This is a genomic window from Coxiella endosymbiont of Amblyomma nuttalli, from assembly GCF_018107685.1.
Classification (GTDB): domain Bacteria; phylum Pseudomonadota; class Gammaproteobacteria; order Coxiellales; family Coxiellaceae; genus Coxiella.
This window is the reverse complement of the sequence record NZ_CP064834.1, coordinates 519045-576715: the sequence shown is the minus strand read 5'-3', so window position 1 is coordinate 576715 and position 57671 is coordinate 519045. Positions and strand designations below refer to the sequence as shown.

The following is a 57671-nucleotide window of genomic DNA, read 5'->3' as shown; positions in this document are numbered from 1 at the left end:
TATAAAAAGTGTATTAATTATCGGAGCAGGACCAATTGTTATTGGACAAGCTTGTGAGTTTGATTATTCAGGAACTCAAGCTTGTCGTGCCTTGCGTGAAGAAGGATATCGCGTTATTTTGGTGAATTCCAATCCAGCGACTATCATGACTGATCCAGATCTTGCCGATGCTACTTACATTGAACCTGTTTGTTGGGAAACGATTGCAAAAATTATCGAAAAAGAAAAACCGGATGTCTTATTACCGACTATGGGCGGACAAACTGGATTAAATTGCGCGCTTGATTTGGTACGTAAGGGTATTTTAAAAAAATATGATGTGGAATTAATTGGCGCCTCTCGTGAATCTATTGATAAAGCTGAAGATCGCGCCTTATTTCAAAAGACCATGGAAAAAATCGGTCTACAAACCCCACAATCAGGTCTTGCCCATTCAATGCAAGAAGCCTGGAAAATATTAAGCAAGGTTGGATTTCCTGCGATTATTCGTCCATCATTTACGTTGGGCGGAAGTGGAAGCGGTATTGCGTATAATTGTGATGAATTTCTAGAAATTTGCACGCGCGGTTTGGAATTATCTCCCACAACAGAAATACTAATCGACGAATCTATTGCAGGATGGAAAGAATTTGAACTAGAAGTCGTACGGGATCAAAAAGATAATTGCCTTATTGTTTGTAGCATGGAAAATGTCGACCCTGTTGGTATTCATACAGGTGATTCCATCACAGTAGCGCCTGCTCAAACGTTAACTGATAAAGAATACCAACAGATGCGTGATGCCGCGATTGCGATCCTGCGCGAAATTGGTATAGAAACCGGTGGTTCTAATGTGCAATTTGCAATTAATCCTGACGATGGTCGATTGATTGTCATTGAAATGAATCCGCGCGTATCGCGCTCGTCCGCACTAGCCTCTAAAGCTACAGGATTTCCTATTGCAAAAGTAGCTGCGAAATTAGCAGTAGGATATACATTAGATGAATTGAAAAATGAAATTACGGGCGGCTGTATGTCAGCATCGTTTGAACCAACCATTGATTACGTCGTCACAAAAATTCCGCGATTTAGTTTCGAAAAATTTCCCCTTACAGTACCGCGTTTGACTACACAAATGAAATCTGTCGGCGAAGTAATGGCTATTGGACGTACTTTTCAAGAATCATTACAAAAGGCCATTCGCAGTTTGGAAATCGGAGTTTTTGGATTAGAGCCAAAAATAAGAATTGACACTCTAGAAATTGATGAGACGTTTCACGAACAAGTTAAAAAAGAACTACGCTTCGCTGGACCTAATCGATTATGGTTCATTGCTGATGCATTTCGAATGGGTTTTAGTGTAAATCAGGTTCATGATGACAGTAAAATTGATCATTGGTTTTTAGTGCAAATCGAAGAACTTGTCCGGCTAGAAAAAATAGTAGCAGATAAATCACTTAAGACATTATCCCATGATGAGTTTTTTCATTTAAAACGCAAGGGATTTTCAGATAGGCGTTTAGCCCAATTATTAAAGACTACTGAGAATCAGGTACGTCGTTATCGACATAAATTGAAAATTCATCCTGTCTATAAACGTGTAGATACTTGTGCTGCAGAATTTGCAACCGATACCACCTATCTTTATTCCACTTATGAAGAGGAAAATGAATGTGCTCCGACTAAACGAAATAAAATCATGGTGTTGGGAAGTGGACCCAATCGCATTGGACAGGGGATTGAATTCGATTATTGCTGTGTTCATGCCGCATTGGCTATGCGAGAGCTTGGCTATGAAAGTATTATGGTAAATTGTAACCCTGAAACTGTTTCCACTGATTTTGATATTGCTGATCGATTGTATTTTGAGCCGTTAACTTTGGAAGATACTCTGGAAATCATTGCCATTGAAAAACCTAAAGGTGTCATTGTGCAATTTGGTGGTCAAACACCACTAAAATTGGCGAGAGCATTAGCAAAACTACATGTGCCTATTATTGGCACAAGTCCGGATTCTATTGATCGGGCTGAAGATCGTGAACGCTTCCAAACTCTCGTGCAGCAATTAGGATTACGACAACCGCTTAATGGCACTGTACGGAGCGTCGAAGAGGGACTACGTTTAGCAAACGTTTTCGCTTATCCACTTGTTGTCCGCCCCTCTTATGTTTTAGGAGGGCAGGCTATGAAAGTAATTTACAGTGAAAAGGAATTAACTCACTATATGACAAAAGACGTTATCCTTTCTAAGAATGAACCTTTATTATTGGATCGTTTTTTGGATGACGCTATCGAAGTAGATATTGACGCAATATGTGATGGTAAAGACGTTCTCATTGGTGGTATCTTGGAACATATTGAACAAGCAGGGGTTCATTCTGGAGATTCTTCGTGTACATTTCCCCCGCATAGCTTAAGTCAAACTATTCAAAATCGACTACGAGAACAAGTGTGCCTAATTGCCAAGGAACTCACGGTCATTGGGTTAATCAACGCTCAATTTGCTATTCAAGGAGATGAAATTTACATTCTTGAAGTGAATCCGCGCGCTTCCCGCACCGTTCCTTTTGATGCTAAGGCAACAGGCTTGCCATTGGCAAAAATAGCTGCGCGATGTATGGTTGGCGTCTCGTTAAAAGAACAAGGCTATACGACGGAATGTATTCCTCCCTATTTCGCGGTGAAAAAACCGGTTTTTCCTTTTAATAAATTTTCTGAAGTTGATCCCATTTTGGGCCCAGAAATGCGTTCCACTGGTGAAGCCATGAGTATTGCTGAAAATCTTGGCCATGCTTTTGCAAAAGGGCAATTGAGTGGTGGAGATGTTCTGCCTTTAAGTGGTAAAGTATTCATTAGCGTCCGTGATGCAGATAAAGAACGGGCACTCAAGGTGGCAAAGGCTTTGGTCGATTTAAGGTTTGAAGTAGTATCTACACGTGGAACCGCAAGGGTCTTACAGGCAGCTGGGATTCCCTGCATGCTCATTAACAAGGTTACTGAAGGGCATCCTCATATTCTTGATATGATCAAGAATGACCAAATTAGTTTTATCATTAACACGACCGAAGGCGAACAAGCTATAGAAGATTCATATACCATTCGTGTAAGCGCAGTTCAACATAAAGTATATTATACCACCACCTTAGCAGGTGGAGAGGCTACCGTTTTAGCTATTCAGGCAAAGGACTTTCGTGATGTATATCGGCTTCAAGATTTACACCAACTCTGTATTATATAATTTTTTCGCCTTTAGTGTGATTTAGAGTGAAAGGTTTGTTAAACTACCTGCGCATACATGCATAGTTGTCGTCGGTGAGGTGATGGTGATACAAGTGACAGTCCCTATTACGATTAGCGGCATTACAAAATTGCGATTAGAACTTGAGCATTTAAAAATGATAGAGCGTCCGAAAATCATTGCAGCTATTGCTGAAGCACGTGCCCATGGTGATCTTAAGGAAAATTCTGAATATCATGCTGCTCGTGAACGTCAATCTTTCATCGAAGGTCGAATCATGGAAATCGAAACAAAATTATCCAATTGTCAACTTATTGATATCTCTAAAATTCCCAATAGGGGGAAAGTCATTTTTGGATCAAAAGTTACCTTATTGAATTTAAAAACGAAAACTCAAGTTACCTATCAAATTGTAGGAGTTGATGAAGCTGATGTAAAGGAAAATAAAATTTCTGTCACTTCCCCAATAGCTCGTGCCCTAATTGGCAAATATATTGAAGATATTATTGAAGTTAATGCTCCTGAGGGATCAATGAAATATGAAATTGTAGATGTAAAGTATCTTTGAAAAGATCTACATTTCAGCTCATTTTAAAAATATCACATAGGGGTGGTAACCATAGGATATGTATGACAATTAACATAAACCATATGCTGAACCGATTATGGTATATGTGGATTTACTAGAAACATAGAAACATGATGATCATTATCTTATAATCTCTAAGCTTTTATTAGTTAATAAATATAACTTAACGGTTTACTAGCTAAAACTGGTAACAATGGTCACTGTTATTATTAATGGTGGACTATATGACAATTACAATCAAAATATTTCGTTAATCCGATAGTAGACGAAATACTGCAGTAAAAACGCAATTTAACAACAAGTTATTATTTACAAACACTCGCTATATATCCTAATATAAATTATTTTATCCACTTTATATTGCAACCTTGACTAGGTTTTTGATCAGGGTTTATCTGTTTTCCAGTCAGAAGGTTGTTAAGCGCATGACATAAATCTTCACCTGTAACTTGAGTGTTTCGACCAGGACTCGAAGCATCGAAACGACCATGGTAAACGCAAACAAGATTTTTATCGTAAATATAAAAATCAGGAGTACATGCAGCTTGGTAAGCTTTTGCCACCTCTTGAGTTTTATCAAAAAGATAAGGAAAGGAATAGCCGAACTTTTCCGCAACCTCCTTCATTTTTTCAGGAGCATCTTCCGGATAATTTGCAATATCGTTGGAATTAATAGCAACAAACTGAACACCCTTAGTCTGGTATCTTCTAGCAATTTCAGTTAATTTTCCTTGAATATGCTGAACGAAAGGGCAGTGGTTACAAATAAACATAATCACCGTTGCTTTGTCTGATTTTAATTGATTGAGTGACATTGTTTTGCCGCTCACTGTATCAACTAACTCAAACTGATGTGCTTTTGTATTTAAGGGGATCGTTGTTGAAGGGATTAATGCCATAATTTTCTCCTTTAATTTTGTCATTACTTTTCTATTAACCACTTTGCATACCGGATCAGTAATTGTTTTCCATCATTCAACCAAAGATTAAGTTCATCAGTTAGATAAATCACATTCCTGGAATATGTTTTCATAAAATTGTACAAAAAACTATAAACATCCTCTCCAACTATCTCTTAAACTAGCCGGAAAACAATTACCAACTCTTAATGATAATACTTAGCTTGTATTGGCGCAAGAATATAAGTTATGCGTATGACTTAGTGATATTTTTGTATTTCTTTGTCTTACCATGCACTGTTTATGGTGTTAGATTCGGTATCAAGCTTTATACGACAAGCTAAATAAAGCAAGATGAAACATGAACTTAAATGAGTGATATTTCTGATAATACTAGGGAAAAGATAAGTCACCATATAAAATGGTGGCGATAATTTTTTCTTATTGCTCATGCTATCATGTGAAACAGTACATGTTAAAAGGAAAACTCACACAAATATCTTTATGAACAGACTTTATTTATCCATGTAATTGCATTACATTGCATGGTGCATAATCAGTAAAATCAAAGTATTTAAATAGAGTATTTAAATAAGAAAAGGAAGAAAGAAAACGATTTAAAAACCTTTTAAAAACCTTGTTGTGTTCTATTGCACGACTGTGTTTGCTCTCGTATGTACCCCATTATGGTGTTCTCAACGATAGAAAACTCAAATTCTTCGTTGTCATCGTTTATCGAATTAATTGCTTATATCTCAAAAGCTTCTTTGAGTTTCTTTTTGAGTAGATGGTTTTTTAGAGTAATATAATCTGGCATCCCTCTCTTATATGGAGGATAGGCTTCACCCTGAATAAGGGGTTCTAGATAGGCACGACAGGGTTCAGTAATATCAAAACCATCGTCAGAGATATAATTACGTGGCATTTTACATTCGATATTAGCGACAGCTGATAGGGGAGCTGTGCCGATGCTCCATTGATAATTAGGGACATTTTTTTCTCGCTGAATCGTTAACATCACATCAGATTGTCCGGAGAGCGCATATTCTACAGCCGCCTTCCCTAATGCATAAGCTTGATCCAAATCTGTTTGTGAAGCAATATGTCGTGCAGCACGTTGTAAATAGTCGGCTACGGCCCAATGGTATTTAAGATTAAGATTTTTTTTGATTAGTCTCGCTAAAACTGGAGCAACACCACCTAATTGTTCGTGTCCAAATGCATCACGTAATCCCGATTCAGCAATGAGATGACCATCAGGATGGCGAATGCTTTCAGAAGCAACAATGACACAATAGCCTTCTTTATCAATAGATTTCTTGACTTTGGCTAGGAAAACCTTTGTTTGAAAAGGCACTTCGGGAAATAAAATGATATGAGGAGGATCATTGGATTGTCGTTTTCCCAGTGCTGCAGAAGCAGCGATCCAACCTGTGTGCCGACCCATAACTTCTAGAATAAAGACCTTAGTGGAATGCACCGCCATACCACGAATGTCGAGTGCTGCTTCCTGCGTGGAAATAGCAACATATTTAGCAACTGAACCAAATCCAGGACAGCTATCTGTAAAAGGCAAGTCGTTATCGATAGTTTTTGGGATGCCAATACAGACCATTGGATAGTGCATTGCTTTACTTAATTGTGAGAGTTTATGCGTTGTATCTTGTGAATCTCCTCCGCCATTATAAAAAATATATCCGATATGATGAGTTTTAAAAACATCAATCAGACGTTTATATTGTCGGCAATCTTTATCAATATCAGCGAGTTTATATCGACAGGAGCCAAACGCACTAGAAGGAGTATAACGTAAGGCAGCGAGGGCTTCAGGAGATTCTAAACTTGTATCGATAAGCTCTTCTTTGAGGGCACCAACAATACCATTACGTCCAGCCAACACTTTGTTGATTTGATAAGGATATTTTGCAGCCGTTTGGATGACTCCACAGGCAGTAGCGTTAATTACAGCTGTTGCTCCACCGGATTGAGCGTAAAAAATATTTTTCTTATTCATATGTTTTATATTTCTTGACTTTGAACTAAAACAAACTAAAATGCAAAGGTTATGACATGGAATAAAGCCAATGTCAAAAAAAGACTCTAATCGTATCTTATCTTTATCTACCGCTCTGCTGTCTCTAATTTTTATCATCCGGTGTATTGAGATATGGAAATCTTTTAGGAAAATTTTCAGTTAGTTCTATGATTTTTAAAGTATCATAAAGCTGATTTGATGTCTGGAAAAGAGAATCATATGTTTTACTAACAGATAAAAACAGTATGTCACCAAGTCAAATACAAGTTCTTCACTCACTATACGAAAATGAACTTTCCTGCAAAATACAAGCGTGTTGAGAAAGTTAAACCAGTACAACACTTTCCCAATCACAGTGGTAAATCCAATTTGCATAAATACTTTAGTGAAGTAGCAATTGTGAAACCGATGCTTTCAAGTCCTTATATAAAGAAAGGTAGTAGTATGGTTAAGAAAGTTAATAACATAACCAATGTTTGCGATACTTTATCCAAGCATGCATTGGCTGTTTCCTGTTTTGCCATCTCTAATTTTTCCATCCCTAATCTTAGTATGTGTAAGGAATGAGAGAGAATGTTTTTAAATAAATTTCATCATCTTGCCTAGAACAACAACAAACTGCAAAATGAAAAATGTAGATGCCATTTTTATTTTAGTTAATTTAGCTACTGCTTCCTGCAATAATTCTTATAACAAAATTACATGACATACAAAGTCACTTAATTCATGAACTTATCCAGCGCCTGACCTTATTGGGGAAGAATTGGAGAGGCGAGGAGTGTAACAAAGTTTTCTAATCCACATTCTAAAGTACCAGCATCATTAAACAATGACAGAACATACTAATTCAATGAGGTACATTGGACGTTGTGCACTTCGTTTGATTCTCGATCATCGTATGTTTTCCCATACAACTTCAACACTTATTGTACACTTGTAAGATTTATAAGATTATTGAAGATTGGATCAAGATATTTAAAGATAATAGGATAGTTAAAAAAACTAACCTACCAAAAAAACCGTAACCAAAATGTTGTGATGTTTTAATAATCATTGTGGGTGTTTTCACAATTATAGTTTTAACATTCCATACAGTTGATATGAAGTTTCAGACTATGATGTGGCGTTTTATTGCATGCTGTTTTGGATGAGGTTACGATCCTGTTTAATGTAGTGCAAATGTTTATGCATGTGGTTAAGATTAAGGCATTGGTAGTACAGATTCTCTAATACTTCGCCTTACATCATGATCACAACGTGACATCCGCCATCAGTTGGCTAACTCAACTGATGAAGCTCTTTATACTATGCTCATGATAAACTTGATGCAATTTACGATAAATATACTTGTTTGATGATTAACTAATCGGGCATAACCACTATTGGGCAGAAAATTAGAAACAAAACTCAAGACGAACCGGATTAGTTCTACTTAATTAACATAACAATGGGTACAACGGAAAAAATGATTTCCGTCAATAGTCAATATCAAAAAATTCTTAGTTCACTTATTTATTATTTATTGTATTGTATTTTTGTCTGGAATTTTAGTGTATTAGTGTAGTGCCTTCTTTTGTGCGTTCGTTGCTGGTAACAGCATTCCGTCTTTTTTAATGAAGACGAGCCATGATTTCGAGGAAATTATGTTAGATCCTAAATTGTTACGTCAAGATTTAAATAAAGTGGTGAGCAAATTACGTCGTCGTGGTCTTAAACTAGATAGAAAAACTTTTCTTGCGCTTGAAGAAAATCGTAAGAGTTATCAAAAAATAACGCAAACACTCCAAAAGAAAAGAAATCAATTGTCTAAAGCGATTGGAATGGCTAAATCTAGGGGTGAGGATGTCACTGATTTAATGGTTGAAGTTGTATATCTTGGAGATGAATTAAAACAGTACAAAATCAAACTTGAAGTCACACAGAGGAAGCTTACTAATTTTCAATTATCCTTACCTAACCTGCCACACGATTCAGTTCCGAATGGCATCAATGAGAATGATAATTTAGAAAAACGTAAATGGGGAATTTTAAGAACCTTCAATTTTACACCAAAAGATCATGTTACTTTAGGTGAATTGCGGGGGGATTTAGATTTTGAAGCGGCAGCTAAGCTGTCAGGCTCTCGTTTTGTAGTGTTACGTGGTACTTTAGCTCGACTACAACGCGCATTGTCACATTTTATGATGGATTTACATATTGAACAGCATGGTTATCAGGAAATATATGTGCCTTATCTGGTTCATGAAGAATGTTTGTATGGGGCAGGGCAATTGCCTAAATTTCGTGAGGATCAATTTAGTATAGCAGGTGATTGGGATCTGGTTCTTATTCCAACTGCAGAAGTACCATTAACAAATTTAGCACGTAATGAAATTATTGAGGCTGAGGTATTGCCAAAAAAACTAGTGGCTCAAACGCCCTGTTTTCGAAGTGAGGCGGGGTCGTATGGAAAAGATATGCGTGGCATGATTCGTCAGCATCAATTTCAAAAAGTAGAACTTATTCAGTTAGTCAAGCCTAATAGTTCTTATCAGGCATTAGAAGAATTAACAAGTCATGCCGAGGAAGTTTTGCAGTTATTGCAACTTCCATATCGTTTGGTAGAATTATGTACGGGTGACTTGGGTTTTACAGCAGCAAAGACTTACGATCTAGAAGTGTGGTTACCAGGTCAGGGTTGTTATCGAGAAATTTCTTCTTGCACCAATTGTGAGGCATTTCAGGCACGTCGTATTCGCGCACGCTGGAGAAACCCAGCGACAGGGAAGTTAGAATTACTTCACACCCTAAATGGCTCGGGACTTGCTGTTGGCCGAGCGCTAACTGCAGTGATGGAAAATTACCAGGAAGCTGATGGGAGTATTCGAGTGCCGGATGTGTTGAAAGATTATATGGGCGGGATTAATTATTTTTGATTTTTTGATGAGATTCAAAAAAAACAAGACAAAACATTAAGATATATGCTTTGCGCATGAGTTGCTAGTACACCGATATATATTAGAATATATAGGCTTCACTGGTTTATCATATAGGCATCTTCAGAAGATGCCTATGTTCAAAATAGCAGCTATTAGGAGGCTTTTGCTCTCTGTCTTTTGTTTGAGTACGGTAGCTACTGAATAAACGTAGCTACTGAATAAGTGCTATCTTTGTTGTACATATTTATATCTATAACAAAGGATAATAAATGAATAAAGGTCGACTTTCGGATGATCGTTGGTTGAAATCTACCTCATACTGGTTTCTGATAGGATGCTATAATCAACGTCGACATAGTGTTTGTTGTTACTCTTCTAATTTTGTTTAATATTTTTCCTTTGTGAAGTACAGAGCATATTAGAGACTATTGACATTAATGTATTAACATCAATAGTTATAGAAATAGAGGTTATGGATAATAACATGAGGTAGAGGACTGAATAACTTTTTAGGCAAAAGAAAACTCTTCTTACAGAAAATTATAGCATCAAAGTGATTTGGATATTTAATTAATAGGAGAGATGGCAGAGCGGTTGAATGCGACGGTCTTGAAAATCGTTGAGGAGGTAACTCCTTCCAGGGTTCGAATCCCTGTCTCTCCGATAATAGCTTAAGCTATTAAGATCTCTTATACTATTTAATTAATTATATTCGTAAAATATTCAGTTAGTTTCTGGAAATCTACAAATGCATTAGAATTGGTCGTTCACTATTCAATCTCATGATCATCACCTTTCCTTCTTATTCATCCCGTTTGGTTTAGCACTGGTTGGAGATTTTTGCATTATTAAATTGTGAAAATCTTTTCGACCCATTCTATACAAATACCACATTTGATTCAGTCTTTTTTAGTCTCTGCTTTAGTAGTATACTGGTTATCTCTATTAAAATAGAAGATTATATTTTTACTTAATTATTTCTATAGTTGTAAGTAAAATTTATAGACAGAAAATATTATAGATACTTTTTCCAGAGAATGCGAACCTGTTTTCATCGCTAAACAAAAAGAATTAGTAATTGAGCTAGAACGATACAACACAACTGACAAAGTAGTTTCTTATGTCTGGTTTTGAAAGGAAGAAGCGGATAATTAAATTGAGGTTTTCGCAGAAGATATATAAAATATATTTTACAGAGCTAGAAGAAATAACAAATAACCCAATCTCAAAGCTAACATCGTACTATATAATTTCAGACTATTTTTGTGGTATTTATTTTTAATCGATTTTAAAATTCTCTAAATTTTTTTGAACCCCAAACGGAAATACGCATGCTTGTATCATTTTTGATTCATTTTTTGTTTTATTCATTTTTTAAATGATTATTTTTTTAGCTTTAGTAAAGAAGTATAAGAAAAATAATTTTTTAACAGAAAGTGTTTGTAAAGGTAGTATAAATAATAACGATTATGTAATTCTAAATTCATCCAACTTAGTAAGAACAGTCATCTAGTTTGATTACCAAAATGAGAAGTGGTTTTCTAAGTTCTCTGCTATTGTGAGGCTTCTCCAACTATTGTAAAGAACTTAGCTAAGCACTATCCTAACCGACCTTAAACTCATGATTAGTAACACTCATGAAATTGGGCAACTAATTACAATGAGGTAGCTTGTTAGTATTTTAAAAAATTTGATAATCAGTCTATTATAAGAACTTATAAACAGAATAGGTATTGATGATTAAACAGGCCAATTTGTAGTTACTACAGTATTCAATCTAGTAGGTGTTAAACTGTTGCATCATATAAAAGCTAAAGGACCAATAGAAAATCATAGGTAAAACTCTACCTCATAATTAGCAAATGCATTATTAACCATATGCTTATCATTCCTTGAACATTCTTTAATTAAAAAGAATCTTTATCGAGAGACTCATGGTAATGAGTCCAAATTAGCGATAGAAAAAAATATGTGAAACAGGACAATGTTTTCTTGATGTGTGGTTTTCCTTGTTACCTATTGATAATATTGGCAATATATTAGATTAGTGTAGGAAAACATATTGCTATTTGTAAGTAGGCACAGATTGTTTTTATTGAATTGAATGAGTTATGATTTATTTTAAGATAAAAGCGTGATGATTGAAAAAAAAATCAGTAATCAAAAATTGAAAAAATTAATAAAATTTTCCCTGCTTATATTGATTGGTTTAGCTGGTATTAGTTTGACAGGTTGCCATGCCATCATGACTGGAATGTTAAAACCTGAAGGAATGATTTCAGTTGAAGAGAAAAATATTTTTTTTGATTCATTGGCCTTAATGTTGATCGTCGTGATTCCTGTTTTTATCATGAGTTTTAGTTTTATTTTACGTTATCGTCTGGGAAAAAGCACGTCGGATTACCGTCCAAATTGGGGGCATAGTATTCTTTTGGAAACTATTTGGTGGAGTGTTCCTTGTGCTGTCATTCTTGTTTTAGGGGTTATGACGTGGATTATGACCCATAAACTTGATCCTTATCGTAGAATAGATATTCCTGGTAAGTCTTTATTGGTTCAGGTAATTGCATTACCATGGAAATGGCTTTTTATCTATCCTGAACAAAATATTGCTACCGTTAATTACCTTGAAATTGCCAAAGGTCAACAAGTTGAATTCCAGTTAACCAACGACAATGTGCCGATGAGTGCTTTCTTTATTCCACAATTAGGTAGCCAAATTTATACTATGGCAGGCATGCAAACTCAATTACATTTGGTGGCATTGAAAGATGGTACTTATGTTGGGCTTGATAGCCAGTTCAACGGTGATGGGTTTTCCAGCATGCATTTTACAGTAAAAGTAGTTGAGCCGAATAAATTACAGGATTGGTTTATGAAAATTAAGCAATCAAAACGATCACTAACGGTTCCCGTTTATGAGAATCTTATTCAACCTTCTATCAATGAACCTGTACATTATTATTCAGCGATTATTCCCAAATTATTTCCAGAAATAATCATGAAGTATAAACAAACCACGGGTGTGTTTATGTAGTGGGAACATAGGTCATCAGGATATTGATTATTTTTAATTTATTTAAAGTGTAAAGGATCAGAAATGTTAGAAAAACTTATTTTTGGTGAATTGTCACTCACTGATATCCCAATTCATACACCAATTATCATGGGTGCTGGTATTTTTATGGTATTGGCTCTCATGAGCATACTGGCTGTTATCACTTTTACTAAGAAGTGGTCTTACATTTGGCATGAATGGATAACTTCTGTAGATCACAAAAAGATCGGCATTATGTATGTACTTCTGGCTGGCATAATGTTGTTACGTGGTTTTTCAGACGTGGTATTGATGCGTTCTCAGCAGGCTATTGCAGCTGGTACTCATATGGGTTATTTGACTCCAGAACATTACGACCAGATTTTCACAGCACATGGCGTTATTATGATTTTCTTCGTAGCCATGCCGCTAGTATTTGGTCTTGCTAATATCGTATTGCCGTTGATGATTGGCGCAAGGGATGTTGCATTCCCTTATCTTAATTCTTTTAGTTTTTGGATGACTTTTATGGGAGCTATGCTCTGTAATATTTCTTTAGTTGTAGGTGATTTTGCCGCAACAGGTTGGTTAGCTTATCCACCATTGTCTGAGTTATATTATAGTCCGACGGTGGGAGTAGATTATTTTATTTGGTCGTTACAAATTGCGGGAGTGGGAAGCCTTTTGGGTGGCATTAACTTTATTGTCACTGTCTTTAAAATGCGTTGTCCTGGCATGACTTTTATGAAAATGCCTATTTTTGTTTGGACTACCTTTAGCTCGATGATTTTGATCAGCTTAGCTTTTCCGATTTTCACGGTTGCATTAGCATTATTGGCATTAGATCGTCTGCTAGGGATGCACTTTTTCAGTCAATTTGCCGGTGGCAATATGATGATGTATATCAATTTAATTTGGGCATGGGGGCACCCAGAAGTTTACATTTTAATCTTACCCGCATTTGGAGTTTTTTCTGAGGTAGTGGCTACTTTCAGTCAAAAGAAATTATTTGGTTATGGGACAATGGTATATGCTACCGTAGTTATCACATTCTTATCTTTTGTTGTCTGGGCTCATCATTTTTTTACAATGGGCAGCGGAGCAGATGTTAACGCTTTTTTTGGTATCGCCACGATGATTATTGCCATACCAACAGGTGTAAAAATATTTAATTGGCTATTTACCATGTACAAGGGCCAACTTAGAATGCAAACACCCATGTTATGGGTATTTGCATTCCTTATTACCTTCACTATCGGTGGTGTAGCCGGTGTTTTAATGTCGGTGCCACCAGTTGATTTTCAGATCCACAATAGTCTTTTTCTAGTGGCGCATTTTCATAACGTAATTATTGGCGGTGCGCTCTTTGGATTTTTTTCAGGATTGATTTATTGGTTTCCAAAAACATTCGGATTTCGTCTGGATGAGCGATTAGGTAAGTGGTCCTTCGTTTTTTGGGTAGCTGGGTTTTATGCTGCTTTTATGCCGCTTTATCTTTTGGGTCTCATGGGTGTTGTGCGACGACTCAATCATTATAACGATGTCTATTTACAACCTTATTTAATTGTAGCCGCATTCGGTGCAACATTAATTATGATTGGCATCATATTGCAAATTATTCAGATTATTGTGAGCATAAAAAATCGTGATATATTGCGAGATAATACGGGTGATCCATGGAATGCTAGAACATTAGAATGGTCTGTTTCTTCTCCGGCGCCTTTATATAATTTCGTCTTTATTCCTAGAGTTGAAGAGCGGGATCAGTTTTGGGAAAATAAGCAGAAAGCGAAAAAAGAAAGATGTTCATGGAGAGTGCATCCCGAACAGGTTCAATACAAAGATATTCATATGCCGAAAAATACTCCAGCAGGCTTTGTAATTGCTATGTTTGCTGGAGTATTTGGATTTGCTATAGTTTGGCACATGTGGATTCCTATGATTATCGGCATCATTGGCGTTATTGCCACAGTAGTTGCTAGAACGTTTAATCGGGATACGTATTACTACATTAAAGCTGAGACGATAAAAAAAACCGAATTGCTTCATTATGAAGAGGCATTACTATGAACGCACATACATCGGCTACGGATCAGCATCACCATGCTGACACAATGGATGTTTTCGGTTTTTGGCTTTATATTATGACCGACTGCATTTTGTTTGCGTCGTTGTTCGCTACTTTTGTGGTATTGCATCACCCAGGTGTCGTAGGTCCAGCTTTAAAACCGCTAATCGATTTGTTTTATATTCTTTGGGAAACTTTTTTTTTGTTAGCGAGTAACTTTACCTATTATCTCGCCATATTTAATATTAATAAAAATAAATTACCACCTGTAATATTTTGGCTTACTTTAACTTTCATTTTAGGTGCTGGATTTGTCGTGATGGAGATTAAAGAATTTATCCATTTGATTGCAAATGGGTATAATTGGCATATTAGTGGTGCTGCCTCTGCTTTTTTTACACTGGTAGGCACTCATGGTTTCCATGTTTCGGTGGGTTTATTGTGGATATTAATTATAATGATTCAACTGCCGATTTTTAAAATCGATAGGAATATGAAAAGACGAATGATTTATCTGGGATTATTTTGGAATTTTCTCGATATCATCTGGATTTTTATTTTTACAATTGTTTATCTAATGGAGGCTATTTTATGAATGAAATACTTGCCGAAGATACGTACTACGACGATATAGGAAAAAAGAAACTAAGTGTCTACCTCTTTGGGGTAATTTTATGTGTCATCTTGACATTGATTTCTTTTTTTACGACACTATATTCGAAATTTTCTGTTAGCGTAGTGTTAGCTATCGTATTCATCTCCGCTGTTCTGCAATTTATTGTTCAGCTTATTTGTTTCTTACAATTGAATGGTAAAAGTGAACGAAACCTAATGTATCTTATGTCGCTTGTATTTACATTGGTGCTTCTGTTCGTCCTAGTTGGTGGTTCGTTGTGGATTATATGGAGTTTACGCTATTACATGACTACATGACGCAACAAAATAACTAGCTGATGTTATCATCACACAGCATGGCATAAAAGTGCGAGAGTCTATAGTCTCGAATATTTCGATGGGCGCCCGTAGCTCAGTTGGATAGAGTATTCGGCTACGAACCGAGGGGTCGGGGGTTCAAATCCCTCCGGGCGCGTCATTTATTTATATTATAGGCATAGATCTCCTCTAAAATACTGTTACCACATCGATTAGTTGATATTATTGTTGATGCAATATTAGTATTAAAATAATTAATCAAGCGATGTTTTTGGACTATCTTAGTAGTCTTAAAATTCCAACACAAGTAATCCCAAGGTTCGCAATGCCTATGAAAGAAAATTAGAACTGTGAATGATAATAATAAAAGCAAAGCAGGAAAACTTTCCCGCTTTGCTGTTCTTGATGAAGCATGCCTAGAAACGATATGAACTTCTGCCTCCACCATTACGACCACGGCCACCACGACCACTACTGCTTGGGTTATCTCGTGCGATGTTAACTCGAATTTTACGCCCTTGCATTTCTGTTCCGTCTGCAAGTAATGCAGCTTGTGCTGCGTTATGGTTAGCAAAAGTAATAAAAGCAAAACCTTTAGATTTGCCTGTATCACGATCCATAATTACTCTGGCATCTTCAATGTCACCATACTGGCCAAAGAAGGATTGAAGGTCTCCAGCTGTCACGTCGTATGACAGGCTCCCTACATAGATCTTATTTTGACTCATCGTCATTTTTCCTCGGTTGTAGAAATAAAAATGCTTTTGCAAGAATGTCAGGAACTGTCACTTGAAGAGAAGGCCCGTAACGAATCTATGCTCGGCAAACAATATTGTACGATAAAATTAGAGAAAAGAATACTCCTTGGATAGATAGTAGATTTTTCTAATCACTTTTATTGTTATTTCTGTCTGCTTCGCGATGCGCCGTTCCGTTAAGAGGGTATAAGCTTTGAGACTATTTTGCTAGATTGTGTGAGGCTACAAGAGTGGACTTATGTAAGATACAGTATCATATTCCTTGCATAAAAAGGGATATCCCTAAATACAAAAATAAAAGTGTAAAAAGTGTAAGAAGAAGTTCTCAACAAAACAGGAAAATTGCCGTTTGTTTAATGTACTATTTGCACTCTAATTGACGTAAGATTGGAGAAAATAGAAATTATTTACATTCACTCGATGATCATTAGAGCGAGAATGGAGAGAATAAAATAGGAGCAGAATAATATATTATGAGAATAATGTTTTACGACGCTTACCATACTTATAAAAACAAAAATCGGATAGAGATATCTAAAGAAATATCTAAAACGTTAGGAACATAATACCATTGACAAATGACAAATCCAGAATGTATTTTTTGCTCTAACCTCTTGTTTTCATGCACACGATATAAGCGCAAAGATAGTTTTCTTAAATTATAGCTTGGCAAATGTTATGAAAATAGGAGCAGTAAGTGATTGTCCCCAGCGTAATGTGAAGCTAGAAGTTAAATGGATTATGCTCGATCACTAAATGATATCCTTAACATTTATGGCATGGCAGGAAGTCAAAAAAACGCCACATTCTCCCAAGTTTAGGCTCTTAATCGGGTAATCTCGAGAGAAATCTTCGAGCAGGATCTTAGTATTCCTAACCGGTTAACTCGGAGCATGTTGCACACTCCACAAAATTCCCACTATCGTCCTGAGAATGCGACAAGAATGACACGACTAACACACCCATAGAACCAGATCCTATTTGCTCGAGTGACTATGGAGAACCACCACGACGACCAAACTAAAAGCGCCCAATTCTCTGCATGATTCTCCATTTTATTGGCTTATTCGGTGAGTATTTCTATTCTACTACACGCTTTTCATTATATCTCCTTCTTCTCCTCTCATTTTTTTATTCATGAATTGACTTTTTAAAAATTTCATTCATGAATCTCTATTTTTTTCGAGGTGCTTCTCGTTGCTTTAGGGATGGTAATTTCTAGAACACCATGTTTGCTTTTTGCTTTAATACGTTCCGAATCTACCGATTCAGGTAAACTAAACCGCCGCATAAATGAACCTTTGGTTCGTTCCACGCGTAAATAGTTTTCATCTTTTTCATCGACTTTTGTCTCTTTGTCACCTTTGATGGTTAATATATTGTTCTCCATTGAGACATCAATTTCTTTTGGATCAACACCCGGGACATCAGCACAAATAAGATAATGAGGACCTTTATCTTTAATATCAACACGGGGAGACCACTCACTGGAGAAGGTATCCCATAGTTCATTTTCAGTTGTCCATCCAAAAGGTTCAAATAGGCGGTTAATATCTTGTTGTAAGTGACCTAGAAGGCCGCCGCGAGGTTGCTGCTGGATAGTTTTAGTCATTGATTTGCTCCTTACTATCTTTAGTATATTGAAACGAAAATTATCGGACCACTACTTGGCTATATGAGGCATGAAGTTGAATATTTCAAGTTATGGCCTCGCTGTTTTTCTTTTACTATGGTAAGATGCTGCTCCAGCCGAGCGCCCGTAGCTCAGTTGGATAGAGTAGCCGGCTTCGAACTGGTTGGTCGGGGGTTCAAATCCCTCCGGGCGCGCCATTTGCTATTGCTTTGTCTTCAATTTTTCGCGATTTGCGATTTGAATTAATTAACTTTTGTCTCTTTTCGTCAACAAAATAAATTGATAGCAAATAAAATTTAAAATTTTTGTGTTATCTGAACCAATCATTGCATTTGAATAATACAAAATTATGGATCGATTATCGTGGAATAATGTCAGTAGCTTGTATTGGTGAATAAAAGGCATGTCAAGGACTAACAAAATATTGCTACATCATAATTACTACATCAAGTTTTATATGGTAAGCATACACAGTAGTGTGTGACAATTTTTTAATTGCTTCTATGTGGAGAGGATTTTGTATCCGACAATCAGAGGGGATAAGCATCAGGCGCCTTCCAGAGGTTTCTCTCATATTACTTACTGTTTTTCTTTTTTGAGAGGAGAATGATTTGGTACGGTACACACGTGACTATTACCCCGCTACGACGGGATAGGTGACTTTTACGCGGCGTAGCACAACGTCTTTTGGACAAATCATGCTATTCCTTAGGCATGAAGGGAAGCAGAATTCTACTCCTGACTCCTTATTCAAGGCATTAAAAACTATCTTGATTTTCCATTTCCATTTTGATTTTAATGAAAGAGTGCAAACCACTTGAGTATTTCTAGGCATATGAGAACTATTGTTGGGATCTACTGTTGTTGGGATCTATATCCCGTTTAATATTTTTTACCCTTAAATGCATCCGATTTGGTTTGTAGTACCTTAAGAGCCTATTTGGCTACCTACTATTTGTCTAGGATTATGTGAAACTCATTCTTGATAAAGGGATCACCTTTAATAAAGCAGTAGAGTGGTTCTTTATCTCAACGTTCCCTTTTGGTAGTTATTAGTTCTAACTTAGTATTGACGATGACGCTTGGATAAAACAAAGATCTGATCAATGACTTTTTTTAAATAGCGATGTAATGGACTATCGACGTTCTTGAATCAATCAAGGATTTGTGGGATCCTAAGCCCGCTCATCTAATTTAGTTAAAGGAGGAAACTCTATGGGAGATCAAGGCTGTTGTAACGAAAATGGAGTGTTATTACAACACAGCGATAATGCAGTTAAATCATCTAAACAGCGTGGGGAACTCATTGCATGGATAATTTTTTTTAGTGGTGTTTCTTGTTACTGCTTTGCTTATTTATTGCGTGTTTATCCCAGCGTCATGGAATATGAACTGAGTAGTTATTTTGATATTACGGCTGGAGGTTTTGGATTGTTGACTTCGTTTTATTATTTTGCATACGCACCAATGCAATTGCCGGTTGGCGTGATTTTAGATCGGGTAGGACCACGTCGCTCATTAAGTACTGCTTTAATGATTAGTACACTAGGAGTTTTTATTTTTGCTTATTCCAAATTATTTGATATCGCTTTAATAGGTCGTTTTATGGTGGGCTTCGGTGCTTCTTTTGCTTACGTCACTGCATTGAAGTTGGCTTCAACCTGGCTACCCAGGAAATATTTTGCAACAGCAACCGGGGTTGTTACTGGTTTTGGAATGGTGGCCGCTATTTTTACAGATATTTTTTTAACTCATGGTATAAATACGTACGGGTTTCGGTTTGCAATGTATTTTCCGCTTTTTATTGGAATAATATTAATTTTACTGGTATTTTTGATTATTCGAGATAAGCCTAAAGAGGAACAAATGACAGATGATGAAATGGTTGCCTTGAATTATCGACAATTAGGTGATTATTTGTGGGGCATGATGAGGAATGCGCAAATGTGGTTGACTGGTATTGTGGGTGCACTTTTATATTTACCCTCGTCAGTATTTTTGGATTTGTGGGCAATTCCTTATTTACGATGCGTACATCATTTAACACGAGAGCGAGCAGCTTGGGGTGCATCAACGATGTTAATGGGGTGGATTTTATCCAGTTTTGTTAGTAGTGCTCTTTCAGATGTTTTTAGGACACGCCGGATGCCTTTGTTAATTGGCTGTTTGTTGGCGACCATCGTATCTAGTACTATTTTATTTTGGTACGGGGTGTCCATTTACTTTTTGTACCCTTTGTTATTTATTTTTGGTCTTTGTTGTGGTCCACATCCCTTGTGCTTTACGCTAAGTAAGGAAAACAATCCGCATAGAGTTTCTGGTACAGCTATTGCATTTACAAATTTTGTCATTATGATGGGTGGGTTTGTCTTTCAGCCGATAGTAGGTGGAATTTTGGATTGTCTGTGGGATGGACGTCTTGAAAATGGCATTCGCATTTATAAAGCACATCATTACATTATCGCATTAAGTATTATCCCAATTGGATTATTCATTGCGAGCATTATTACCTTATTTATTAAGGAGACTTACCAACGGGATCATTAAATACTAGCGGGATTTTAAATACTAGCGGGATTATTAAATACTTTAATTTATTTTTCTGAGAATATTGGTAGTACATTTCAGTCTCGTTATTGAAGATCGTATTTGTTTCAACCGAAGTTTGAATGCCAAATACTGTTCCTTCAAAGTATCTGATTCCTTTAAAGTATCAATTGCTCGGTACTGTCTGAATAGAGCTATTAACTTCAAAGAATATATATGTATAAAGACTATTGAGGTATAAAGCCATATCATCACTATCAAGTACAAAATAAATATTATTCGCAATATCATGAAAAACCAAAAAGTATTTTTACTTTAATTTTTAATTGTATTACCTTATTAGTGATTCGTAGGTTTACAGATAAAGATTGTACTAATAGAAACGAACAAATGCCTAACATGTAAAAGAGGACCGTTTTCTTTTATTGCCTATTTCCGGATAGTCTTCGTAGAAAAATTATCCGAAATAGCTAAATTCTTAAATTTTATTTATTAGCTTATTTTTCGTTTTAGATACGTGATTAAAATAGGGCACACTGACATAACCAAACCGGTTATACTACGTGATATCTGAAGTAGATATATCGTATTTATTTAAAGGCACTAATGACTGGTAATTATTCATAAAAATCACGCTGAAAGCAATTGCGTTCAACGAGTTCCTTTTCCTTTCTTCAATCCTTTCTTCTAATATGTTTATGATAAATACAACATCATTAAAATCAAAGCAAACTATAAATTTTTTCAAATCTATTTCAGTAAAATAAGCGATAGAAATAATAAAAAGTTACCTTCCTCTTCTAAAATTTTCTATCAACTCAAATAACTTTCCAATTTTAATTTTTAAAATTTTTACCTTGAAACGCCGAAATTAATTTCAGAAATAGTATATATCATAATATAAAGCTCCAGAATATTTAAAGTAAAAAGCAAACCTAACTTCCTAAATTTCCAATTTGTGAATAGCAAGATTAAACCAACGTTTAAGATGTCTATAATTGCACAATTGTAGCACGAGCAAACTATTTTTACGTATCTCGACTCAATCTTAAGAATATACACTATTTACTTGCTTACCAGATGATGATAATTGTAAAAAAATCATAATCAAAAAGGATTTGATAATACAAAGTTTATAATCGAGCAGTATGCTAGTAAGGCTAATCGTTGTATTTTTCACTAAAATGTCTTCCAATTAACTTAATTAAACTTAATTAATTGATTAGTTCTTATAGAAAGATGCAAGCATGCTCTGATAATCCATAATTTCATCATCCTATATATGGTAAAACGCGATTCTATGTCATTGGAATAAAAAGAGCCTTCAATTCTTTAAATTATTAGCGTTAGTATTTCACCCTATTGAAACCTATAGTTTTTGTCGAAAGGTATTTTTAATTTTATTTTTCAATGATGCCTCCACCTAAACACTCATCATCTAAATAAAAAACTACGGATTGGCCTGGTGTAATAGCTCGTTGTGCTTGTTCAAATTTAACATGACAGCGATCTTCGTAAAGCGCGGTTACTATGCAGGCTTGATCAATTTGATGATACCGTATTTTTGCCTTGCAAGTTAAAGGAAAAAGTGGATGAATGCCGCTAATCCAATGTAAGTTCTTGCAAATTAATTCATGCGAATAAAGTAGTGGATGATTGTATCCCTGATCAACGATTAGTACATTGCGTTGAACATCTTTATCAATAACATACCATGGCTTATTGTTGGCATGAGCTTGACCACCAATGTGCAGGCCTTTCCGTTGAGCACGAGTATAGAACATAATACCATCATGTTTACCAACAATTTTGCCATCAGGTGTTTCCATATTACCAGGCTGCGCAAGTAAAAATTCACTTAAAAATTTTTTAAATTTGCGTTTACCTATAAAGCAAATTCCGGTACTATCTTTTTTGGCATGGGTAATAAGCGCTGCTTCTTTAGCAATGGCACGGATATCAGATTTTTGATGTTCCCCCAAAGGGAATAAGCTATTAGCTAATGGATATTGACTCAACAAGTATAAAAAATAGCTTTGATCTTTGTTATTATCAAAACTTTTTAATAGGTGATAATGACCATTTTTCTCTTTAATGCGTGCGTAATGTCCGGTGGCAAGATACTTAGCACCAAGTTTTTTAACGTATTTCAAAAGTGATTTAAACTTTATTTCTCTGTTACACCAGACATCCGGATTTGGGGTTCGCCCTGCATTAAATTCATCTAAACAGCATTGGAAGACATTATCCCAATATTCTTTACTGAAGTTCACCGTATATAATGGGATGCCTATATGGTTTGCCACCACTTTAGCATCGCTTAAGTCTTGTTCAGCGGTACAATAAGAATCTTCTTTGTCAACTTCCCAATTCTGCATAAAAAGTCCAAACACTTTGTAACCGGCTTTTTTTAAAATGAGCGCAACTACAGATGAATCTACTCCTCCCGAAAGACCGACTGCAATAATTTGATTTTTTTCAAATTTTGTCATGAAATTAGTATAACATTGGAAGATTGAAAAACAACGTACTTATTTAAAGTATCGCGAGTCAGAGTATTTGCGTCTTGCTTTAGAACGCGGTACATTTTAAAACGCGGTACATTAAGGTGTTTTTGAGGAGCAATACTATGAGTCTTTTAAATTTAATAGGTATTAGCGCAGTTTATGCTGCACCTATGATAGCTCAACAACCTCATACAGGAGGTTTTTGGTCGATGTTATGGTTACCATTGTTGTTAATCTTGATATTTTACTTTTTGTTAATCCGCCCACAGACTAAAAGAGCTAAAGAGCTTCGGCAATTGCTGGAAGGTCTATCGCTTGGTGATGAGGTGGTAACCACAGGTGGCATCGTAGCTAAGATAACACGATTGAAAGACAATTTTGTTGTTCTTGAAATTGCTAAGGGCACTGAAATTAGAGTACAAAAAGTCTCGATTGTGTCTTTACTACCCAAAGGAACGATCGATTTAGTTTAGCAATAATCTCTGATTTAGGGTAGTGCATGAACCAGTATTCATTATGGCGTTATATCTTAACAGCTGCATTTATAATCATCGTTATGATTTATGTGCTTCCTAACTTGTATGGCGAAGATCCTGCCGTACAAATTTCGGCGAAAGAAAACGCTGCAGTATCCACAACGCTCGAAAATTGTATTACTTCAGCTTTGGGTAATCAGCATCTACCTTATCGATCTATTCAATGTATTGGAAATGCTATCTTAGTACGCTTTCATGATGTAGATACTCAATTAAAAGGACAAAATCTGATACAAGCTATCGTAGGTTCAGATTATTCAGTTGCCTTGAATTTATCACCTCGAACGCCCAAATGGATGCAGGTAATTGGAGCAAAACCCATGCGATTAGGGTTAGATTTACGTGGTGGTATTCATTTTTTATTAAATGCTGATGTTGATACAATAGTGAAAGCTCAAGAAATAGGAGACTTACATGCTATGGCGACGGTTCTTCAAAAAAGACAGATTTGTTACCGTGATATAAATATATTGAGTGACATGCGTGGTATTAGCATTTGTTTTCATAATAAGACATTGCGAAATGAAGCTGGTGTATTATTACAAAAACAGTTTGCTGATTATGAGTTTAAAAAGCAAAGGCTTGGGCTTCAAGGCACCATGTTAAAAATGGTATTGCAGCAAATACAACAAAATGCAATAGATCAAATTATCACGATTTTACGAACACGAGTGAATGAGTTAGGAGTGTCAGAACCTGTGATTCAGCAACAGGGCATACATTATATTAGTGTTGATTTACCGGGTATTCAGGATACAGCGCGTGCTAAAGATATTATTGGTAGAGTGGCAACCATTCGTTTGCAGTTAGTAGATGTAAATCACGACGCCCAAATAGCAGCAAAAACGGGTTTGATTCCTTTTGGGTTGAAGCTCTATACATATGAAGGTCGTCCTATTTTATTAACGGAAGAAATGGTGCTGAGAGGAACTTCGATTATCAACGCATCTAGTATCGTTGGTGATAATGGCCGCCCAGCTGTCCAAATTCGCATAAGTGGTAGTGACGTATCTTCCTTCAATCGAATAACAAGTGAAAATATAGGGAACCCACTTGCTGTAGTTTATGTCGAGACACAAACTGCACGTCATTTAGAAAATGGTAAAATAGTTACGCGACATCAACAAATAGAGAGACTTATTAATGTGGCGACAATAGAAAATGCTTTGGGTAATAATTTTCAAATCACTAACTTGCCTACGATGGAGTATGCGAAGAATTTAGTATTATTATTACGTTCAGGTGCATATCCAGTTCCTGTAGATTTTATACAAGAACATGTAGTAGGACCCAGTCTTGGCAAGGAAAATATTCATATGGGCGTTTTATCGACAGAAATTGGCGCTTTGGTAATAATTTTATTTATGGTCTTTTATTATCATTTGTTCGGTTTGATTGCTGATATGGCACTAATATTAAATATTATTCTTATTATCGCTGCTCTATCAATTTTAGGAGCAACATTAACGTTACCTGGTATTGCTGGTATTGTTTTAACCGTTGGTATGGCAGTAGATGCCAATGTATTAATTAATGAACGTATTCGAGAAGAATTACGTAATGGCATGTTACCTAAGGTAAGTATTAAAATAGGCTATAATCGTGCTTTTTCGGCTATTGTGGACGCTAATGTAACTACATTGATTGTGATGCTTATCTTATTTACATTAGGCTCAGGTCCTGTTCAAGGTTTTGCGGTTACTACAAGTATCGGTTTACTATCATCTATGTTAACGGCTATCTTTTTTACTCGTTTGGTAGTTAATTTGATCTATAGACGTCGCCGTATTTCACGTTTGTCTATTGGTATCAAAACATAGATGGAGGTTGAGTGATAATGGAATTTTTTAAGAAAAATACCAAAATTCCATTTATGCGCCAGCGTAAGTGGGCAAGTGTTTTTTCGATTATTATATTTTTAACTTCGATTATCTTGCTTGCAGTACACAATCTTAATTTAGGTTTAGATTTTATAGGTGGCACACAGGTGGAAATGAATTTTGCTAATCCTGTATATACCGAAAATATTCGCAAGAATTTAGTGAAGCATGGATTTTCTCAAGCGGTAGTACGTAACTATGATGTTCATCATATTTCTGTTCGAGTAGCATCTTATAAAGGTTTAACAGCAGAGCAATTAAAAGAAAGATTAATAGCAGCTATGCCGAGTGGTCAGATAGAATTTTTTGGTTGTATCGGGCCGCAGGTAGGCAAACAATTAATGACTCATGGAATTTTAGCTATCATTATTGCATTACTTGCTATAACATTTTATATTGCGTTACGATTTGAATTGCGGTTTGCAGTGAGTTCTGTTATTGCGTTAATTCACGATCCTATTTTGATACTAGGTATTTTTTCTTTATTTCACATTGAATTTAATTTAGTTGTGCTGGCAGCGATGTTGACTGCCATTGGATATTCCTTGAATGATACAATTATTATTTATGATCGTATTCGGGAGAATTTCCGTAAGATACGTCATGGCACGACAACGGAAGTTATTGATTTATCTATTAATCAGACGCTTTCGCGAACTATTATAACTTCAGGATTAACTTTATTGGCAGTGATTGCTTTATTTATTTTTGGAGGAGAAACATTGAGGTCTTTTGGATTGGCGTTAATTATTGGAATTATTATCGGTACTTATTCCTCAATTTATATTGCGAGTTCTTTAGCAGTTGCTTTTGGGCTGGATCGGCAGCATCTTTTGCCTTTGACTAAGAATATTGGAGATGATTTGTCTTAAAGCATACAGTTAAGAGATGAGAAACGACTAATCTTGCCAAGAAATTTTGTCTCAATAGATGCTTTCAGGAAAGAAATATTGTGAGGTAGATATAGTTTGAGAGATATTTAAAGAGCTGTACTGTACATTATTTCGTACGGTGGGTTCGGATGATGTAGGTAAATTAGTAAGTTTGTGGTTTTTAATGATGTAGAATCAGCTAGGATTAGAGATATCGAGTTGATAAGTACATATAATGAGTGCATATCTATCCAGTGCTGAGTGGTAAATTAGGTTATATTATAAAAATAGATTTACTTTTCAGATTTTCTGGCAGTGTAAAATTCGGAACATCTCGTTTCGAGTCTAATTTGTAGCAAAGAAAATAAGATACTGACTGGACTGTAATCAGTGCTTGTAACTATGTTCAATTAGAAAGAGAAGTTTAATCTATATTACCTAATGTTATTTTGTGTTGGTTTGCTTACCTGTCGTTTTTTATTAGGATGGATTTAAAGACAATTACCTTACGATCAGAGTTAAAGATTCTGAATTGCAGTAGTAAGGTGACGTTGCTTAGGGAATTAACTGAAAAAAATCAGTGAAGAGAAATAAGGGAAGAGAAATAAGAAAATTTGCAAGTACAATTAGAGTCAGCACAATTGTATCAATCGTATATGACAACTGTATGCGTTGATTTGTTTTTATTTTGGACAACTATAAATAAACGAAATGAATTTATCAAACATCAATGATGGATCTGGTCAGATGATAGCCACCAATTATTAAATATTAAACTGTGGTAGTCTTAATAAGTTGCTGTTTATTACGGTAAAGTTAAGATGAAATGTTTTGATCCATGAATAAAACTATTTCTTAATTTCCTTATTTATGTCCGCAATAACTATTTTTGAAATGATTTCCAATAATAGTTTATGAACTTTTGGATTTCCTGCAATGAACATCCTGTTTTTCATATAGTTATTTTTTTCCTGAAAATCAGTTGTAAAACCACCGGCTTCCGTAATTAATAAAACACCAGCAGCTATGTTCCACGGTTTTAACGACATTGCCCAAAAACCATCCAAACGTCCTGAAGATATATAAGCTAAATCTAGTGCGGTAGATCCAGCACAACGAATATCAGCTATTGGTGAAAAAATAGCTTCAAATATTTTAAGACAAATAGGGAAAAATTCTTTATCTTTAAACGGAAAACCAGTTCCAACTAATGCGGTATGTATTGTCTGGCATGCACTGACTCGAATTTTACGGCTATTTAATTGTGCACCACTGCCACGCACAGCGGTAAATAATTCCTGGCGCAATGGATCGTAAATAGCCGCAACTTCTAATTTATCGCGATGTCTTAATGCAATCGATATAGCAAAGTGCGGAAAACCATGAATAAAATTAGTGGTTCCATCAAGAGGATCAATGATCCAAGTATAATCTTCATGTTTCTTTTGAAATCCTGATTCTTCAGCTAATATGCTATGACTGGGGTAAGCTTTTCGTAGAGTTTGAATAATTTCTTGTTCAGATAATTCGTCGACCTGAGTTACAAAATCATTGTGTTTTTTTTCATTGATATTAACAGTATCCAATCTATCCACAAATCGTACGATAATACGACCTGCACGGCGCACTGCCTGGATGGCAATATTAAGCGCGGGATTCATCTAATTACCTCAGCATTTAGAAGTGTTAAAATGATATCATGAAATACTATAGAATGCATAAAGCGAAAGGATCTATAAAAAGCTAAATCTATTGTGCGTTTTTCATGCATATTTGGGAGTATACTAGTGTTTTAAGCGTTTTAATTAATCTGGGTCATTGTAGTGGATATTTTTATCCTGTACCATGTGCGACGAGATGATGAAGAGCATGGCTTTTGATTCATCTCGTAGCTCTAGTCCCTCCTGGGTTTCCCGTTATCATAAAAGCAGGTAACGGCTTGTGCCGTTGCAGGCGGCGGGGCGTGGATTCTTCATTTCGCTATTGTTATGTTTTTGAAGGCTTTTCAGCCCGTCAATCTGAATTAACAGCATACTCTAAAGATATTTTCCATCCCCATTATGAATGAGCGAAATTATAAATGAGTCAAAAAAGTAATGGAAGTTACAGAACATAATTTATAAAACAACAATAGGTGATAATTATACAATGCTTAGGTAGTGACATTCATAGGGGTTTAGGTAGTAATATTCATAGGAGTCTTTACGATTTGGAAAACACTAGCAGAACCTAGCAGAACTTAAATTTGTTGATATTTTATTGATTCTAAGCAATCAAGCAGACTTAAAATACTTATTTGATCTGCATACATGTTCTCGCAAGAATTGGCAAATAAAATTAAACATTCTGTAAAATATTTTTGTAGTTCATAAGTAAGAAAATTGCTGATAGAATGCATCTGAGAACTTAGGTAAAGCAAGTCTGTCACTTTCCCACAAATTAGAAGAATTAAAGAGAAAAATGACTGACATTATTTGCTAGATTCTCGTTTTTCTAAGCACGATATGGAATACTCAAAAAATATGAGTCAAAAATGATTTTTGAGTTAAGGAACATCAGTGAATAATATTAAAGACTTAGATAATGAACCTTTGGTTCCAGCAACAACAATGCTATCTGAGCTTACTATTAAGACGATTATACTATCCATTTTATTGGCAGTGATCCTATCGGCAGCTAATGCCTATCTTGCCTTGAAAATCGGTACTACCATTTCTGCATCTATTCCTGCTTCTGTATTTGCACTGGGTATTTTACGTCTTTTTAAACAGCATAATGTTTTAGAATGTAATCTAGCACAAACGGCAGCGTCGGCTGGTGAAGGAGTAGCTGCAGCAATTGCTTTTGTTTTACCAGCCATGATTTTTCTCCATATTTGGAAAGGATTTGCTTATAGTGAAACAGTAATCATCACCATTCTGGGAGGATTGTTAGGTGTTTTATTTTCGATTCCTTTACGTAGAATTATGTTGTATCTTCCAGCGCTGCGTTTTCCAGAAGCAACTGCCATTGGAAACGTGCTTAGAGCGAGCGTCCAAGGACAAGCGGGAATGAAATTATTGATGCAGGGTGGGTTGCTGGGAAGTTTTGTCACTTTTGCACAAACCGCTTTGAATATTGTTGCTGATAACTTGCAGTTGTGGGCATATGCAGGAAAAACGATTTTTGGTTTTGCGTTTGGTTTGACTCCAGCAACATTGGCAGCGGGTTATATTGTGGGTTTTCAAGTCGCTGTGAGTTTATTAACAGGTGCAGTTGTGGGATGGTTAATTATTTTACCATTCATTGGCATTTATTATGGATTACCGGTAAATATTACTTCGGCGTATGATGCTGCGAATCAACTATGGGATGTTCATCTTCGTTTTGTAGGAGTAGGAACAATGTTAATTGGTGGCGTATGGACTCTTTTTCGGTTGCTTAAACCAATTGCAAAAGGAATCCATTTTTCTTTTGTTAGCTTTCGTAGAGATTTAGAGGGGATAGTTGGAAAATCACCATTGCGTACTGAGGCCGATGTACCTTCAACTTGGATTCTTCCCAGTATTTTAGTATTGGCATGTCTATTATTTTATTATGTTTTTCATTATATTCACGATGAAATTTCGATAGCTAGTCATTACTTATGGTTAGCGACTTTAATTTCAGTTATTTTTGTTTTATCAATTGGATTTTTATTGGCGACTATCTCTAGTTATTTTTGTGGGTTAGTAGGCTCTAGTAATAATCCGTTATCAGGTTTATTAATTGCCGCTATTTTATTGTTGGCCTTTTTATTTTTACTACTGTTTCGCGCCGATATTTCCACGCACGCACGTTATATCACATCTGCGGTGATTATCATTGCTACGATTCTTGCTTGCATTGGTTCTATCGCTGGTGAAAGCATCCAGGATCTTAAAGCAGGGCAAATGGTTGGAGCAACGCCTTGGCGGCAGCAATTAATGATGGCAATAGGGGTAAGCGTATCTGCATTAGTTATTGGGCCAGTACTCCAACTTTTATTTAATGCTTATGGCATGGGAGGCGTTTATCCACGTCCAGGGATGGATCCAACCCAAATGTTAGCCGCTCCACAAGCCGGTTTGATGGCCGCAGTTGCTCAGGGGGTGTTAACACGGCATTTAAATTGGAGAATGATTGTTTTTGGTGGCCTAGTAGCTGTCATTATTGTTATTACTGATGAATTCCTTAGGCGGCACAATTTCCGATTACCCGCTTTGGCTGTTGGTTTGGGGATTTATCTCCCTCCAGAAATTATTACACCGGTTGTTGTTGGTGGTGTAGTTAGTTTTTTAGTGAAAAAACCCTGGAAACGTAAAAAAGAGCGCACTATTGAACGAGAACGAACTGTAGTCCAATATCACCATCAACGAGGCGTATTGATGGCATGTGGGATGGTAGCTGGAAGTGCATTGATGGGCGTCATTTTAGCTATTCCATTTGCTATAATTGGTAGTGCGAATGCACTATCTATTGGTAATCCACGTTTTATTCCAATTGCAACCATTTTTGGTTTAATGATATTTTTAGCGCTTTCCTTTTGCTTTTATAGGGTTGGACGAAAGCCATGAATTTACCTATTTATTTGGATTATATGGCAACGACGCCGGTGGATCCTGCAGTCGTTGATCAAATGTCCTTCTGTCTAGAAAAAGAGGGAGGTTTTGGTAATGCTGCTTCAGAAAATCATCGATATGGTTGGGAAGCTCAACAATTAATTGAGAATGCACGGAAGTCGGTGGCGAGCTTAGTGAATGCTGATTCTCGCGAAATTATATGGACTTCTGGTGCAACGGAATCAGATAATTTGGCTATTAAAGGTGCTCTAGATTTTTACCAACGCCGTGGTAAACACATGATTACTTTGACCACAGAGCATAAGGCGGTGCTAGATACCTGTTTTTATCTAGCCTCTCGTGGGTTTAAAATCACTTATTTAGATCCAGAACCTAATGGTTTATTAAACCTCGATTGTTTAAAAGCGGCCATTCGGTCTGATACGGTGTTGGTTTCAATAATGCACGTTAATAATGAAACAGGCATTATTCAGGATATCGGTGCCATTTCTGAAATCACTAGGCGCCATGGCCTATTGTTTCATGTGGATGCAGCGCAAAGCGTGGGTAAAATTCCCATTGATCTAGAAAATTGGTCTGTAGATCTAATGTCTTTTTCAGCGCATAAGATTTATGGTCCAAAAGGAATTGGTGCTTTATATGTCCGTCGTAACCCGCGTGTACATCTGGTTCCTTTAATTCACGGTGGTGGCCATGAAAAAGGATTGCGATCTGGAACATTACCAACGCATCAAATTGTGGGCATGGGAAAAGCATTTGATTTGGCAAAAGCGCGTTTGAGAGAAGATACTCAATATATCACCGCCTTGCGTAATCGTTTTTTCGATAGACTATCTCAATTAGAAGGTCTGCATATTAACGGAGGAAATGCTCCACGAATTCCCGGTTGTTCTAATATTCATTTTGATGGTGTTGAAGGAGATTCCTTACTTCTTAGCTTACGAAAAATCGCTGTTTCCAGTCGATCGGCCTGTAACTCTGCAACATCCGATCCTTCACATGTGTTAACTGCTATGGGTCTTAGCCGTGAGCAAGCACATAATTCCATTCGCATTAGTTTTGGACGTTTCACCACTGAAGCAGACATCGATGAAGCTGTGTCATGTATTATTGAGCAGGTAAATCGTTTACGTCAAATGTCTCCGATTTGGGATGTAGTGAAAAAAAAAGCTATGGAACGACATCATGCTCACTAGATATGCATTACTCTAAAGAAGTTATTAATTATTTTTTTAATATCAGGCATGCAGGCACTCTTGATAAAGAAAGTACGAATGTATGCTATGGCAAAGTAGGTAGCATTGCACAGGGTCATTTATGTCAACTTTATTTGAGTTTTAAAGACCATAAAATAAGAGAAGCTAAATTTCAAACATATGGTTCACCCATGATAATGGCAGCGTGTGAGTATATTTGTCGTTGGGGAGAAGGTAAAATGCTTGAAGAGGCAAAGCAATTGAATGCTGATCAAATAAAGAATGTTTTGAATTTGTCCTCCTTTGAATTTCATGTAGCTATTTTAATTGAACAATTGTGGAGAAAAACGATTTTTAAAGAAACATAATGTTTTCGTGTAAAGAATCAAACTTACTGATTATACTGATTTTATTCAAATTATAGTGTAGCTAGATTTAGAATGTTGGTTGGTGAAAGTATGCTCGTTAGTTAACTTTCTTTTTTCTGTAATTTTTTTATATACAACATATGATGTCGAATAGAGGATCGCCTTATAGCCTTATAGAAAGACAAATCAAAAGTGCGTTACTAAGCAAAATAACTATGATGGACGTATTCAGCGATTATCATCTTCTCGTAAACTTTCATTATTCCCTGCTTTTACTATGAAAGTGAAGAATGCGGTATTTTCAAGTCTAATAAAAGTAGTACAATACCCTACTACATACAATATTGTTCATTATGTTGTCATGTCGTCTTGTGATTGAAGGTACAAGATGAAAAATATAATGTACAAGGAGAGGGAATATGCATACAGAAACTATTGACTATCAAGTGGGCGGTATTCAATTGGAAGCATATGTTGCTTATGATAGTACTGTCAAGACAAGACGGCCTACGGTTTTAGTTGCACATGCGTGGGCGGGACGGGATAGTTTTGTGGAAGAAAAAGCACGGCAGTTAGCAGAAATGGGGTATGTAGGTTTTGCGATGGATGTTTATGGAAAAGGTGTATTAGGTGGTGGGATTGAAACCAATAATAAACTAATGCAGCCTTTTATGGATGATCGAGCCTTGTTACAAAATCGCTTGTTTTCTGCTCTAGAAACCGCAAAAAGACTTCGTGTGGTAGACTCCACTAAAATAGCAGCAATGGGTTATTGTTTCGGTGGACTTTGCGTACTCGATATGGCACGAAGTGGGATGGACTTAAAAGGAGTAGTAAGTTTTCATGGCATTTTAAAATCGCCTAACAGTGTACTTGTTGGAAAAATAAAAGCGAAAGTATTAGTATTGCACGGACATGACGATCCAATGGTTCAACCCGATGCTGTACTGGCATTCGAAAAAGAAATGACAAACATCAGAGCGGACTGGCAGTTGCATGTTTTTGGTGAGACTATGCATAGTTTTACTAATCCTGAGGCCAATGACCCTGATTTTGGCACGGTTTTCAATCCATTAGCTGACAAAAGATCCTGGATTGCCATGACCTATTTTTTTCAGGAGATTTTCGCATCCTAATTCTAATAGATGTCAAGTGGATGTTAAATGGACGTTAAACGCGTTATTGATTTTGGTGTGGGAGCTTGTATAAAAAGATGATGTTAAAAGATGATGTTTCAAAATAGAAAAATTAATCAATTAGGAAATATCATAATGTCAATATCAATGTCAATGAATCCCCTTAGGGTATGTTCGTTCTGAGGTGCCATGGTTTAGGATGACTGAAGACAAGTATTAGGAAAGGATGTTGGTGAAGTCAGGAGAGACACTGATGATATTTAGTTACCGATATGAAAGAGTAGAAAGGCAGGGGTTTAAAATTATGGTTCCCTGAGGACCCAGTAGCATGACTCAATCATGTTTCATCTTAATCATTTTCAAAATATCAAGGATCTATCAGAAATATGCTGAAACTAGAATAAGGAATATTAATCAGTATGCTCAATTTGTTAAAAAAATTGTTAAAAAAAGAAAAGATTCGTATACACCACTGATACCTATGAATTAGGAGTAGGTTTTCATTGTAAACGATTTCGGAGACTCTTTGAAAGCAGATAATGTAGGAAAAATTTGAACGATTAACAAAATATGTTGGTTGCATGCTGAAATTACTGTCTCTCAGATATCGGTAAATGTGGGCACGCCTAATAATATTTTTAGATAGTACGAAAATACGTTATTTTAAACTTTGTTTGCTATGAACATATATTTAGAAGCTATTCAGTATTTAGCTGATATAATGAACAAAATAGTCGCTGTCTGATTAATATAAATTCTGATTAATATAAATTTTGATACGCTGATTTTCTAGGTTTCTAATACAGGATTTAATAGGAAATTTAGTGAGATTGGAAAAAGTGGGAAAAATCGCTTTCAACAAGGGTTTTTGATAAAAATTATTAAAAATTTTTTGGAGAAAAAATATGTTAGTGGGCATTCCAAAAGAAGTAAAAACTGAAGAATATCGAGTTGGGTTAACTCCTTACAGTGTTCAGGAAGTAGTAAGTCATGGTCATCAAGTAATTTTAGAACATAACGCTGGAGATGCTATTAATTTTACCGATGAAGCATACCGTGCCGCAGGCGCTACTATCGTCGATACACCAGAAGTGCTTTTTCGGCAGGCTGAAATGATTATCAAGGTTAAGGAACCACAATTGAGTGAATATAATCTCTTACGTGAAGGACAAATTTTATTTACTTATTTGCATTTAGCACCGGATCCTCAACAAGCTCAAGCATTGATAAAATCAGGTTGTATCGCTATTGCCTACGAGACAGTGACCTCAAAAGAAGGTGGGTTACCTTTACTTTTCCCAATGAGTCAAGTGGCAGGACGACTGGCGATTCAAGCCGGCGCACATTGTTTAGAAACACCATCCGGTGGCAGTGGGATTTTATTAGGAGGTGTACCAGGTGTTTATCCTGGAAAAGTAACTGTTATTGGTGGTGGTGTAGTAGGTACAAATGCAATTAGAATGGCTATTAATAAAAAGACGCAGGTAACCGTGTTGGATAAATCTCTGCGTCGTTTACAAGAACTCTATTCCCAGTTTGGTGGTCACTTGAATACTGTGTATTCGACAGAGAATAGTATTGAGCAATGTATTATAGATGCAGATTTAGTAGTGGGTGCTGTTTTAGTACCTGGTCAATCGGCACCGAGACTCGTGCCGCAAGAAGTTTTAAAACGCATGCGTCCTGGATCAGTAATGGTAGACGTAGCAATTGATCAAGGAGGATGTTTTCAAACCAGTCGACCAACCACACATAAAGCACCTACCTATGTAGTTGATGGTATCGTACATTATTGTGTGACGAATATGCCAGGTGCTGTGCCCAGGACATCAACTTTAGCACTAAGTAATGCGACATTGCCTTTTGTAATCGCGTTGGCAGATAAAGGGTATCGTAAGGCGTTATTGGATGATCCCCATTTAAGAAATGGATTGAATATTTGTTTAGGTTATATAACTCATGAAGGTGTGGCCAGAGACTTAAAACAATTGTTTGTACCAGCATTAGAACTGTTATATTGACTTTAACCTAGTGTTATTATCAATAAGAGAAGACCGCTCCTATGAGAGAGCGATGTTATACTTCTCTGCTGCTTCGCGCTAATCTCCTACTAACTAATCTCTGGATAGAGTTCGTACTAGTGCGTGTTCTTGACAGAGAATCATGAATGCGCATTAGAAGATATTAAGAAATAAGGTAATAACATTTTAATCAGGAGTGTTGATTTGCATTCTAAATACATGATGCATTCAGCCTTACAGCCCTCACCACATCACATAAATATTGTGAAATTTCTTGTGCGATAGCGAATAGAGAAGAACCATAAGGGAGATGCAGAATATGTTATTATATACAATTAGTATCGTTCTTATCTTGGTTCATATTTCCTCATGTATACAAAATACAGTTAAAATCATGAGGTAATTTACAATGTTGCTTGGTACTGTAATAACTTACTCACATGCGTAGTGCACTAGAAAATGTAAAAGAGAAAATAGTTTAATGCAATAGCACAAGATCACACTAGCATTTATTATAGAAATTATCATTTCTTCACAATAAATACAAGAAACACCGAGCTCTGAAATATTATCAGATATAAGCTACTAATAATATGAGCTATTATAAGCTGCAGTCATTATATTGGAAACTTATGAAGAAAGATATAGTTGCTGCGCGAATTTTAATTTCGATTCTCTTTAGGGAGAAAGTTTGGATTTCTTGTTTGCTTTCTTGTTTGCTCATGGTATAATAGGGCGGCTTTTGTAATTTTACAGGAAGGACAAAAATAAAAAAGTTTTCCGTTGCTGTTTTATTAGGAAGATCTGCCTTTGAATTCAGATGCTATAAAATGCAGTCTCGTCGGTATCGAGCTTGCTTTAGTTAGCGTTATTATTGCTTGTTTGATAGTACCTTCAACGCCTATCAGTCCGCATGGTGTTTTTTTACCAGTAGCACCATCAGGAACGCCTCTTTCTGCATGTCAAGTTAGTTTTTATAATCCGGCAACTACACCTTGTATGTATAAAAAACTAGGTTACATTAATGTACAATTTTACTCAAAAGAGGTTTCTACTTCAGGAGAAGCTCAGTTACAGCAATACGTGAGAGAAATAGCCGCAAAAACTGGAGCTAATGGTGTGATTGTGACGTTTTTTGGGCATACTATATCCGGTGCGGTACGCAAGGCTCTGTCCTCCTATATTTTTATAGGAACAGCTATTTATGTCTGTCCAGAATATTTGAAGTGAGTTACGATGTTTGATTTCCTTGATATTCTCTCATTACTAATAATCTTTTCTGGTGTTATCTGTCTGGTTGATATTATTTGGTGTCATGCAAAAAAAATTCCACGAGACAAAAAAACCAGGTCTTCACCAATTATTGACTATGCGCGTTCTGCTTTTCCTATTTTACTGATCGTTTTAATCATTCGCTCTTTTTTGTTTCAACCTTACCGTATACCTACTGGCTCTTTGGAGCCTACCATTATGCCTGGTGATTTGATCTTAGTTAATCAATATGATTATGGTTTACACATTCCACTATGGAATAGAAAAATTGTCAATATTAGCGAACCTAAAAGAGGACAAATTGCATTATTTCGTTGGCCAGTAAATCCTGCGGTAACTTTTGTTAAGCGCGTTGTTGGTTTGCCGGGGGATCATATTAGTTATCAAAATAAAATCCTCTATATCAATGGAAAAGAAATGCATCAAAAATTTATTAAAGATACCTTGGAAATTGAGGATTATGGTAAAACATGGATAGCTAAAGAATATGAAGAAGATTTAGACGGTATTAAACATTTAATTATTCTTCGACCTGATCGTCCAGCTCAAGATTTTAAATGTTTTATTGTGCCGAAAGAACAATATTTAATGATTGGTGACAATCGTGATGATAGTGATGATAGTCGTTCATGGGGCACTGTGCCTCTCCAGAATTTTATTGGTCGTGCCATGTTAATTTGGATGAGTTGGGATTCACAGAACCATCGTGTTCGGTGGGAACGAATAGGCGATTGCTTGTAGCGAGTTATCCTCGCGCAAGTAGGAATAACAGAGTGATATCATACCATGTTTATCATATTTTTGGGGTCGCTTGCTCGATCAAATTCCTTTGCTGTTAAATAACCTAATTGCAATGTTGCTTCTCTAAGGGTGATATTCTCTTTGTAGGCTTTTTTGGCGATCTGAGAAGCTTTATCATAACCGATAATGTGATTTAATGCAGTGACAAGCATGAGGGAATTGTGTAAGTAAGCCTCAATTTTTTCTTTATTTGGCTCGATCCCAACTACACAATGATCGTTAAATGAACGAGAAGCATCGGTTAATAAGTAAATTGACTGAATTAAATTATAAGCAATCACGGGTTTAAATACATTTAGTTCAAAATTGCCTTGTGAGCCAGCAATAGTAATTGTTGCGTCATTTCCCATAACTTGTACACATATCATTGTCATCGCCTCAGATTGGGTAGGGTTAACTTTACCGGGCATAATAGAGGAACCAGGTTCATTTTCTGGAATAAAAATCTCTCCAATTCCGCAACGTGGTCCCGAGGCCAACCAGCGAATATCGTTGGCGATTTTCATTAACGAACAAGCAAGTGTCTTTAAAACACCACTGATGAGTACAGCTTCATCATGTGCTGCCAGTGCAGCGAATTTATTAGGCGCTGAATAAAATGGTAACCTAGTTAATTTAGCAATGTGTTTTGCAACTTTTTTAGCAAATTGGATAGATGTGTTAAGACCTGTACCCACAGCTGTTCCGCCAAGCGCTAACCGGTAAAGGACTGGTAGAGTTTGATGGATAGCTTCCAAATTATGATTTAATTGAGCAACATATCCGGAAAATTCCTGCCCTAATGTTAAAGGAACAGCATCTTGTAAATGCGTTCGACCAATTTTAATAATCTCAGAAAAATCATTCGATTTTTTTTCTAGTGTATCACGTAGCAGCTCTATCGCGGGAGTAAGCTGACGAGTAATCATTTCAGCGCTGGCGATATGCATGGCAGTAGAAAATGTGTCATTTGAAGACTGTGACATATTAACATGATCATTAGGATGGATAGGTTCTTTGCTGCCCAACTTTCCACCTGCTAATTCAATGGCGCGATTACTAATCACCTCATTAATATTCATATTAGTTTGTGTACCACTTCCAGTTTGCCAGATCTTAAGTGGAAAGTGATCATTTAGTTTGCCTTCTATGACTTCCTCAGATGCTTGTAAAATAAAATTTGCTTTTTTCTGAGACAGGTTACCTAATTCAGTATTAGTGAGTGCGGCTGCTTTTTTTAAAGTGCCGAAAGCGCGAATTAATTCAAATGGTATTGTCTCACGACCAATAGCAAAGTTAATTAATGAACGCTGTGACTGTGCGCCATAGTATTTTTCAATTGGCACTTCAATCGTACCCATACTGTCAGATTCTATTCGTATTTCCACACTATTGCCCCGTATTTTATGAATCAGTGTTAGTGTTTCGGATAAAAACTTAAAATCGTGATTTACTCCTCAAGGAGGCTCATGCTTTCCAACTGTGTATATCATCAAAGCAGCTATTAACAACAATCGAGGATTAACAGCACCATGGAACGACTTGATTTGCTCTGTGTTGTTGGATGGATGCATTAAATGACAAAGCACAAAAGGGCACATGTGTTAAAGATCCTTATTGTTGCTTTCTTAATACTTATTTATTTTTACACTTGATGTACCCCATGTTTATTTTTGTCGCCAAGTCCGCCGATAAAAGTGGCATGAAATTTGTTCGACTGACACTCTTTCTTTATATTGACTAATTAAAAGTAGAACCACGAATAAAAGAGCTAGAGCAATTTATACTAACCGATTAAGTACTTTGTTGGAAAGTAAGTAATGGTATTAAGCAACATGAACTGTGCAATAGAACTAAGAAAAACTAGTAATAGCGTGTTGAAAATATCCAAGTGTCTAAAGCAACAACACATATAATATATGATTACCTCATTATGTCGCACGTTCTGAGATATTGTACACTATCCCTATTTTTGTAAATTTTTGAACCTAACTTTTTATCATGACTAATTGACTAACTATGATTTCACTTTAGTCTAGTTAGGAAGCAATGAGCAAGAAAGGTCAAATCGATAGAAAGGATTTCAGAATCTCTTGATTGAGCCAATCTAAGGTAGTGTCTTGTTAGATAATGTTTATTGTCAATTCGCCTTATATTTTAATGTATTCATTTTTTAATTTAAGTTGCGATTGACTTTATAAATCAGATAGTAATCCTTATTAAGTCATTCTTTCCTATAGATCTGCTATTTTAAATGAGATAATGAAACCGCTATGTTATAACATCATTGAGGCTAATATAAGATTATTATGGATAAATTATCTCTAATAAAACCTATTTTTAGGTTATTATTTATCGTTCAGGAGGAGATGGGAGGTTGTAGTGATTAAGCCTTATCAAAAGAAAGATCCCTACCGCGAACGAGAAGCCTATTTATATGAGCATCCAGTGGCAAGTCGCGAGTTTATTATTCAATATTTGAAGGAAATTAATCGACCTGTAAGTTTTAAGCATCTGGTGCAGACATTTAATTTAAAACGGACAGAAGAAAAAGAAGGGTTGAGTCGACGATTGATTGCGATGAAACGGGATGGTCAGTTGATCAATAATCGGAAAGGTAATTATGCATTGGTTACAGAAATGGAACTCGTCCGCGGTCGTGTTCAGGCACATCACGATGGTTTTGGATTTTTAATCCCGGATGACGGTTCTAGTGATATTTTTTTACCGGGGCGAGAAATGCGTATGGTATTTACCGATGATATTGTTTTAGTTCGCATTACAAATTTTCAAGAGTGCAAAAAACGTGAAGGTGCTATTATTGAAGTCTTAGAAAGAAATACCCATCAAGTAGTGGGTCGTTATGTAGAAGATGGTGGACTCGCCTTTGTCGATCCCAATAATCAACTAATTGTACAAGATATTCTAATTCCACCAGGACAAGAAAATAAAGCAAAACTGGGCCAATTTGTAGTTGCCGAAATCATTGTACAACCAACTAAGCGACGTCAACCAATGGGTCGTGTGGTTGAAATATTGGGTGATCATTTAACACCAGGTCTGGAAGTTAAACTAGCCATTCGCGCCTATGAGCTTCCTCATCGATGGCCCACTACAGTTTTACGTGAGTCACAGGCATTTCCTGTGGAAATATCACGTCACGATAAAGATGGACGTAAAGACCTGCGGTCTTTGCCATTTATAACTATTGATGGGGAAGATGCAAAAGATTTTGATGATGCTGTTTATTGCAAATCCAATTCAGATGGTTGGGAGCTTTATGTAGCCGTTGCTGATGTATCTCACTATGTCAAAATAGAGAGTGCTATTGATCAAGAAGCACGATTGCGGGGGAATTCCGTGTATTTCCCTATGCAAGTTATTCCTATGCTACCTGAGATATTATCTAATGGCTTATGTTCGCTGAAGCCTCATAAAGATCGCTTGTCGATTGTTTGTGAGATACATGTTACGAAACGAGGGCACGTTAATCACTATCAATTTTATGAGGCCATTATTTGTTCTCAGGCACGACTAACTTACAATCAGGCAGCAGCAATGTTACGTGGTACAAAAACAAGAAATCAGGAGATACCATCACACATTAAAAATCTGCATAAATTATATCAAAAACTGTTGAAGCAGCGTATTGCGCGTGGTGCAATTGAATTTTGTACAAAAGAAACCCGTATCGAATTTGACAAAAAAGGAAAAATTAAGCGTATTCTACCCGTTGCTCGCAATGAAGCACATCGTATTATCGAAGAATGTATGTTACTAGCAAACGTATTAGCCTCACATTTTTTGCAGAAAAAAAACATTCCAACTTTATATCGTGTTCATGAATGTCCTGACGAACAAAAACTGCATGATCTCAAACAGTTTCTTCGGTCATTTGGTTTGCGTTTAACTGGAGGGGATAAACCAACGCCAATGGATTATACTAAGTTACTATTACGCATTGAAAAACGATCTGATGCTCATTTACTACAAATGGTCATGCTCCGCTCACTACGACAGGCTATTTATAGTCCGGAAAATGTTGGCCACTTTGGTTTATCGTATGAACACTATTGTCATTTCACTTCACCCATTCGTCGTTATCCTGATCTGGTTGTGCATCGTGGTATTCGGCACCTATTAAAACGATCTTTGAAAAAATTTTACTATGAGGAAAAAATTTTGATGGGTCTAGGTGAACATTGCTCGATGACAGAACGACGTGCTGATCGAGCCACTCGAGATGCAATAGATTGGTTAAAATGCGAATATATGTTGAATAAAGTGGGGCGAACTTTTGATGGGCATATTGTAGACGTCACTGGTTTTGGTGTTTTTGTAGAATTAGATAATATTTATGTCGAAGGCTTAGTACATATTACCGCTTTAGAGAATGATTATTATCATTATGACCCTGTTTATCATCTCTTACGAGGTAAACGGAGTGGTTTACTATATCGACTGGGCGATTCCATCCGAGTGATTGTGGCTCGTGTTAATCTGGACAATCGAAAAATTGACTTTGTTCTTAAAAGTGGTTAAATGGAGATATGATACCACTCTATCAGAATCGTCAAATCTGTGCTTTAGAACGTTTGGCGATCAAAGCAGGTATTGACGATCATGAATTAATGCTGCGAGCAGGAAGAGCTGCTTTTGATGTCCTTATTGCACACTGGCCTGAAGTTAAAGCAATTACCGTTTGTTGTGGAAATGGTAATAATGGAGGGGACGGTTTCGTTATCGCCCAACTAGCACATGAATACGGACTAAAAGTGACTGTTTACTTAGTCGGCGAATCAGCTCAACTATGTGGTGCTGCGGCAAAAGCAGCAAAATCTTGCCAGATACCGATTCAATCTTTTTCTGGTACGTTTCATTTTGAGGGGGATCTTATTGTAGACGCGCTCCTTGGAAGTGGACTTTCTGGAAACGTGAGAACCCCATACGCGGAAATCATTGAAACCATTAATAAAGCTCCGCAGCCAAAATTAGCGGTAGATGTTCCTTCTGGAATTAATGTGGATACGGGAGAAGTTCAAGGTTGCGCTGTTAAAGCAGATGTAACAGTAACTTTCATTGGATTTAAACGAGGGCTATATACAAATCGAGCGCCTGCTTATTGTGGTAAGTTGTTATTAAACAACTTAAATTTTTCAAATTCTTTTTTTTCACAAGTTCGACCTCGAACTCACTTATTAGAATGGCGACATTTACACTCTTTATTACCAAAGCGTGAGCGAGATTCTCATAAAGGTACTTATGGGCATGCCTTAATTGTCGGTGGCGATTATGGCATGGGTGGCGCAGTGCGCATGGCTGCTGAAGCAGCTGCTCGAGTTGGCGCGGGTTTAGTTACAGTCGCTACACGTCCAGAGCATGTTCCCATCGTTAGTGGATCACGCCCTGAGTTAATGTGCCATCAAGTAGCCGAAGCTAAAGATCTTGAGCCATTAATCAATCGAGCAATAGTAGTTGTGGTAGGCCCCGGTTTAGGAAGATCTGATTGGGCAAAATCTTTGTTAAATAAGGTATTAGAGACAAAACTTCCTAAAGTACTTGACGCAGATAGTTTAGTTCTCTTATCAGAGCATCCACTTCAAAGAGATGATTGGATATTAACACCGCATCCTGGAGAGGCCTCTCGCTTGTTAGAGGTGACGTGTCAGGATGTTCAACGTGATCGTTTTCGAGCAATTGCTGCTTTACAAAAAAAATATCGTGGTATTGTCGTGCTAAAAGGGGCAGGAACGTTAATCAAAGGAGACAGCGAAACTATTCATGTCTGCCCAGTGGGTAATCCAGGAATGGCTTCAGGTGGAATGGGCGATATTTTAAGTGGTGTAATCGGTGGATTATTGGCACAACGACTAACTTTATTAAAAGCGACTGAACTTGGAGTGTTTCTTCATTCATTAGCAGCAGATTATGCTGCGAAAGAGGGTGGTGAACGTGGATTATTAGCATCTGATTTATTACCTCATCTGCGATTGTTAGTTAATCCTTAATCAGAGTAATCGGCGTTAATGTTTCAATCTATTCAAAGAGTTGTTCCAACTGAAAAAGCGATGTTAGATTTAGGCGAAGTGTTAGCTTCTTGTTGCGAAGTAGGAGATGTTATTTATTTAACTGGAGAGATTGGTTCTGGAAAAACCACTCTCATTCGTGGTTTTTTGAGGGAATTAGGATATAATGGTTTCGTTAAAAGTCCGAGCTATACATTAATTGAGATCTATAAACTAAAAGTTTTTCATGTGGTACATGTGGATCTGTATCGGCTTGTCGATACAGAGGAATACTGGAATATAGGTTTATATGATTATTTAGAAAAAGACTCCATAATTTTGATAGAATGGCCGGAAAGAGCAGAAGGATTTTTACCGCTGCCTACGTTTCATGTTAATATCGATATTGATATCAAAACTAATAAAAGATTTGTTAATTTGGACATTATTCCCTTTCGTAATTTTGACAAGAGACCTTATCAATAGACATGAGGAAAAGAAAATTTGTCAAAGACAGATAAGAATTGTTAATGTAGCGGCATGCAAAAATGGTGGATTATTTTTTGCTTGTGGTTGCTATGTTATTCAAGTGCGCTTGCTGATACTAATAAATTCAATAAATTATATGTTTATTCCAATGTTATCTATTATCAGATAATTTTTAATATGACATCGTTATCTCATTATCATTATTTTATTTTGACCAATCCAAATCGTTTGGTTTTCGATATTCAAAGCGCAATTCTTGCTTACCCTTTTTCATCTCAATTGTTTAGACAAACGCCTATCAGATATGCACGAACATCGGTGGATAAAAATCATATGCTAAGAATTGTTTTTGATTTAAAATATCCAATGAAGGCCATCGCCTTTACACTAAGAGGCAAACATAAAAACTCTTTCCGATTAGTCATTGAGTTATCAGCTGCACGACCTTGTTGTACTAACTCTTGTGCAGATGGGGTGAACATAAAGAAAAAAAATAATACCCCTGTTATCACTTCTTTCAGAACTAACGTTTCACCTTTGCCTTATCGATCTAGTAATGTCATCGTAGTTATAGATCCAGGACATGGTGGTCGAGACCTGGGGCATGGTGGTCATCGTGATCCAGGAGCAACAGGTCCTGGAGGATCGCATGAAAAAGATATCGTATTAAAAATTTCGCGTGACTTGCAAAGAGACATTAATCAACAACCAGGATTTAAAGCTTATTTAACAAGAAATGGCGATTACTATTTAACTTTACGTCGGCGATTAGCTATTGCCCGGCACTATAAGGCAGATATGTTTATTGCTATTCATACAGATGCGTGTCAAGACCACAAAGCTCAAGGCGCTTCGGTTTTTACATTATCTTCACGCGGTGCTACCACTGAAGCAGCACGATGGTTAAAAAAGAGAGAGCATGAGTCGGAGCTTATAGGAGGAGTGAATCTAAATGACAAAAATACCTTACTGAAATCTGTACTAATTAATTTATCTCAAACAGCGACTATTCACACAAGTTTATTAATTGGAAAGAAAATTATTCACTCGCTTAGCTCAACGTTATTTTTGCATCATCACTACGTTAAACAGGCTGCTTTTGTTGTTTTAAAATCTCCTGATATTGCTTCACTTTTAGTAGAAACTGGTTTTATTTCAAATCGTTATGAAGAACATCGTTTATTAAATCATATATATCAACAACGCATTGCTTTTGCTTTAATGCAAGGTATTCGAGATTATTTCATTCATAATCCCCCTATGGGAACTTGGCTTTCAAAACAAAAATTTAATAAAGTAGTGTTGATTGGATTGCAAAAAAATAGCCCATAATCTAGCTATTAGTATCCACAAAAGATGACATCAATTTAATAAACTAATTAAACGCTTTTTAGGCTTTGAATATTAAGAATAATTATTCATCGATACTCTGCTTTATATGCTGTGTGCTAGTAGATTTAGTTTTGAAAGAACGAATTATAGTGATTTGCAATGTATGATTGACTCACGTATTGAATTAATTCAAGATTCATAAATTAGATTGGCTGTTACGTTCGAGAGTGGTTCGAGGACAACAAGGGCGGAATACATGATAATGAATCAAGAAAAATCATTTGTCATTTGTTTAATGGGTCCGACTGCTAGTGGTAAAACCGGTTTGGCTATCAAATTAGCAAAAAAGTTTCCGCTGGTAATTGTTAGTGTGGATTCTGCTATGGTTTACCGTGGTTTGAACGTCGGTACAGCTAAGCCACAAACTAAAGTGCTTCATAAGATATCACATCGTTTAATTGATATTTGCGATCCTTCTCATTCTTATTCTGTGGGTCAGTTTTATAATGATGCCTTACGAGAAATTAGGGCCATTCATGCTAGTAATCATATCCCTTTATTAGTGGGAGGGACGATGTTGTATTTTCATGTATTGCACAGAGGATTTTCTGATTTACCCACTGCCAATGAAAATATTCGAAAAAAAATTCAGGCAAAAGCAGATATAAACGGTTGGCCTGCGCTTTATAGGAAATTAAAAAAAATTGATCCGGCATCAGCAACACGTATTAGTCCAAATGATGCTCAGCGCATTCAACGAGCCTTAGAGGTATATGAAATAACTGGCCAATCATTGTCAGATCATCAAATAGCAAAGCGATTCAATTTATTACCTTACCATTTCATTAATCTGATTATTAGTCCAAATGATCGGGAATTTTTGCATCAATGTATCGAGAAACGTTTTGATCAGATGCTAAAAAATAATTTTTTAGAAGAAGTTAAAAAACTCTATCAACGTCATGATTTAAGTGCGAATTTGCCAGCTATTCGCACAGTGGGATATCGACAGATTTGGCAATATCTCAGTGGAGAATACAATTGGGAAATCATGCGTTATAAAGCTATTGTTGCTACACGTCAATTAGCTAAACATCAACTTACATGGTTGAGACAATGGACAGAATCAAAATGGTTTAATAGCGAAGATAAAAATTTAATGGATTCAATTAGTAATTACCTAAATAAGAAATATCCCATCTTACGCATTTTAACAACACGTGCACGTATATGATAGATATATAAAACGCTGCGCGTCATAAGGTACAACATTCCACTCCATAACTAGTGGGTGAGGTAGATTTTCTCGTTAACGGTAACGGGGGTGGCCAGAGGCAGAATCGAACTACCGACACGAGGATTTTCAGTCCTCTGCTCTACCAACTGAGCTATCTGGCCGTTTTATGAAGGAGCAAGAGTTTTTTTATAGTGCTTGAGCTTTCCTTTTAAGTCAATACTTAAGTCAATATGATATTAATCTCAAGCTTGTGCCTTTATCAGTCTTTGAATTTCATTTGGCACCTTAGTTATGAGTCAGCAGTTAGTCTAATGACCAATCGATTTGTCGACGACCCATGTTTCGTAATAATGCATTGGCTTTTGAAAAATGTCGGCAACCGAAAAAACTCCGTTTTACCGATAAAGGAGAAGGATGAGACGCTTTAAGAATCCGATGGCGGAGTTTATTAATTAATTGAGCTTTTTGTTGGGCATAAGATCCCCATAGTAAAAACACAATTCCCTTATGGTGGTTATTTAACCTAACGATAACTTGGTCAGTAAACTGATGCCAATTAATATTAATATGTGATTGGGGTTTGCCAGCCTCAACAGTTAAAGTGGTATTGAGAAGTAAGACACCTTGTTTTGCCCATTTTTCTAAACAACCATGAAATGGAATGGATAAGTTCAAATCACTATGTAGTTCTTTAAAAATATTTTGCAAGGAAGGGGGAATAGGGATGCCAAGGCGTACAGAGAAAGCAAGTCCATGTGCCTGATTAGGTCCATGATAAGGGTCTTGTCCCAAAATAACTACTTTTACCGATTCGTAGGGCGTTAGTCTCAGAGAATGAAAAATATCCGTCTGTGGTGGATAAATAATTTTTCCTGATCTACGTTCTTTTTTAATATGGTTAAGAATTTTTTGAAAATATGGCTTTTGTTTTTCATCACCAAGTACCGTCTGCCAGGTAATAGTTTTTGTCATGATTACATTTATTACTCAATTAACAATGATTACTATTTCCCTAAAGCCTAACTTTTTTAGTTTTTTCTGTAAATAATTGGATGCACTAATATCTTGCAAAGGACCAATTTGAACACAATAAAGCGGAAGATAATTACAATAGATGTTTTTAAGTATTAAAATGGGGTTTTTGATATAATCATGAAGTTGAATTTTTAAATTTTTAGCATGAGAGAATTTATAAAATGCGCCTAATTGTAAAAATAATTTTTGTGAGTGTGTTGACGGTACTGTTGCTAACATGGTACGGTGACCCGATATATGGTGATGATTGAAAGTAATGGCTTTAACATAAACTAAGGCGGTACCTTTGTTCACATAGTCGAGTTTTTTTGCGGCAGCATAAGACAAATCAATGATCCGATTAGAGGTAAAAGGGCCTCGATCGTTAATCTTAATAATAACTGATCTATTATTATTTAAATTAGTAACACGGACGAAACAAGGAATGGGTAAGACAGGACTTGCGCCCGTCATGGCGAGCATATTGTAAGGCTCTCGAATTGAAGTTAGTTGACCGTGAAATTTAGTGCCGTACCATGAAGCGATGCCACGCTTTGCGTAGCCGCGTGCTGTTTTTAATATATAATAACGCTTTCCGTTAACTATATATGAAGAGGGATTACCGTATTTACTGCGAGTCAATGATTTGGGTTGTATGTCTAGGATTTTACTTACGTTAATTCTAGAATTGAGTGGACCGTCTTTCATTTGAGAAGTACAACCTACAAACATAAGTAACGAAAAAGCGCAAATAATAAGCCAGTTCACATTTGTTATTATATAAAATTATTGAGATAAAACTATGAGAATGTGTATATGGGTATGCGTAACAAGTTGAATAAGTTATGGATAGCTTAGAAATTATTTATGGCATTCATTCAGTGAGAGCCATGCTGGATTCGTCACCACAATCTGTTTTAAATTTATATGTTCAGGAAACTCGAAAAGATCAACGAGTACGATCCTTAATCGCAAAGGCAAAAAAATTAGACGTATCTATTGTTCGTGTGTCTCGTGATAAATTAGATGATTTAACAGATGCACATCATCAGGGGATTGTTGCTGTAGCAACAAGATGTGAATATTCTGATACTTTTAATGAAGAGTCGTTGATTAGTATTTTAAAAAACCGTGAATCGCCGGCATTGTTATTAATTCTTGATGGAGTAAAAGATCCTCATAATTTAGGAGCCTCTCTTCGAAGCGCAGATGCATTTGGTGTACAAGTAGTAATTGTTCCAAAGGATCGGGCAGTGGGGATTACATCAACTGTTCGTAAGATCGCTTGTGGTGCAACACAAGCGATACCGTTTATTCGTGTCACAAATTTATCCAGAACACTTTTGAGCCTTCAGAAAGAAGGCGTTTGGATTGTGGGAACAACTGCTGAAGCGGCATCTCATATTCAGGATGTCGATTTGACAGGTGATATTGCTATTGTATTAGGTAGTGAGGGGAAAGGCATGCGACAATTAACAATGCAACGGTGTGATTTTTTGGTTAAAATCCCACTAGAGGGCACTGTTGAGAGTTTAAATGTATCGGTTGCTTGCGGAATCTGTTTATATGAGGTTAGGCGGCAACGGAAAATTTATCAAGTCACAAATCATAACTGCATTTAACTAGATCTATCTGATGTTTATCTGTTTGTTAAAATACTGGGGAGTAGTTCATTATTAGTGGGATTTATTAATGATGTGGTCCTAATATTGTGAATATTTTGATTTTTAAAAATCATTACTATAGCATATGTGGGTAGTATGGTTATCATCGAAAATTTTAGTGCACATAACAAGCCATAGGTGTAAGAGTGTTTTTTAATGAGATTCATCAAAAAAAAAAGAATACTAGAAATAGGACGTTAGGGTGCAAGACGAATAATTTTCCATTGGTGCTTTTCTTTTAAATAACAAAAGCGATCATGTAGACGATGATCTTGCTCAATCCAGAATTCCATTCGATTCGGAATTAAACGGAAACCACCCCAGTATTCAGGACAAAATACTTCGTCTTCGAATTTTTCCCGATACTTTTTATAGCGAGAAATTAAATATTCACGACTAGGGATTTCTTGACTTTGCTCTGACACCCAAGCGCTAATTTTACTTTCATAGGGTCGCGTTTCAAAATAATCTTCCGATTCTTCACGCGTTAATCGTTCAACATATCCTTCTCCTCGTACTTGCTTATAAATACTTGGCCAATAAAACATCCAGGTAGCGTACGGATTTTCTGCAAGCTCGAGTGCCTTTCGACTATAATAATTAGTAAAAATAAGAAATCCACCTTTAGTAATACCTTTGTATAAAACGGTACGAGCCGAAGGTTTTCCCTCTAAGTTTGCTGTTGCCAAAGTCATGGCATCTGGATCGCTTAATTTATTTTCTTCAGCTTCATCGTGCCAAAGTTTAAATTGTTCTAGTGGGTCGTTCAAAAGATCAAGTTGCAACGTCTCTCCTCCTCTTGTCGAAGTTTTTTATTATTAAATAATCTCCATCCTTTTATCACTTTTTTCTTTTTCTCAAAGGATCATGTATGCAGTAACTGAAAATACTAAATGGCCGAAAAATACGCCTCAAATTATCAAAATTAGGTTTGCTTGTACTAAAACTAAGAACTAAAACTTTCACCTAATGCATGTACACATGAATATGTATACGTATGTTGCTGCTGTCTCAATTTAGCAATCCGAATTACCAATAATCGTTCCTGAAGATCTTTACCATGAGCTGTCAATGCCTTTTTTAACTGCCCGCTTTGCACCAGCATATGCACCAATATAAGTAATAAAGGCGTAACCTCTCGAGGAGCGACCTGTCCGAAAGTTTCTAACAATTTTAATCGTTTTAATCGCACCAAAACGGGAAAAATAGCTTTGCAAATCGTTTTCACAAACATAATAAGATAAATTACCTACGTAAATTTGTTTACAACTATATATTGTTGCTATAATGTTCCGGAGTAATTCTCTCCGTGCGACTTCTTCCACGATTAAACACAGAAATCGCGATAATAATGATAAGAAGTATCAGTGCAAAACAAGCTAAGGCAATAAAAATAATTGTCATTATCACAGGTATCCTGTCTTTCTGTTAGTAAATGAATTCCAATCGATTGTAATTAATGAGAAAACGCTTGTAAAGAAGGAACTCTGTTAATAAAAACCCCTCCTTATAATTTTTATTTAGTGTAGTCCAACCCATTCTTAATGTAGAGCCTAAAGCCTTATAAAAGCAAGGGGTGATATAAGATCATAAAATAACATGGCAGTTAAACTTTAAATTCAACAATAGAGTTTCTCGACTACTTAATTACTTAATTAGGATCAAAAAACATTGGTTTATGCATGATAGTGAACAAAGTTTATGTGTTTTCTAACTCACTTTTTTTAAAACAATAATCATTTAGATTTGCAATGAAGTTAGACAGAATTCTTTAATCTAACTTGCCTCACTTAAAATTAAAGAAACTCCGGCATTGCATAAGATATACGTGCTGTGCTATATATCAGTTCTAACATGTATAATTGAGGAATATTTGTAGCGGATTTGGTAACGGTATTATTGTTACTTCGTCTGAGATAATTGTAAGAAGAGAAAGGACCGTGCTGCCATCGTCATTTAGATTAGTTATTTTTACATTATTAGGTTTATGGGGTTTATGTATTTCTAGCGCTTTTTGTGCCACATTTGTTGGTAATACTACTGCAACAGATCAACAGATCAAGAAACGGATCAGCTGTCTGCAGGCTAAAGATGAACTGCGTGAACGAACAGAGCGGTACAAGCAAAAGAGGCCTTTTCCCAACAAAAGAGGCAAAGCTATCCATTATTGTTGTCAAGCAGAAGAGTACCACAAAAATCGATCCCAACAGCACTATCAATCCCAGCAGGACCACGCCTTCCACTTAGATATCGGACCTTATTTGAATAAAAATACCACTTTTGATGGATCTAAGCTGATTATCAACATAGCCAGTGTTCGAGAAGACTCTCGATTACTCCTACGGCAATATCAAGCTACGCAAAAAGAAAATGAATTATCATCATCTGCGTCAAACTTACCGCGAGTAATTTTAACTGGAAAGCTGGAGGGCCAGACTTCTTACAGAGGTACTTATATTAGTCCACGAAGTGGTAGTATTAATTTTAGCGGTGTTGAATTAGGTACTTACGTGCAAAGCGACTCTTGGGTATCAGGTTACATGGTCCTAAATTACGACCCAGATGAGCATCGAAACGGTTCTCGATTGTTTATAAACCGAGCTTTTATTACCATCGGTAATTTGAGTCAGTTTCCTCTTTACACAAGTATTGGACAAGTATATGTACCATTCGGCCGTTATAGTAGTCTGATGGTAACTACTCCGGTAACACAAGTCTTGGGGCGTACTCGAGCACGTACCTTAACTTTCGGCTATCAGCAAACAGGCAGTCATATGTTCCATGCGGAAGTATATGGTTTTCAAGGATTAACCAATAACCTCTTCAGTAGCGGTAATAATCAAAGTAATGAATGGGGAACAGATATTGGTTATGAATTCAGCGATACTACCAACGATGGTGGCTGTATGAATGGTGAAGTAGGTACTGGTTATATTTCTAATCTCGCAGATTCCCAAGGGATACAAGCCACAGTCTTTTCCAACAAAGAAAATTTAAGATATCGTGTTCCTGCCCTAAGTGTTTATTGCACCCTAGACATTAGACCAATAGTCTTTCTCGCAGAATATATAGGGGCAGTAAAAAGGTTTGATGTCAACGACATTAATTTTGCTAATCAAGGAGCACGCCCAACAGCCTTTCATACAGAAGCGAGCTGTACATTTAAAGTAGGTTCTAAATCCAATTCAATTGGTGTTGGTTATGGTCACACAAGTCAAGCACTAGCTCTTGGATTACCTCAAGACCGCTATAATGTTTTTTACAATATAAATATTTGGAGAAACACAAACTTGGCATTAGAATACTGTCATGACGTAAGTTACTCTGTCAGTGCTATTTCAGCACGTTCTAATTTTTTAAAAAGCGATAATATAGCGACAGCGCAGTTTGATTTGTTCTTTTAAAAACCCATTATGATTAAATGGGAAGAATGAAATTTCGATCTTCTGTTGATTTAGTTATGGACTCGAAACAGTTTGCTTTAGCAATATTAGATTGGTTTGAACGCTGTGGTCGCCACGATCTTCCATGGCAAAGCAACGCTACACCTTATCGTGTTTGGGTGTCAGAAATTATGTTGCAGCAAACCCGAGTTTCTACGGTTATTCCTTATTTCCAACACTTCATAAAAAGCTTCCCAACCATAGAAGCACTGGCATTAACGAAGATTGATAACGTCCTCGCTCATTGGTCAGGACTTGGATATTATGCGCGCGCCCGTAACTTACATCTCACAGCACAAATTATTTATAAAGATCATCGAGGTCATTTTCCAAAAACTGTAGCGGCATTATCCGCTTTACCCGGTATCGGTCGCTCAACTGCAGGAGCCATTTTATCATTAGGAATGAATAAATACGCTATTATTTTAGATGGTAATATAAAACGCGTATTAGCCCGCTTTTGTGCCATTGATATCCCTACTAACCAATACACTGGAATTAATTTACTCTGGAATTTTGCAGAAAAGTATACGCCTAAAAATCGTTGCTGGGATTACAATCAAGCAATGATGGACATCGGCGCAATAATTTGTACTCGCACGAAACCAAAATGTATTTTGTGTCCCTTAAAGACAGGTTGTGTTGCTTATCAGCAATCGCGACAAGTGGAATTTCCTATTAAAAAACAAAAATCTAATCGATATAAGAAAATTATATATATGTTGTTATTACAAAATCCTGAGGGAAACATTTTGCTTCAGAAGCGTCCACAAATAGGGATTTGGGGAGGATTATGGAGCTTTCCTGAATGTTCAATTGAGGAAAACATAGAAGCCTGGTGTCGAATGAATCTTGGCATTGAAGCGACTGTACAGGAGCAATGGAGTTCTTTTTTTCACCAATTTACTCATTTCCAGCTAGAAATTAAACCGGTTTTGTTACAAGTGAAAAGAAAACAAACGCACCTCATAGAATATGAACCACAAATCTGGTATAAGAAAAATTCAGTGCTACCTGGAGGTATTGCTGCTCCGGTAAGCCGGTTGCTTAATCAACTAACTCAAAAATAAATGCTACTAATATGACACGACGTGTTTTCTGTAAAAAACTGGGAAGAGAAGCCGAAGGTCTTACTTATCACCCTTACCCTGGTGAACTTGGAGCACGAATTTACGCACATATTTCTAAACAAGCATGGCAAGCATGGCTTACTCATCAAACCATGCTTATTAATGAATATCGCTTGAACGTGATTGAACCTAAATCTCGCCAATTTCTGGAAGAAGAAATGAAAAAATTCCTTTTTGGCATAGAAAGCGAAAACTACCAATCTTAGTCTTAGCCTATGAATAGGATAGCTAGCGAATTATATCTATAAATTTATGTTTATCGAATAAAACGGCCGATTTGACATTTTTCAGGTTCAAAGATAGAGTTTTACGCCTATGCCGAGGTGGTGGAATTGGTAGACACACAAGTTTCAGAAACTTGTGGAGGTAGCTCCGTAGAGGTTCAAATCCTCTCCTCGGCACTCAGAACAGGTAATCCACATGCTCAAAATTTTGCAATATCCTAATCCACGGTTGAAAACCATTGCAGAGCCGGTAAAAAAATTTGACGATACATTACAAAAAATTATTGATGAAATGTTTGAAACACACTATAACACAGAAAATTGCGCAGCCCTTGCTGCTACACAACTGGATTTCAAAAGTCCAAAACACATTACCGTTATCGATTTTTCTCCTCAAAAAAATAAACCTTTATGTTTAGTTAATGCAGAAATCATTTATTGCATCGGTAAACATATTGAAGCAGAAGGCTGCATGTCCGTTGGTGGTGGTATTTATGAAAAAGTAATACGCGCAGCAAAAATTAAAGTCCATGCACGAGATCGTTATGGAAAATCTATGGAATTTGAAGTTAACGGTTTTATGGCAAAATGTATTCAGCATGAATTGGATCATTTAAATGGTATTATCTTCCTTGATCATTTATCAGCATTAAAACGACGTCGAATTGATAAACGTTTTAGGAAGCTTGGACAGTACAGTAAAGCACCATGGGCTTATTATGAAAACACATACTAAAATAGTACCCTTTATTCAAAAGAGTGTCACAAAAAGTGTTACATGGTGTGATTATCTGCAGTTATGCAAACCTCGAATTGTTTTATTAATGTTATTGACAGTCGTTGTAGGTATGTGTTTGGCAAGTCCGGCTAGGATAATTGTGCCGTGGCGCATTTTACTGTTTGGTAATTTAGGTATTGCTCTTGCCGCCTTTTCAGCGGCGACATTTAATCATTTGCTGGAGCATCATCTTGACCAATTAATGCATCGAACTAATCATCGTCCTATTGTGCAAGGTAAGATAAGCCAACGGAATGCGGTTATTTTTGCGATTCTATTATCTCTTTCATCGATGATCATTTTAATAAGTTTTATTAATTTCCTAACTGCATTGTTAACTGCCCTTACACTCATTGGTTACGCCGGTGTTTACACACTTTATTTAAAGCATACTACATCACAAAATATTGTTATTGGTGGTCTAGCAGGCGCAGCGCCACCTATGCTTGGGTGGGTATCAGTTAGAGATCATATTGATCCACCCAGCTTAATTCTACTGCTAATTATTTTTATCTGGACACCACCTCACTTTTGGGCACTCGCGATTCATCGCATTGATGATTATGCAAAAGCAAAAATTCCTATGTTACCTAATACGCATGGAATTCCTTATACTAAACTGAATATTTTGCTTTACACATTGGGATTAGCAATCATCAGTTCGTTACCATTTGCAATTAAAATGTCAGGGTGGATTTATTTTTCCGTTGTCTGTTTAATCAATATTGGTTTTATTTATTGGGCTATTCGTTTATTGATTAGCGATAACGAAGAAGTACCGATAAAAACTTTTCGTTACAGTATTTGGTATCTCACACTCTTATTTTTCGCGTTGTTGGTTGATCATTACGTTTTTATTAAAGTACTCTAATTAAAATTAAAAGCTAATTACTAATTAAAAGACAATTATAAAGAAAAAATATCTTCTCGAATAATAGTATGCTTACGGTCAGGACCGGTAGAAATAATAGTCATTGGCACTTCCACCAATTCTTCAATACGCGCAATATAGTTTTGTGCCGCTTCTGGCATTTGGTTGTAATCCGTCAAACCGAAAGTCGAAGTTTTCCAACCTGGCATCTCCTCATATTTCGGCTTACAAGTCTCTAACAAAGACTGATCAAAGGGTGATTCGCGTAATGTTTTACCATTACACTGATAAGCCGTACACAGACGAATAATTTCAAATTTATCCAAGACATCGAGCTTTGTTAATACAATTTTCGTCAAGCTATTAATTTGAATAGAACGACGCATACTTACCACATCAAACCAACCACAACGTCTAGGACGCCCTGTGACGGAACCAAATTCATTGCCTCGTTTTGCTATCTTTATACCATCAACATCTTTTAATTCTGTAGGAAACGGACCTGCACCTACACGTGTTACATAGGCCTTTGTGATACCAACAACTTGATCAAAGTACAGCGGACCAAATCCACTTCCCGTGGCCGCAGCCCCCGCTGTCGTGTTTGATGAAGTCACATAAGGATATGTGCCTAAATCAATATCCAGCAGAGAACCTTGCGCACCTTCAAAAATAATGTGTTTTCCTTGTCGCTGTAAATTTCCTAAAAGAGATGAAACATCTCCAATCATGGGATTCATTTTTTTACAAAGTTCCATTAATTGGTAATAAATTTTTTGAGGATCTAGAGAGCTTTGATGATAATACTGTTCCAATCGGAAATTATGATAAGTCGTCGCTCTTTTTATTTTGTCAAACAAGATCTTTGGATGTAACAAATCCATCGCACGAATACCACGCCGTGCCACTTTATCTTCGTAAGCAGGTCCAATGCCACATCCTGTTGTACCAATCGCTCTATCTCCGAGAGCTGTTTCGTGTGCTTTATCGAGTGCTATATGATAAGGTAATAATAAATTACAAGCTGAGCTAATTCGAAGACGGTCTATTACGGGAATACCTTTAGCTTCCAGTTTTTGAATTTCTTCCATTAAGGCTTGCGGTGATAGAACCACTCCATTACCAATAAAACACAATACACCTTCTCTTAAAATTCCAGAAGGAATTAAACGTAATACCGTTTTTTCGCCATCGAGAATCAACGTATGACCGGCGTTATGCCCGCCTTGAAAACGTACTACCGCTGCCGCTTGCTCCGTAAGCATATCAACAATTTTGCCTTTCCCTTCATCCCCCCATTGAGTACCTAAAATAATCACGTTCATCTGCTTATACTCCTCTTGCCAGTTAGTATCCGCGCTGGTAGTCATCACTATTACGAGTTTACCTCAGCAAAATAACTTTCTCATCTCTCATGGGTGGATACATAAATAACATTTACAATATCCGTACTAACACTGAGCACGACAGTTCTAGGTAGGTCTGATTGCTTTCTTTAAGATAACGAGAGTGATTTTTTTTATTCAATTATTCCTCTTTAGTTTGTAAATAACATTGGCCTTTGTCTAATAACAAAATTCGCTCCATCTTTTCAGCAAAATGCCAATTATGTGTGACAACCAAAAAACTAATATTAAGAGAATAATTAAGATGCAACATTAAATCAGCAATGTGTTCTGCGGTATCTTGATCTAGATTTCCG

At 36.4% G+C, this 57671-nt stretch carries 44 protein-coding genes and 5 tRNA genes (3 of these 49 running past the window's edge); 35 read left to right on the top strand and 14 right to left on the bottom strand.

Annotated elements, in window-relative coordinates; translation table 11 throughout:
* A protein-coding gene (gene carA, locus CEAn_RS02140; RefSeq protein ID WP_211923592.1) for a glutamine-hydrolyzing carbamoyl-phosphate synthase small subunit crosses the window boundary here: on the top strand, positions 1-5 show its 3' portion. 1162 nt of this gene lie to the left of the window's left edge; the window shows 5 of its 1167 coding nt (coding positions 1163-1167); its start codon lies off the left edge, out of view; the stop codon is at positions 3-5.
* Positions 1-3217, top strand: the 3' portion of a protein-coding gene (gene carB / locus CEAn_RS02135; protein WP_211923591.1) for a carbamoyl-phosphate synthase large subunit. 17 nt of this gene lie to the left of the window's left edge; 3217 of the gene's 3234 nt are visible here — the last part of the coding sequence; the start codon falls outside the window, past its left edge; it ends in the stop codon at positions 3215-3217. Before carA ends, carB begins: the two co-directional genes overlap by 22 nt.
* Before the next feature lie 82 nt (positions 3218-3299).
* Positions 3300-3785 (top strand): transcription elongation factor GreA, encoded by a 486-nt coding sequence (greA, locus tag CEAn_RS02130; RefSeq protein WP_211923590.1) that lies wholly within the window; start codon positions 3300-3302, stop codon positions 3783-3785.
* 362 nt (positions 3786-4147) lie between these two features.
* Here greA and CEAn_RS02125 read toward each other — a convergent pair whose 3' ends face one another.
* Both CEAn_RS02125 and CEAn_RS02120 read right to left on the bottom strand, forming a co-directional pair.
* The gene (locus CEAn_RS02125; RefSeq protein WP_211923589.1) at positions 4148-4705 is read right to left on the bottom strand and encodes a thioredoxin family protein; all 558 of its coding nucleotides are present in this window, start codon (positions 4703-4705) and stop codon (positions 4148-4150) included.
* Between the two features lie 748 nt (positions 4706-5453).
* Positions 5454-6719 carry a 6-phosphofructokinase gene (locus CEAn_RS02120; protein ID WP_211923588.1) on the bottom strand — a complete coding sequence of 422 codons (1266 nt, stop codon included), beginning with the start codon at positions 6717-6719 and terminating at the stop codon, positions 5454-5456.
* 1664 nt (positions 6720-8383) lie between these two features.
* Between CEAn_RS02120 and serS the strand changes: the two genes are divergently transcribed.
* The 7 genes from serS (at position 8384) to CEAn_RS02090 (ending at position 15853) form a co-directional block, all read left to right on the top strand.
* Positions 8384-9655, top strand: a complete 1272-nt coding sequence (gene serS / locus CEAn_RS02115; protein ID WP_211923587.1) for a serine--tRNA ligase — start codon at positions 8384-8386, stop codon at positions 9653-9655.
* 579 nt (positions 9656-10234) lie between these two features.
* A tRNA-Ser gene (locus tag CEAn_RS02110) sits at positions 10235-10321 on the top strand.
* 1474 nt (positions 10322-11795) lie between these two features.
* Positions 11796-12695 (top strand): COX aromatic rich motif-containing protein, encoded by a 900-nt coding sequence (locus CEAn_RS02105; RefSeq protein WP_211923586.1) that lies wholly within the window; start codon positions 11796-11798, stop codon positions 12693-12695.
* Between the two features lie 63 nt (positions 12696-12758).
* A complete protein-coding gene (gene cyoB / locus CEAn_RS02100; RefSeq protein ID WP_211923585.1) occupies positions 12759-14765 on the top strand; it encodes a cytochrome o ubiquinol oxidase subunit I in 2007 nt (668 codons plus the stop codon).
* A complete protein-coding gene (cyoC, locus tag CEAn_RS02095) occupies positions 14762-15358 on the top strand; it encodes a cytochrome o ubiquinol oxidase subunit III (protein WP_211923584.1) in 597 nt (198 codons plus the stop codon). The genes cyoB and cyoC overlap by 4 nt, the downstream gene beginning before the upstream one ends.
* A complete protein-coding gene (locus tag CEAn_RS03720; protein WP_369804507.1) occupies positions 15355-15696 on the top strand; it encodes a cytochrome o ubiquinol oxidase subunit IV in 342 nt (113 codons plus the stop codon). Before cyoC ends, CEAn_RS03720 begins: the two co-directional genes overlap by 4 nt.
* Before the next feature lie 83 nt (positions 15697-15779).
* Positions 15780-15853, top strand: a tRNA-Arg gene (locus tag CEAn_RS02090).
* A gap of 259 nt (positions 15854-16112) precedes the next feature.
* Here the strand turns inward: CEAn_RS02090 and CEAn_RS02085 are convergent.
* Positions 16113-16424: an RNA recognition motif domain-containing protein gene (locus tag CEAn_RS02085; RefSeq protein ID WP_211923583.1), complete on the bottom strand. Its 312-nt coding sequence runs from the start codon at positions 16422-16424 to the stop codon at positions 16113-16115.
* A gap of 1189 nt (positions 16425-17613) precedes the next feature.
* Positions 17614-18066 carry an Hsp20/alpha crystallin family protein gene (locus CEAn_RS02080; RefSeq protein ID WP_211923582.1) on the bottom strand — a complete coding sequence of 151 codons (453 nt, stop codon included), beginning with the start codon at positions 18064-18066 and terminating at the stop codon, positions 17614-17616.
* 141 nt (positions 18067-18207) lie between these two features.
* Between CEAn_RS02080 and CEAn_RS02075 the strand changes: the two genes are divergently transcribed.
* Positions 18208-18284, top strand: a tRNA-Arg gene (locus CEAn_RS02075).
* A gap of 1018 nt (positions 18285-19302) precedes the next feature.
* A complete protein-coding gene (locus tag CEAn_RS02070) occupies positions 19303-20634 on the top strand; it encodes an MFS transporter (protein ID WP_211923581.1) in 1332 nt (443 codons plus the stop codon).
* A 1400-nt stretch (positions 20635-22034) separates the two neighbouring features.
* On the opposite strand, the gene mnmA is transcribed toward CEAn_RS02070, so the two are convergent.
* On the bottom strand, positions 22035-23126 hold the full coding sequence (gene mnmA, locus CEAn_RS02065) for a tRNA 2-thiouridine(34) synthase MnmA (RefSeq protein WP_211923580.1): 1092 nt from the start codon (positions 23124-23126) through the stop codon (positions 22035-22037).
* Positions 23127-23263: 137 nt separating this feature from the next.
* On the opposite strand from mnmA, the gene yajC reads away from it, so the two are divergent.
* Genes yajC through secF form a run of 3 tightly spaced genes read left to right on the top strand, consistent with a single transcriptional unit; the run spans position 23264 to position 26429 of the window.
* Entirely contained in the window at positions 23264-23614 is a 351-nt protein-coding gene (yajC, locus tag CEAn_RS02060) for a preprotein translocase subunit YajC (protein WP_211923579.1), read from the top strand.
* A 26-nt stretch (positions 23615-23640) separates the two neighbouring features.
* The gene (gene secD, locus CEAn_RS02055) at positions 23641-25497 is read left to right on the top strand and encodes a protein translocase subunit SecD (RefSeq protein WP_211923578.1); all 1857 of its coding nucleotides are present in this window, start codon (positions 23641-23643) and stop codon (positions 25495-25497) included.
* Between the two features lie 17 nt (positions 25498-25514).
* A complete protein-coding gene (gene secF / locus CEAn_RS02050; RefSeq protein ID WP_211923577.1) occupies positions 25515-26429 on the top strand; it encodes a protein translocase subunit SecF in 915 nt (304 codons plus the stop codon).
* Between the two features lie 848 nt (positions 26430-27277).
* Here the strand turns inward: secF and CEAn_RS02045 are convergent.
* The gene (locus CEAn_RS02045; RefSeq protein WP_211923576.1) at positions 27278-28090 is read right to left on the bottom strand and encodes an inositol monophosphatase family protein; all 813 of its coding nucleotides are present in this window, start codon (positions 28088-28090) and stop codon (positions 27278-27280) included.
* A gap of 215 nt (positions 28091-28305) precedes the next feature.
* Here CEAn_RS02045 and CEAn_RS02040 point away from each other — a divergent pair, with 215 nt between their 5' ends.
* From CEAn_RS02040 to lepB, 8 genes are all read left to right on the top strand, one after another.
* Positions 28306-28497 (top strand): hypothetical protein, encoded by a 192-nt coding sequence (locus CEAn_RS02040; protein WP_211923575.1) that lies wholly within the window; start codon positions 28306-28308, stop codon positions 28495-28497.
* Positions 28498-29038: 541 nt separating this feature from the next.
* Positions 29039-31003 carry an OPT family oligopeptide transporter gene (locus tag CEAn_RS02035; protein WP_211924159.1) on the top strand — a complete coding sequence of 655 codons (1965 nt, stop codon included), beginning with the start codon at positions 29039-29041 and terminating at the stop codon, positions 31001-31003.
* Entirely contained in the window at positions 31000-32205 is a 1206-nt protein-coding gene (locus CEAn_RS02030) for an IscS subfamily cysteine desulfurase (protein ID WP_211923574.1), read from the top strand. The genes CEAn_RS02035 and CEAn_RS02030 overlap by 4 nt, the downstream gene beginning before the upstream one ends.
* A gap of 2 nt (positions 32206-32207) precedes the next feature.
* A complete protein-coding gene (locus CEAn_RS02025) occupies positions 32208-32573 on the top strand; it encodes an iron-sulfur cluster assembly scaffold protein (protein WP_211923573.1) in 366 nt (121 codons plus the stop codon).
* 419 nt (positions 32574-32992) lie between these two features.
* Positions 32993-33709: a dienelactone hydrolase family protein gene (locus tag CEAn_RS02020; protein WP_211923572.1), complete on the top strand. Its 717-nt coding sequence runs from the start codon at positions 32993-32995 to the stop codon at positions 33707-33709.
* 905 nt (positions 33710-34614) lie between these two features.
* The gene (gene ald, locus CEAn_RS02015) at positions 34615-35730 is read left to right on the top strand and encodes an alanine dehydrogenase (RefSeq protein ID WP_211923571.1); all 1116 of its coding nucleotides are present in this window, start codon (positions 34615-34617) and stop codon (positions 35728-35730) included.
* Positions 35731-36540: 810 nt separating this feature from the next.
* Positions 36541-36960: a hypothetical protein gene (locus CEAn_RS02010; protein ID WP_211923570.1), complete on the top strand. Its 420-nt coding sequence runs from the start codon at positions 36541-36543 to the stop codon at positions 36958-36960.
* Positions 36961-36966: 6 nt separating this feature from the next.
* Complete coding sequence (gene lepB, locus CEAn_RS02005) at positions 36967-37743, top strand: signal peptidase I (RefSeq protein ID WP_211923569.1); 777 nt, start codon at positions 36967-36969, stop codon at positions 37741-37743.
* 38 nt (positions 37744-37781) lie between these two features.
* Here lepB and fumC read toward each other — a convergent pair whose 3' ends face one another.
* Positions 37782-39164, bottom strand: a complete 1383-nt coding sequence (fumC, locus tag CEAn_RS02000; protein WP_211924158.1) for a class II fumarate hydratase — start codon at positions 39162-39164, stop codon at positions 37782-37784.
* Positions 39165-40164: 1000 nt separating this feature from the next.
* Between fumC and rnr the strand changes: the two genes are divergently transcribed.
* The 5 genes from rnr to miaA all read left to right on the top strand — a co-directional run bounded on the left by rnr (position 40165) and on the right by miaA (position 46842).
* Positions 40165-42324: a ribonuclease R gene (gene rnr / locus CEAn_RS01995; protein ID WP_211923568.1), complete on the top strand. Its 2160-nt coding sequence runs from the start codon at positions 40165-40167 to the stop codon at positions 42322-42324.
* Positions 42325-42332: 8 nt separating this feature from the next.
* Complete coding sequence (locus tag CEAn_RS01990) at positions 42333-43790, top strand: NAD(P)H-hydrate dehydratase (RefSeq protein ID WP_211923567.1); 1458 nt, start codon at positions 42333-42335, stop codon at positions 43788-43790.
* An 18-nt stretch (positions 43791-43808) separates the two neighbouring features.
* On the top strand, positions 43809-44273 hold the full coding sequence (tsaE, locus tag CEAn_RS01985; protein WP_211923566.1) for a tRNA (adenosine(37)-N6)-threonylcarbamoyltransferase complex ATPase subunit type 1 TsaE: 465 nt from the start codon (positions 43809-43811) through the stop codon (positions 44271-44273).
* A gap of 54 nt (positions 44274-44327) precedes the next feature.
* Positions 44328-45608 carry an N-acetylmuramoyl-L-alanine amidase gene (locus CEAn_RS01980; RefSeq protein ID WP_211923565.1) on the top strand — a complete coding sequence of 427 codons (1281 nt, stop codon included), beginning with the start codon at positions 44328-44330 and terminating at the stop codon, positions 45606-45608.
* Between the two features lie 295 nt (positions 45609-45903).
* The gene (miaA, locus tag CEAn_RS01975; RefSeq protein WP_369804526.1) at positions 45904-46842 is read left to right on the top strand and encodes a tRNA (adenosine(37)-N6)-dimethylallyltransferase MiaA; all 939 of its coding nucleotides are present in this window, start codon (positions 45904-45906) and stop codon (positions 46840-46842) included.
* A 91-nt stretch (positions 46843-46933) separates the two neighbouring features.
* On the opposite strand, the gene CEAn_RS01970 is transcribed toward miaA, so the two are convergent.
* From CEAn_RS01970 to CEAn_RS01960, 3 genes are all read right to left on the bottom strand, one after another.
* Positions 46934-47006: transfer RNA gene (locus CEAn_RS01970), tRNA-Phe, on the bottom strand.
* 142 nt (positions 47007-47148) lie between these two features.
* A complete protein-coding gene (ung, locus tag CEAn_RS01965) occupies positions 47149-47817 on the bottom strand; it encodes a uracil-DNA glycosylase (RefSeq protein WP_211923564.1) in 669 nt (222 codons plus the stop codon).
* 15 nt (positions 47818-47832) lie between these two features.
* Positions 47833-48567: a septal ring lytic transglycosylase RlpA family protein gene (locus CEAn_RS01960; protein ID WP_244670039.1), complete on the bottom strand. Its 735-nt coding sequence runs from the start codon at positions 48565-48567 to the stop codon at positions 47833-47835.
* 137 nt (positions 48568-48704) lie between these two features.
* On the opposite strand from CEAn_RS01960, the gene rlmB reads away from it, so the two are divergent.
* Positions 48705-49481 carry a 23S rRNA (guanosine(2251)-2'-O)-methyltransferase RlmB gene (gene rlmB, locus CEAn_RS01955; protein WP_211923563.1) on the top strand — a complete coding sequence of 259 codons (777 nt, stop codon included), beginning with the start codon at positions 48705-48707 and terminating at the stop codon, positions 49479-49481.
* Positions 49482-49720: 239 nt separating this feature from the next.
* Here rlmB and pdxH read toward each other — a convergent pair whose 3' ends face one another.
* Together pdxH and CEAn_RS03655 are read right to left on the bottom strand one after the other, a co-directional pair.
* On the bottom strand, positions 49721-50308 hold the full coding sequence (pdxH, locus tag CEAn_RS01950) for a pyridoxamine 5'-phosphate oxidase (protein WP_211923562.1): 588 nt from the start codon (positions 50306-50308) through the stop codon (positions 49721-49723).
* 270 nt (positions 50309-50578) lie between these two features.
* Positions 50579-50848, bottom strand: a complete 270-nt coding sequence (locus tag CEAn_RS03655; protein WP_244670038.1) for an RNA-binding protein — start codon at positions 50846-50848, stop codon at positions 50579-50581.
* Positions 50849-51490: 642 nt separating this feature from the next.
* Here CEAn_RS03655 and CEAn_RS01940 point away from each other — a divergent pair.
* The 6 genes from CEAn_RS01940 (at position 51491) to cyoE (ending at position 55969) form a co-directional block, all read left to right on the top strand.
* Positions 51491-52927, top strand: coding sequence for an LbtU family siderophore porin (locus tag CEAn_RS01940; protein WP_440131443.1), 1437 nt, complete (start codon positions 51491-51493; stop codon positions 52925-52927).
* 26 nt (positions 52928-52953) lie between these two features.
* Entirely contained in the window at positions 52954-54036 is a 1083-nt protein-coding gene (mutY, locus tag CEAn_RS01935; protein ID WP_244670037.1) for an A/G-specific adenine glycosylase, read from the top strand.
* 11 nt (positions 54037-54047) lie between these two features.
* Complete coding sequence (locus tag CEAn_RS01930) at positions 54048-54302, top strand: oxidative damage protection protein (RefSeq protein WP_211923561.1); 255 nt, start codon at positions 54048-54050, stop codon at positions 54300-54302.
* 111 nt (positions 54303-54413) lie between these two features.
* A tRNA-Leu gene (locus CEAn_RS01925) sits at positions 54414-54497 on the top strand.
* A gap of 19 nt (positions 54498-54516) precedes the next feature.
* Entirely contained in the window at positions 54517-55056 is a 540-nt protein-coding gene (gene def / locus CEAn_RS01920) for a peptide deformylase (protein WP_211923560.1), read from the top strand.
* A complete protein-coding gene (gene cyoE, locus CEAn_RS01915) occupies positions 55040-55969 on the top strand; it encodes a heme o synthase (RefSeq protein ID WP_211923559.1) in 930 nt (309 codons plus the stop codon). Before def ends, cyoE begins: the two co-directional genes overlap by 17 nt.
* A gap of 35 nt (positions 55970-56004) precedes the next feature.
* On the opposite strand, the gene CEAn_RS01910 is transcribed toward cyoE, so the two are convergent.
* Both CEAn_RS01910 and CEAn_RS01905 read right to left on the bottom strand, forming a co-directional pair.
* Positions 56005-57294 carry an adenylosuccinate synthase gene (locus CEAn_RS01910; RefSeq protein WP_211924153.1) on the bottom strand — a complete coding sequence of 430 codons (1290 nt, stop codon included), beginning with the start codon at positions 57292-57294 and terminating at the stop codon, positions 56005-56007.
* Positions 57295-57496: 202 nt separating this feature from the next.
* Positions 57497-57671 carry the final stretch of an ABC transporter ATP-binding protein gene (locus CEAn_RS01905; RefSeq protein WP_211923558.1) on the bottom strand. It continues 527 nt past the right edge of the window, so only the last 175 of its 702 coding nucleotides appear in the window; its start codon lies off the right edge, out of view; its stop codon occupies positions 57497-57499.

What these genes read in the sequence shown, in the direction of transcription:
- greA (WP_211923590.1), top strand. Translation starts at nt 3,300, where the DNA reads ATGGTGATACAAGTGACAGTCCCTATTACGATTAGCGGCATTACAAAA.
- CEAn_RS02125 (WP_211923589.1), bottom strand. Translation starts at nt 4,705, where the DNA reads ATGGCATTAATCCCTTCAACAACGATCCCCTTAAATACAAAAGCACAT.
- CEAn_RS02120 (WP_211923588.1), bottom strand. Translation starts at nt 6,719, where the DNA reads ATGAATAAGAAAAATATTTTTTACGCTCAATCCGGTGGAGCAACAGCT.
- serS (WP_211923587.1), top strand. Translation starts at nt 8,384, where the DNA reads ATGTTAGATCCTAAATTGTTACGTCAAGATTTAAATAAAGTGGTGAGC.
- CEAn_RS02105 (WP_211923586.1), top strand. Translation starts at nt 11,796, where the DNA reads ATGATTGAAAAAAAAATCAGTAATCAAAAATTGAAAAAATTAATAAAA.
- cyoB (WP_211923585.1), top strand. Translation starts at nt 12,759, where the DNA reads ATGTTAGAAAAACTTATTTTTGGTGAATTGTCACTCACTGATATCCCA.
- cyoC (WP_211923584.1), top strand. Translation starts at nt 14,762, where the DNA reads ATGAACGCACATACATCGGCTACGGATCAGCATCACCATGCTGACACA.
- CEAn_RS03720 (WP_369804507.1), top strand. Translation starts at nt 15,355, where the DNA reads ATGAATGAAATACTTGCCGAAGATACGTACTACGACGATATAGGAAAA.
- CEAn_RS02085 (WP_211923583.1), bottom strand. Translation starts at nt 16,424, where the DNA reads ATGAGTCAAAATAAGATCTATGTAGGGAGCCTGTCATACGACGTGACA.
- CEAn_RS02080 (WP_211923582.1), bottom strand. Translation starts at nt 18,066, where the DNA reads ATGACTAAAACTATCCAGCAGCAACCTCGCGGCGGCCTTCTAGGTCAC.
- CEAn_RS02070 (WP_211923581.1), top strand. Translation starts at nt 19,303, where the DNA reads ATGGGAGATCAAGGCTGTTGTAACGAAAATGGAGTGTTATTACAACAC.
- mnmA (WP_211923580.1), bottom strand. Translation starts at nt 23,126, where the DNA reads ATGACAAAATTTGAAAAAAATCAAATTATTGCAGTCGGTCTTTCGGGA.
- yajC (WP_211923579.1), top strand. Translation starts at nt 23,264, where the DNA reads ATGAGTCTTTTAAATTTAATAGGTATTAGCGCAGTTTATGCTGCACCT.
- secD (WP_211923578.1), top strand. Translation starts at nt 23,641, where the DNA reads ATGAACCAGTATTCATTATGGCGTTATATCTTAACAGCTGCATTTATA.
- secF (WP_211923577.1), top strand. Translation starts at nt 25,515, where the DNA reads ATGGAATTTTTTAAGAAAAATACCAAAATTCCATTTATGCGCCAGCGT.
- CEAn_RS02045 (WP_211923576.1), bottom strand. Translation starts at nt 28,090, where the DNA reads ATGAATCCCGCGCTTAATATTGCCATCCAGGCAGTGCGCCGTGCAGGT.
- CEAn_RS02035 (WP_211924159.1), top strand. Translation starts at nt 29,039, where the DNA reads ATGCTATCTGAGCTTACTATTAAGACGATTATACTATCCATTTTATTG.
- CEAn_RS02030 (WP_211923574.1), top strand. Translation starts at nt 31,000, where the DNA reads ATGAATTTACCTATTTATTTGGATTATATGGCAACGACGCCGGTGGAT.
- CEAn_RS02025 (WP_211923573.1), top strand. Translation starts at nt 32,208, where the DNA reads ATGCATTACTCTAAAGAAGTTATTAATTATTTTTTTAATATCAGGCAT.
- CEAn_RS02020 (WP_211923572.1), top strand. Translation starts at nt 32,993, where the DNA reads ATGCATACAGAAACTATTGACTATCAAGTGGGCGGTATTCAATTGGAA.
- ald (WP_211923571.1), top strand. Translation starts at nt 34,615, where the DNA reads ATGTTAGTGGGCATTCCAAAAGAAGTAAAAACTGAAGAATATCGAGTT.
- lepB (WP_211923569.1), top strand. Translation starts at nt 36,967, where the DNA reads ATGTTTGATTTCCTTGATATTCTCTCATTACTAATAATCTTTTCTGGT.
- CEAn_RS01990 (WP_211923567.1), top strand. Translation starts at nt 42,333, where the DNA reads ATGATACCACTCTATCAGAATCGTCAAATCTGTGCTTTAGAACGTTTG.
- tsaE (WP_211923566.1), top strand. Translation starts at nt 43,809, where the DNA reads ATGTTTCAATCTATTCAAAGAGTTGTTCCAACTGAAAAAGCGATGTTA.
- CEAn_RS01980 (WP_211923565.1), top strand. Translation starts at nt 44,328, where the DNA reads ATGCAAAAATGGTGGATTATTTTTTGCTTGTGGTTGCTATGTTATTCA.
- miaA (WP_369804526.1), top strand. Translation starts at nt 45,904, where the DNA reads ATGGGTCCGACTGCTAGTGGTAAAACCGGTTTGGCTATCAAATTAGCA.
- ung (WP_211923564.1), bottom strand. Translation starts at nt 47,817, where the DNA reads ATGACAAAAACTATTACCTGGCAGACGGTACTTGGTGATGAAAAACAA.
- CEAn_RS01960 (WP_244670039.1), bottom strand. Translation starts at nt 48,567, where the DNA reads ATGAAAGACGGTCCACTCAATTCTAGAATTAACGTAAGTAAAATCCTA.
- rlmB (WP_211923563.1), top strand. Translation starts at nt 48,705, where the DNA reads ATGGATAGCTTAGAAATTATTTATGGCATTCATTCAGTGAGAGCCATG.
- mutY (WP_244670037.1), top strand. Translation starts at nt 52,954, where the DNA reads ATGAAATTTCGATCTTCTGTTGATTTAGTTATGGACTCGAAACAGTTT.
- CEAn_RS01930 (WP_211923561.1), top strand. Translation starts at nt 54,048, where the DNA reads ATGACACGACGTGTTTTCTGTAAAAAACTGGGAAGAGAAGCCGAAGGT.
- def (WP_211923560.1), top strand. Translation starts at nt 54,517, where the DNA reads ATGCTCAAAATTTTGCAATATCCTAATCCACGGTTGAAAACCATTGCA.
- cyoE (WP_211923559.1), top strand. Translation starts at nt 55,040, where the DNA reads ATGAAAACACATACTAAAATAGTACCCTTTATTCAAAAGAGTGTCACA.
- CEAn_RS01910 (WP_211924153.1), bottom strand. Translation starts at nt 57,294, where the DNA reads ATGAACGTGATTATTTTAGGTACTCAATGGGGGGATGAAGGGAAAGGC.